Annotated in this window: 58 protein-coding genes and 1 pseudogene; 34 read left to right on the plus strand and 25 right to left on the minus strand. The window is 70.7% G+C overall.

Annotated elements, in window-relative coordinates; genetic code table 11:
- Positions 1 to 89 (plus strand): transposase (locus AB0D27_RS18025; RefSeq protein ID WP_362509387.1); only part of this gene is annotated, 89 nt, incomplete at its 5' end.
- Positions 90 to 192: 103 nt separating this feature from the next.
- Complete coding sequence (locus AB0D27_RS18030; protein WP_362509100.1) at positions 193 to 1,005, plus strand: aminoglycoside phosphotransferase family protein; 813 nt, start codon at positions 193 to 195, stop codon at positions 1,003 to 1,005.
- Positions 1,006 to 1,032: 27 nt separating this feature from the next.
- On the opposite strand, the gene AB0D27_RS18035 is transcribed toward AB0D27_RS18030, so the two are convergent.
- From AB0D27_RS18035 to AB0D27_RS18050, 4 genes are read right to left on the minus strand one after another with little or no spacing between them, the layout of a single operon-like run.
- On the minus strand, positions 1,033 to 2,391 hold the full coding sequence (locus tag AB0D27_RS18035) for a GH1 family beta-glucosidase (RefSeq protein WP_362509103.1): 1,359 nt from the start codon (positions 2,389 to 2,391) through the stop codon (positions 1,033 to 1,035).
- Positions 2,392 to 2,420: 29 nt separating this feature from the next.
- The gene (locus tag AB0D27_RS18040; RefSeq protein WP_362509390.1) at positions 2,421 to 3,260 is read right to left on the minus strand and encodes a carbohydrate ABC transporter permease; all 840 of its coding nucleotides are present in this window, start codon (positions 3,258 to 3,260) and stop codon (positions 2,421 to 2,423) included.
- A gap of 52 nt (positions 3,261 to 3,312) precedes the next feature.
- Complete coding sequence (locus tag AB0D27_RS18045; protein ID WP_362509106.1) at positions 3,313 to 4,311, minus strand: sugar ABC transporter permease; 999 nt, start codon at positions 4,309 to 4,311, stop codon at positions 3,313 to 3,315.
- A gap of 14 nt (positions 4,312 to 4,325) precedes the next feature.
- Positions 4,326 to 5,639, minus strand: a complete 1,314-nt coding sequence (locus tag AB0D27_RS18050; RefSeq protein WP_362509108.1) for a sugar ABC transporter substrate-binding protein — start codon at positions 5,637 to 5,639, stop codon at positions 4,326 to 4,328.
- A 164-nt stretch (positions 5,640 to 5,803) separates the two neighbouring features.
- Between AB0D27_RS18050 and AB0D27_RS18055 the strand changes: the two genes are divergently transcribed.
- From AB0D27_RS18055 to AB0D27_RS18080, 6 genes are all read left to right on the plus strand, one after another.
- Positions 5,804 to 7,093: an ROK family transcriptional regulator gene (locus AB0D27_RS18055; protein ID WP_362509111.1), complete on the plus strand. Its 1,290-nt coding sequence runs from the start codon at positions 5,804 to 5,806 to the stop codon at positions 7,091 to 7,093.
- Between the two features lie 62 nt (positions 7,094 to 7,155).
- Positions 7,156 to 7,404, plus strand: a complete 249-nt coding sequence (locus AB0D27_RS18060; RefSeq protein WP_362509114.1) for a hypothetical protein — start codon at positions 7,156 to 7,158, stop codon at positions 7,402 to 7,404.
- Positions 7,405 to 7,423: 19 nt separating this feature from the next.
- Entirely contained in the window at positions 7,424 to 10,669 is a 3,246-nt protein-coding gene (fdh, locus tag AB0D27_RS18065) for a formate dehydrogenase (protein WP_362509117.1), read from the plus strand.
- The gene (locus AB0D27_RS18070; protein ID WP_362509120.1) at positions 10,666 to 11,514 is read left to right on the plus strand and encodes a 4Fe-4S dicluster domain-containing protein; all 849 of its coding nucleotides are present in this window, start codon (positions 10,666 to 10,668) and stop codon (positions 11,512 to 11,514) included. The genes fdh and AB0D27_RS18070 overlap by 4 nt, the downstream gene beginning before the upstream one ends.
- Positions 11,511 to 12,464: an NrfD/PsrC family molybdoenzyme membrane anchor subunit gene (nrfD, locus tag AB0D27_RS18075; protein ID WP_362509123.1), complete on the plus strand. Its 954-nt coding sequence runs from the start codon at positions 11,511 to 11,513 to the stop codon at positions 12,462 to 12,464. The genes AB0D27_RS18070 and nrfD overlap by 4 nt, the downstream gene beginning before the upstream one ends.
- Before the next feature lie 132 nt (positions 12,465 to 12,596).
- On the plus strand, positions 12,597 to 13,430 hold the full coding sequence (locus AB0D27_RS18080; RefSeq protein WP_362509126.1) for an alpha/beta hydrolase: 834 nt from the start codon (positions 12,597 to 12,599) through the stop codon (positions 13,428 to 13,430).
- A gap of 21 nt (positions 13,431 to 13,451) precedes the next feature.
- On the opposite strand, the gene AB0D27_RS18085 is transcribed toward AB0D27_RS18080, so the two are convergent.
- From AB0D27_RS18085 to AB0D27_RS18100, 4 genes are all read right to left on the minus strand, one after another.
- The gene (locus tag AB0D27_RS18085; RefSeq protein WP_362509129.1) at positions 13,452 to 14,411 is read right to left on the minus strand and encodes an SDR family NAD(P)-dependent oxidoreductase; all 960 of its coding nucleotides are present in this window, start codon (positions 14,409 to 14,411) and stop codon (positions 13,452 to 13,454) included.
- 304 nt (positions 14,412 to 14,715) lie between these two features.
- The gene (locus AB0D27_RS18090) at positions 14,716 to 15,528 is read right to left on the minus strand and encodes an SAM-dependent methyltransferase (protein ID WP_362509132.1); all 813 of its coding nucleotides are present in this window, start codon (positions 15,526 to 15,528) and stop codon (positions 14,716 to 14,718) included.
- 114 nt (positions 15,529 to 15,642) lie between these two features.
- Positions 15,643 to 16,308: an HAD family hydrolase gene (locus AB0D27_RS18095; protein ID WP_362509135.1), complete on the minus strand. Its 666-nt coding sequence runs from the start codon at positions 16,306 to 16,308 to the stop codon at positions 15,643 to 15,645.
- Between the two features lie 86 nt (positions 16,309 to 16,394).
- Positions 16,395 to 17,432, minus strand: a complete 1,038-nt coding sequence (locus AB0D27_RS18100) for a PHP domain-containing protein (RefSeq protein WP_362509138.1) — start codon at positions 17,430 to 17,432, stop codon at positions 16,395 to 16,397.
- Positions 17,433 to 17,668: 236 nt separating this feature from the next.
- Here AB0D27_RS18100 and AB0D27_RS18105 point away from each other — a divergent pair, with 236 nt between their 5' ends.
- From AB0D27_RS18105 to AB0D27_RS18120, 4 genes are all read left to right on the plus strand, one after another.
- Complete coding sequence (locus AB0D27_RS18105) at positions 17,669 to 17,905, plus strand: hypothetical protein (RefSeq protein WP_362509141.1); 237 nt, start codon at positions 17,669 to 17,671, stop codon at positions 17,903 to 17,905.
- Positions 17,906 to 18,197: 292 nt separating this feature from the next.
- Positions 18,198 to 18,557, plus strand: a complete 360-nt coding sequence (locus tag AB0D27_RS18110; RefSeq protein ID WP_362509144.1) for a hypothetical protein — start codon at positions 18,198 to 18,200, stop codon at positions 18,555 to 18,557.
- Between the two features lie 3 nt (positions 18,558 to 18,560).
- Complete coding sequence (locus AB0D27_RS18115) at positions 18,561 to 19,331, plus strand: hypothetical protein (RefSeq protein ID WP_362509147.1); 771 nt, start codon at positions 18,561 to 18,563, stop codon at positions 19,329 to 19,331.
- A complete protein-coding gene (locus AB0D27_RS18120) occupies positions 19,328 to 19,705 on the plus strand; it encodes a peptidase inhibitor family I36 protein (protein ID WP_362509150.1) in 378 nt (125 codons plus the stop codon). Before AB0D27_RS18115 ends, AB0D27_RS18120 begins: the two co-directional genes overlap by 4 nt.
- 295 nt (positions 19,706 to 20,000) lie before the next feature.
- Here AB0D27_RS18120 and AB0D27_RS18125 read toward each other — a convergent pair whose 3' ends face one another.
- Both AB0D27_RS18125 and AB0D27_RS18130 read right to left on the minus strand, forming a co-directional pair.
- A complete protein-coding gene (locus tag AB0D27_RS18125) occupies positions 20,001 to 21,242 on the minus strand; it encodes a family 16 glycosylhydrolase (protein ID WP_362509153.1) in 1,242 nt (413 codons plus the stop codon).
- Positions 21,243 to 21,398: 156 nt separating this feature from the next.
- Entirely contained in the window at positions 21,399 to 21,992 is a 594-nt protein-coding gene (locus tag AB0D27_RS18130; protein ID WP_362509156.1) for a VanZ family protein, read from the minus strand.
- Between the two features lie 284 nt (positions 21,993 to 22,276).
- Between AB0D27_RS18130 and AB0D27_RS18135 the strand changes: the two genes are divergently transcribed.
- Genes AB0D27_RS18135 through AB0D27_RS18160 form a run of 6 tightly spaced genes read left to right on the plus strand, consistent with a single transcriptional unit; the run spans position 22,277 to position 26,016 of the window.
- Complete coding sequence (locus tag AB0D27_RS18135; RefSeq protein ID WP_362509159.1) at positions 22,277 to 22,462, plus strand: hypothetical protein; 186 nt, start codon at positions 22,277 to 22,279, stop codon at positions 22,460 to 22,462.
- The gene (locus tag AB0D27_RS18140) at positions 22,459 to 22,911 is read left to right on the plus strand and encodes a monovalent cation/H+ antiporter complex subunit F (protein WP_362509162.1); all 453 of its coding nucleotides are present in this window, start codon (positions 22,459 to 22,461) and stop codon (positions 22,909 to 22,911) included. Before AB0D27_RS18135 ends, AB0D27_RS18140 begins: the two co-directional genes overlap by 4 nt.
- A complete protein-coding gene (locus AB0D27_RS18145) occupies positions 22,904 to 23,164 on the plus strand; it encodes a hydrogenase subunit MbhD domain-containing protein (RefSeq protein ID WP_362509165.1) in 261 nt (86 codons plus the stop codon). Before AB0D27_RS18140 ends, AB0D27_RS18145 begins: the two co-directional genes overlap by 8 nt.
- Positions 23,161 to 23,901, plus strand: coding sequence for an MnhB domain-containing protein (locus AB0D27_RS18150; RefSeq protein WP_362509168.1), 741 nt, complete (start codon positions 23,161 to 23,163; stop codon positions 23,899 to 23,901). Before AB0D27_RS18145 ends, AB0D27_RS18150 begins: the two co-directional genes overlap by 4 nt.
- 10 nt (positions 23,902 to 23,911) lie before the next feature.
- Positions 23,912 to 24,259: a sodium:proton antiporter gene (locus AB0D27_RS18155; RefSeq protein WP_362509393.1), complete on the plus strand. Its 348-nt coding sequence runs from the start codon at positions 23,912 to 23,914 to the stop codon at positions 24,257 to 24,259.
- Positions 24,259 to 26,016: a complex I subunit 5 family protein gene (locus tag AB0D27_RS18160; protein WP_362509171.1), complete on the plus strand. Its 1,758-nt coding sequence runs from the start codon at positions 24,259 to 24,261 to the stop codon at positions 26,014 to 26,016. The genes AB0D27_RS18155 and AB0D27_RS18160 overlap by 1 nt, the downstream gene beginning before the upstream one ends.
- On the opposite strand, the gene AB0D27_RS18165 is transcribed toward AB0D27_RS18160, so the two are convergent.
- A complete protein-coding gene (locus tag AB0D27_RS18165; protein ID WP_362509174.1) occupies positions 26,013 to 26,378 on the minus strand; it encodes a cupin domain-containing protein in 366 nt (121 codons plus the stop codon). The genes AB0D27_RS18160 and AB0D27_RS18165 overlap by 4 nt on opposite strands.
- Positions 26,379 to 26,658: 280 nt before the next feature.
- A complete protein-coding gene (locus tag AB0D27_RS18170; RefSeq protein ID WP_362509177.1) occupies positions 26,659 to 27,309 on the minus strand; it encodes a DUF4230 domain-containing protein in 651 nt (216 codons plus the stop codon).
- A 334-nt stretch (positions 27,310 to 27,643) separates the two neighbouring features.
- Between AB0D27_RS18170 and AB0D27_RS18175 the strand changes: the two genes are divergently transcribed.
- On the plus strand, positions 27,644 to 28,597 hold the full coding sequence (locus tag AB0D27_RS18175) for a ribose-phosphate pyrophosphokinase (protein ID WP_362509180.1): 954 nt from the start codon (positions 27,644 to 27,646) through the stop codon (positions 28,595 to 28,597).
- Positions 28,598 to 28,712: 115 nt separating this feature from the next.
- Positions 28,713 to 29,906, plus strand: a complete 1,194-nt coding sequence (gene tuf, locus AB0D27_RS18180) for an elongation factor Tu (RefSeq protein WP_362509183.1) — start codon at positions 28,713 to 28,715, stop codon at positions 29,904 to 29,906.
- Here the strand turns inward: tuf and AB0D27_RS18185 are convergent.
- Complete coding sequence (locus AB0D27_RS18185) at positions 29,887 to 30,267, minus strand: anti-sigma factor antagonist (protein WP_362509186.1); 381 nt, start codon at positions 30,265 to 30,267, stop codon at positions 29,887 to 29,889. The two genes, tuf and AB0D27_RS18185, sit on opposite strands and share 20 nt — an antisense overlap.
- Before the next feature lie 155 nt (positions 30,268 to 30,422).
- On the minus strand, positions 30,423 to 30,860 hold the full coding sequence (locus AB0D27_RS18190; protein WP_362509189.1) for a MarR family transcriptional regulator: 438 nt from the start codon (positions 30,858 to 30,860) through the stop codon (positions 30,423 to 30,425).
- 113 nt (positions 30,861 to 30,973) lie between these two features.
- Here AB0D27_RS18190 and AB0D27_RS18195 point away from each other — a divergent pair, with 113 nt between their 5' ends.
- Together AB0D27_RS18195 and AB0D27_RS18200 are read left to right on the plus strand one after the other, a co-directional pair.
- Positions 30,974 to 32,431 (plus strand): aldehyde dehydrogenase family protein, encoded by a 1,458-nt coding sequence (locus AB0D27_RS18195; protein WP_362509192.1) that lies wholly within the window; start codon positions 30,974 to 30,976, stop codon positions 32,429 to 32,431.
- A 57-nt stretch (positions 32,432 to 32,488) separates the two neighbouring features.
- Positions 32,489 to 33,595 carry an NAD(P)-dependent alcohol dehydrogenase gene (locus AB0D27_RS18200; RefSeq protein ID WP_362509195.1) on the plus strand — a complete coding sequence of 369 codons (1,107 nt, stop codon included), beginning with the start codon at positions 32,489 to 32,491 and terminating at the stop codon, positions 33,593 to 33,595.
- Between the two features lie 36 nt (positions 33,596 to 33,631).
- Here the strand turns inward: AB0D27_RS18200 and AB0D27_RS18205 are convergent, their stop codons facing one another.
- Positions 33,632 to 34,582 carry an NADP-dependent oxidoreductase gene (locus AB0D27_RS18205; protein ID WP_362509198.1) on the minus strand — a complete coding sequence of 317 codons (951 nt, stop codon included), beginning with the start codon at positions 34,580 to 34,582 and terminating at the stop codon, positions 33,632 to 33,634.
- A 70-nt stretch (positions 34,583 to 34,652) separates the two neighbouring features.
- Here AB0D27_RS18205 and AB0D27_RS18210 point away from each other — a divergent pair, with 70 nt between their 5' ends.
- Together AB0D27_RS18210 and AB0D27_RS18215 are read left to right on the plus strand one after the other, a co-directional pair.
- Positions 34,653 to 35,600, plus strand: coding sequence for a helix-turn-helix domain-containing protein (locus tag AB0D27_RS18210; protein ID WP_362509201.1), 948 nt, complete (start codon positions 34,653 to 34,655; stop codon positions 35,598 to 35,600).
- A gap of 353 nt (positions 35,601 to 35,953) precedes the next feature.
- On the plus strand, positions 35,954 to 36,505 hold the full coding sequence (locus AB0D27_RS18215) for a hypothetical protein (RefSeq protein WP_362509204.1): 552 nt from the start codon (positions 35,954 to 35,956) through the stop codon (positions 36,503 to 36,505).
- Positions 36,506 to 36,509: 4 nt separating this feature from the next.
- On the opposite strand, the gene AB0D27_RS18220 is transcribed toward AB0D27_RS18215, so the two are convergent.
- The 3 genes from AB0D27_RS18220 to AB0D27_RS18230 all read right to left on the minus strand — a co-directional run bounded on the left by AB0D27_RS18220 (position 36,510) and on the right by AB0D27_RS18230 (position 39,183).
- Positions 36,510 to 37,064 carry a TetR/AcrR family transcriptional regulator gene (locus tag AB0D27_RS18220; protein WP_362509207.1) on the minus strand — a complete coding sequence of 185 codons (555 nt, stop codon included), beginning with the start codon at positions 37,062 to 37,064 and terminating at the stop codon, positions 36,510 to 36,512.
- Positions 37,061 to 37,423 carry a DUF1304 domain-containing protein gene (locus AB0D27_RS18225; RefSeq protein WP_362509210.1) on the minus strand — a complete coding sequence of 121 codons (363 nt, stop codon included), beginning with the start codon at positions 37,421 to 37,423 and terminating at the stop codon, positions 37,061 to 37,063. The genes AB0D27_RS18220 and AB0D27_RS18225 overlap by 4 nt, the downstream gene beginning before the upstream one ends.
- A gap of 341 nt (positions 37,424 to 37,764) precedes the next feature.
- Positions 37,765 to 39,183, minus strand: coding sequence for a cytochrome P450 (locus AB0D27_RS18230; protein WP_362509213.1), 1,419 nt, complete (start codon positions 39,181 to 39,183; stop codon positions 37,765 to 37,767).
- 304 nt (positions 39,184 to 39,487) lie between these two features.
- Between AB0D27_RS18230 and AB0D27_RS18235 the strand changes: the two genes are divergently transcribed.
- Genes AB0D27_RS18235 through AB0D27_RS18255 form a run of 5 tightly spaced genes read left to right on the plus strand, consistent with a single transcriptional unit; the run spans position 39,488 to position 43,859 of the window.
- The gene (locus AB0D27_RS18235) at positions 39,488 to 41,224 is read left to right on the plus strand and encodes an ATP-binding protein (protein ID WP_362509215.1); all 1,737 of its coding nucleotides are present in this window, start codon (positions 39,488 to 39,490) and stop codon (positions 41,222 to 41,224) included.
- A 5-nt stretch (positions 41,225 to 41,229) separates the two neighbouring features.
- Positions 41,230 to 41,640 (plus strand): roadblock/LC7 domain-containing protein, encoded by a 411-nt coding sequence (locus tag AB0D27_RS18240; RefSeq protein WP_028798637.1) that lies wholly within the window; start codon positions 41,230 to 41,232, stop codon positions 41,638 to 41,640.
- Positions 41,637 to 42,008, plus strand: a complete 372-nt coding sequence (locus tag AB0D27_RS18245) for a DUF742 domain-containing protein (RefSeq protein ID WP_362509218.1) — start codon at positions 41,637 to 41,639, stop codon at positions 42,006 to 42,008. The genes AB0D27_RS18240 and AB0D27_RS18245 overlap by 4 nt, the downstream gene beginning before the upstream one ends.
- Entirely contained in the window at positions 41,989 to 42,594 is a 606-nt protein-coding gene (locus AB0D27_RS18250; protein ID WP_362509221.1) for an ATP/GTP-binding protein, read from the plus strand. The genes AB0D27_RS18245 and AB0D27_RS18250 overlap by 20 nt, the downstream gene beginning before the upstream one ends.
- Positions 42,591 to 43,859: a cytochrome P450 gene (locus AB0D27_RS18255; protein WP_362509224.1), complete on the plus strand. Its 1,269-nt coding sequence runs from the start codon at positions 42,591 to 42,593 to the stop codon at positions 43,857 to 43,859. The genes AB0D27_RS18250 and AB0D27_RS18255 overlap by 4 nt, the downstream gene beginning before the upstream one ends.
- Positions 43,860 to 43,904: 45 nt before the next feature.
- Here AB0D27_RS18255 and AB0D27_RS18260 read toward each other — a convergent pair whose 3' ends face one another.
- The 3 genes from AB0D27_RS18260 to AB0D27_RS18270 all read right to left on the minus strand — a co-directional run bounded on the left by AB0D27_RS18260 (position 43,905) and on the right by AB0D27_RS18270 (position 48,321).
- Positions 43,905 to 44,936, minus strand: a complete 1,032-nt coding sequence (locus tag AB0D27_RS18260) for a 7-epi-alpha-eudesmol synthase (RefSeq protein ID WP_362509227.1) — start codon at positions 44,934 to 44,936, stop codon at positions 43,905 to 43,907.
- A gap of 219 nt (positions 44,937 to 45,155) precedes the next feature.
- The gene (locus AB0D27_RS18265; RefSeq protein ID WP_362509230.1) at positions 45,156 to 46,787 is read right to left on the minus strand and encodes an amidohydrolase; all 1,632 of its coding nucleotides are present in this window, start codon (positions 46,785 to 46,787) and stop codon (positions 45,156 to 45,158) included.
- 40 nt (positions 46,788 to 46,827) lie between these two features.
- Positions 46,828 to 48,321, minus strand: coding sequence for an APC family permease (locus AB0D27_RS18270; protein WP_362509233.1), 1,494 nt, complete (start codon positions 48,319 to 48,321; stop codon positions 46,828 to 46,830).
- Between the two features lie 129 nt (positions 48,322 to 48,450).
- Between AB0D27_RS18270 and AB0D27_RS18275 the strand changes: the two genes are divergently transcribed.
- The 3 genes from AB0D27_RS18275 (at position 48,451) to AB0D27_RS18285 (ending at position 50,185) form a co-directional block, all read left to right on the plus strand.
- Positions 48,451 to 49,170, plus strand: coding sequence for a TetR/AcrR family transcriptional regulator (locus AB0D27_RS18275; RefSeq protein WP_362509236.1), 720 nt, complete (start codon positions 48,451 to 48,453; stop codon positions 49,168 to 49,170).
- Positions 49,171 to 49,246: 76 nt separating this feature from the next.
- Positions 49,247 to 49,708: a pyridoxamine 5'-phosphate oxidase family protein gene (locus AB0D27_RS18280; protein WP_362509239.1), complete on the plus strand. Its 462-nt coding sequence runs from the start codon at positions 49,247 to 49,249 to the stop codon at positions 49,706 to 49,708.
- Between the two features lie 84 nt (positions 49,709 to 49,792).
- Positions 49,793 to 50,185, plus strand: coding sequence for a VOC family protein (locus AB0D27_RS18285; protein WP_362509242.1), 393 nt, complete (start codon positions 49,793 to 49,795; stop codon positions 50,183 to 50,185).
- 10 nt (positions 50,186 to 50,195) lie between these two features.
- Here AB0D27_RS18285 and AB0D27_RS18290 read toward each other — a convergent pair whose 3' ends face one another.
- Together AB0D27_RS18290 and AB0D27_RS18295 are read right to left on the minus strand one after the other, a co-directional pair.
- Positions 50,196 to 50,504, minus strand: coding sequence for a DUF4235 domain-containing protein (locus AB0D27_RS18290; protein ID WP_362509245.1), 309 nt, complete (start codon positions 50,502 to 50,504; stop codon positions 50,196 to 50,198).
- Positions 50,505 to 50,527: 23 nt separating this feature from the next.
- Positions 50,528 to 51,544 (minus strand): glutathione S-transferase C-terminal domain-containing protein, encoded by a 1,017-nt coding sequence (locus AB0D27_RS18295; protein ID WP_362509248.1) that lies wholly within the window; start codon positions 51,542 to 51,544, stop codon positions 50,528 to 50,530.
- 200 nt (positions 51,545 to 51,744) lie between these two features.
- On the opposite strand from AB0D27_RS18295, the gene AB0D27_RS18300 reads away from it, so the two are divergent.
- On the plus strand, positions 51,745 to 52,701 hold the full coding sequence (locus tag AB0D27_RS18300; protein ID WP_362509396.1) for a cation diffusion facilitator family transporter: 957 nt from the start codon (positions 51,745 to 51,747) through the stop codon (positions 52,699 to 52,701).
- Between the two features lie 142 nt (positions 52,702 to 52,843).
- On the opposite strand, the gene AB0D27_RS18305 is transcribed toward AB0D27_RS18300, so the two are convergent.
- Entirely contained in the window at positions 52,844 to 53,287 is a 444-nt protein-coding gene (locus tag AB0D27_RS18305) for a nitroreductase family deazaflavin-dependent oxidoreductase (RefSeq protein ID WP_362509251.1), read from the minus strand.
- Between the two features lie 164 nt (positions 53,288 to 53,451).
- On the opposite strand from AB0D27_RS18305, the pseudogene AB0D27_RS18310 reads away from it, so the two are divergent.
- A pseudogene (locus tag AB0D27_RS18310) lies at positions 53,452 to 53,886 on the plus strand (nuclear transport factor 2 family protein).
- 36 nt (positions 53,887 to 53,922) lie between these two features.
- Here the strand turns inward: AB0D27_RS18310 and AB0D27_RS18315 are convergent.
- Positions 53,923 to 54,384, minus strand: coding sequence for a carboxymuconolactone decarboxylase family protein (locus tag AB0D27_RS18315; RefSeq protein WP_362509254.1), 462 nt, complete (start codon positions 54,382 to 54,384; stop codon positions 53,923 to 53,925).
- Positions 54,385 to 54,458: the final 74 nt, after the last annotated feature.

The raw sequence follows: 54,458 nt of genomic DNA on the forward strand, positions 1-54,458 counted from the left end.
GGTCACCCTCGTACTTCGCGGCGAGTTGCGGCGGCGCCCCGCTCAGCATCATCAAGGAGTACATCGAAAACCAGCAGCGCCCGCAGTAGACGGCTGAGGCCAACAGTGCAGACCCATGCACGCGCGCGGCTCAGAGCAGTCCAGAGAAGCGCTTCCTCCCGGGCGTGAACGCCCGGGGTTCCGCGCTAGATCATGCTGAAGACCCCTCCGCCGACCGCGACCGCCGGCCTGACGCACGAGCGCGAACTCCTCTGTTCCGAGGCGGAGTTCTACCGGGCGGCGGCCGTGGCCGGCGTCCCCGCGCCCCGGGCCGTGGGAGCCCGCTTCGACAGCCACCTCCTGATGACGCACTGCCCGGGAGTTCCCTGGAGTGACGTGCCGTCCAGCGAACACGCCCCGCTGAGAAGGGAGTTGGGTCGCATGGTGGCCCGCCTCCACGCCGTGACCGGTCCCGGTTTCGGCTATCCCTCAGGCGCCCTCGGCCCCCTGGCCGCCGACTGGCGCACAGCCTTCACCACCATGTACGACGCCGTCCTGGACGACGCCCGCCGCTTCCGGGCCTGGCTGCCCCGCCCCGTGGACGAGGTGGCCCGCACGGCGAAGGCGGCGTTCGACGCCCTGGACGAGGTCACCGTCCCTCGCCTCGTCCACTTCGACCTGTGGCAGGGCAACATCCTGGTGGAGCACTCGACGACGGGACCGCGCATCGGCGGTCTGATCGACGGCGAGCGAATGTTCTGGGGCGACGCCCTGGCCGACTTCGTCTCCCTCGCCCTGCTCGGTGACATCAAGCGGGACGAGGACTTCCTGACCGGCTACCAAGCGGCCGGCGGCCGGGCCGAGTTCGACACCCCGGCCCGGCAGCGCCTCGCCCTCTACCGCAGTTACCTCTACCTGATCATGCTCGTCGAAACCGTGCCCCGGGCGCCAGGCGACGAACACGTCGACCGGGTACGCGAGTCGGTGGCCCCGGAGCTGGTCGCGGCGCTCGACGAGATCGCCTAGCGCCTGTCCTCGGACGGCCCAGGGACCTCAGGCCGCGCTGCGCCACCTGCCCCCGTGCGCCCGGATGATCTCCGCGTACCGCTGCCCGCTGCCCTTCACCGTGCGCCGCTGGGTCTCGTAGTCGACGTGCACGAGCCCGAAGCGCTTGTCGTAGCCGTACGCCCACTCGAAGTTGTCCAGCAGCGACCAGGCGAAGTAGCCCGCGAGCGGAACGCCCTTGCGGACCGCCGACGTGCAGGCCGCGAGGTGCTGTTCGAGGTAGGCGGTGCGCTCGGGGTCGTCGACGCTTCCGTCGGGACGCACGGCGTCGGGATAGGCGGAGCCGTTCTCGGTGACGTACAGCTTGCGGGCGCCGTAGTCGTCCGTCAGGCGGAGCAGGAGGCTCTCGATGCCGGCGGCGTCGACCTCCCAGTCCATCCCGGTGCGGGGCACGCCGAGACGGCGGACGGTGCGGACGCGGGGAGCCGGTCCGGTGGGGTCGTCGGCGACGGTGGACGGGAAGTAGTAGTTGAGGCCCAGCCAGTCCAGCGGCTCGGCGATCGTCTCCAAGTCGCCCGGCAGCTCCGGGAGGTCGACGCCGTACACCTCGCGCATGTCGGCGGGGAAGCCGCGGCCGTGGACCGGGTCGAGCCACCAACGGTTGGTGTGACCGTCCAGACGGTGGGCCGCCGCGACGTCCTCGGGTCGGTCGGTGGCGGCCTCGATGCTGGACAGGTTGTTGACGATGCCGACCTGGGCGCCCGGCACCGCCGCGCGGATCGCCTGAGTGGCCAGGCCATGGCCCAGGAGCAGGTGGTACGAGGTGCGCACCGCGGCCGTGAGGTCCGTCCAGCCCGGAGCCATCCGGCCTTCCAGATGGCCGATCCAGGCCGAGCACAGCGGCTCGTTGAGCGTGGTCCAGTGCTGGACGCGGTCCCCGAGACGCTCCGCGACGACCGCCGCGTACGAGGCGAAGTGCAGCGCGGTGTCGCGGACCGGCCAGCCGCCCCGGTCCTGGAGCACCTGCGGCAGGTCCCAGTGGTACAGGGTGACGGACGGCGTGATGCCCGCCTCCAGCAGGGCGTCGATCAGCGCGTCGTAGAAGTCGAGCCCCTTGGCGTTGACCGGGCCGTCGCCGCCGGGCACCACGCGCGGCCAGGCGATGGACAACCGGTAGGCGTTGGTGCCCAGTTGCCGCATGAGCCCGATGTCCTCGCGCCAGCGGTGGTAGTGGTCGCAGGCGCGGTCCCCGTAGTCGCCGTTGTCGATCTTGCCGGGGGTGTGCGAGAAGGTGTCCCAGATCGACGGCGAACGGCCGTCCTCCGCCACGGCTCCCTCGATCTGGTACGCCGATGTGGCCGTGCCCCACAGGAAGTCCTGCGGGAGGGCGGCGAGGTCGATGGTCACGGAAGTCCCTTCGGAATGGGGAGTGTGGGTCACTTGACGGCTCCGGCCGTCAGCCCGGCGACGAGATAGCGCTGCAGGAGCAGGAAGCCCGCGACCACCGGAACGCTCACGACGAGCGAGGCGGCCATGATCTGGTTCCAGTACACGTTGTTGAGCGTGGAGTAGCCCTGGAGTCCGACGGCGAGCGTGCGGGTGGCGTCGTTGGTCATGACCGACGCGAACAGCACCTCGCCCCAGGCGGTCATGAAGGCGTACACGGCGACCGCCACGATGCCCGGGATCGCGGCCGGCACAACGACCCGGAACAGCGCGCCGAGCGGCCCGCAGCCGTCCACCAGCGCCGCCTCGTCCAGGTCGCGCGGCACCGAGTCGAAGTACCCGATCAGCATCCAGATCGCGAACGGCAGCGAGAAGGTGAGATACGTCAGGATCAGCCCGCCGCGCGAGCCGAACAGGGCGATGCCGGTGGCGTTGCCGATGTTGACGTACAGGAGGAAGAGCGGCAGCAGGAAGAGGATGCCGGGGAACATCTGCGTCGACAGCACGGTGACCGTGAAGACACGCTTGCCGCGGAAGTTGTAGCGGCTGACGGCGTACGCGGAGAAGACCGCGATCACCACCGAGCAGACCGTCGCCGCGCCCGCCACGATCAGCGAGTTCACGAAGTACCGCGCGAGCGGGATCGTCGACCAGATGTCGATGTACGGGCGGAACGTCAGGCTGCTCGGCAGCCAGCGGAACTTCCCCGTGACGTCCGCGAGCGGCTTCAGGGAGCTGGAGACCATGACGTAGACGGGCAGCAGGACGAAGCCGGCGAGCAGCGTGAGGAAGATCCGCCGGGACCAGAGGAAGGACCGCGGCGGCGCCATCGGCGAGCGGGGCGTCGCGGAGGCTCGGGAGAAGCGGGACGCCGTGGAGGTGCTAGACATCGGCCGTCTTCCTTCCTCGGGAGGTCAGCAGCAGGTAGACGCCCGTCACCACGAGCAGGAAGAGCAGCAGCAGGACGGACATCGCGGAGCCGGTGCCGAAGTTCCAGGTGACGAACGACGCCTGGTAGATGTGGACCGAGATGAGGTCCGCGGCCTCCGGCGCCGTCTTGCCGAACAGCACGTACGGCGTGTTGAAGTCGTTGAACGTCCACAGGAACAGCACCAGGACCAGTACCTGGTTGACCGGGCGCAGCGACGGCAGGGTGATGCGGCGGATCCGCTGCCACACGCCGGCCCCGTCGAGTGCGGCCGCCTCGTACAGCTCGCCCGGGATGTTCTGCAGCCCCGCCATGACGATGAGGAAGGCGAACGGCCAGCCCTTCCAGACGGAGACCGTGAGCAGCGCGTAGAAGCTGTTGTCGCCGATCAGCCAGAAGGACTGCTTGTCGGTGACGTGCAGCTGGTCGTGCAGGACGTGGTTCACCAGGCCGTTGTCGTGCTGGAACATGAATACCCAGGTGATGACCGCCGCGTACACGGGCAGCGCGTACGGGATGAGGAACAGGGCGCGCAGCAGGCCCCGGCCGCGGAAGGTGTCCTGCATGTAGATCGCGGCCGCCGTGCCGATCAGCCAGCACAGGCCGACCGACAGCAGGGTGAAGCCGATGGTGACGAAGAAGGAGTGGAGTAGCGCCTTGCCGACGGGGGCGCTGAAGTCCACCGACACCTTGTAGTTGTCGAAACCGGACCAGGGCGCGGTGCCCCAGTCGCGGATGTAGAACTGCGTGAGCTCCTTGAAGCTCATCACGATGCCGATCACCATCGGCACCAGGTGGACCAGGAGTTCGAGGACCAGGGCGGGCAGGAGCAGGAGGTAGGGCAGTCCGATGCGCTTGATCCGCCCGGGGCGGCGCGAGCCGCGCGCCGCACCGGGGGAGTCCTTGCGTACCGTCCGCTCGCCGGATTCGGCGGAGGCGGTCGTGGTGGTCATGACGGTCTCTGCACTCACTTCTTCGGCATCTGCTGCTGGGCCTTCTCGAGCTCGGCCTTCACCGACGCCGTGGTCACCGCGCGTCCGTCGGCCGCGGCGGCGAACAGGTTCTTGACCGCCGTACCGACCGCCGTCTCGAACTGCGACTCGTCGGCGACCTGGGGAAGCGCGGCGGCGCTCTTGGCGAGGGTGTCCTTGAGGACGGCGGTCGCCGGGGAGGTGAAGGCGGCGTCCGACTGAGCGGTCTTGACCGGCGGGATCGAGCTGTACGCCGTGTTGAGGATCTTCTGCTCCGCGTCGCCGGTCATGAACTTGACGAACTTCGTGGCGCCGTCGAGGTTCTTGGTGTTCTTGAAGACGGCCAGGTTGATGCCCGCGACCATCGAGTTGACGTTGGTGCCCGTCCCCGGAGTGCCGGACTGCACGGGCACCGGGGCGATGCCGTAGGCGTCCTCGCTCATGCCCTGGGACTTGAGGTTGGCGGACGCGGACTGCCACAGCAGCATGGCGTTCTTGCCCTTGGCGAAGTCGCTCACCGACTGGTTCTGCGCGTACTCGGCGTTGCCCGGGGCGATGATCTTGTCCTTGGCCATCAGGTCGACGTACTGCTTGACCGCGGAGACGACACCGTCGTTGGTGAAGTCCGGCTTGCCGTCGGCGGTGAAGAAGTCGGCGCCGTGCTGCTTGGCGAAGACGAAGGTGTGGTGGATGTTCTCCGACGGGTTCGAACCCTCCGCGCCCAGGCCCCACTTGCCGTTCTTGGAGAGCTTCTTGCCGTCGGCGATCAGCTCGTCCCAGGTGGCCGGCGGCTTCGAGATGCCCGCGTCGGCGAACAGCTTCTTGTTGTAGTAGAGGGCGTAGGCCATCGAGTACAGCGGCACCGCGGCCGGGTCCTTGGCCTGTGCGCCCGTCGAGCCGAGCGCCGAGTCGACGAAGCGGTCCTTGCCGCCGATCTTGTCGAAGTTCTTCGCGTCCCACGGCAGCAGCGCTCCCGTGGCCTGGAGCGAGGCGCTCCAGGTGTTGCCTATGTTGAGGACGTCGGGGCCCTGGCCCGAGGTGGTCGCGGTGAGGATCCGGTTGAGCAGATCCGACCAGGGCACGACCTCCAGCTTCACCTTGATCCCGGTCTGCTTCTCGAACTTGTCGAGTTCGGGCTGGAGGACCTTCTTGTCGACCTCGATGCTGGCGCCCTGGTTCGAGGCCCAGTAGGTGAGCGTCTTCGGCGAGTCGTTGGACCCGCCGCTCGACGAGCCGCCGCCACAGGCGGTCGCGGCGGTCAGCAAGGAGATGGTGACCGCACCGGCGGCCGCGGCTCGGATTCTGCGCATGGCTCAGGTGTCCCTTTCCAGAGGAGAGCCGCATGGGAGTGTGTTCACTTCCCGAACGGCCATCATGGCTTAATTTAGGACGTGAGTTAAGACCCGGAAGAAAGTCGCGTCAAGGGATCGCGCAGCGGTATCTTGCAGGTCGGGCAGGCCGGAAGGGACTCAACATGGCGGGGCGCAACGGGCGGACAGTGCGTGACCTGCGGCGGGGCAATCGCACCGCCGTACTGCAACGGTTGTATTTCGACGGGCCGATGAGCCGCTACGAGCTGGGCCCGGCCACCGGACTGAGTTCCGGTTCCGTCAGCAACGTGGTCGCCGAACTCCTCGCCGACGGACTGGTCGAGGAGGCGGGCAGCGTCGACTCCGACGGCGGCCGGCCGCGTACCCTGCTGCGCGTCGCGCCGGGCAGCGGCCACATGATCGGCGTGGACGTCGGAGAAACCCGCGTCCGGGTCGAGCTCTTCGACCTGACCCTCACCGAACTCGCCCGCACCGAAAGGCCGTTGGAGCACCAGGGCTACGACGTCGAGGTCATCGTCGGTCACATCCGCGACGGCATCGCGGAGGTCCTCGCCGCCGCGGGCATCGCACCCGACCAGCCTCTCGGCGTCGGCATCGGCGTCCCCGGCATCGTGGAACGCACCCCGGACCGGGGCGCCGTCGTACACGGGCAGACCATCGGCTGGGACGCGGTCCCCCTCGAAGCGCTGCTCCGATCCTCCCCCCAACTGCCCGAGAGTGTGCCGTACTTCATCGACAACGGCGCCAGGACGCTCGGCCAGGCCGAGATGTGGTTCGGCGGCGGACGCGGTGCCCGCAACGCGATCGTCGTCCTCTTCGGTTCGGGCGTCGGCGCCTGTCTCGTCACCCCCGAGGTCGAACACGGCCGGGCCGTCGAATGGGGCCATCTGACCGTACGGGTCCGAGGGCGCCGCTGCCGCTGCGGCGCACTCGGCTGCCTGGAGGCATACGCGGGGGCCGAGTCGCTGCTCGACCGCTGGCGCGAGGCGGGCGGGCGGCCACCGGCGGACACCGACGAGGAGACCGCGCTGACCGCGATGCTGGCCGCCGCCTATCCGCCCCTGGGCGGAGCGGCCGACCCCCTCGCGCTGGCCGTGCTGGAGGAGACCGCCGAGTACCTGGGCGCGGGCCTGTCCGACCTGATCAACCTCTTCCAGCCCGAGCGCATCCTCATCGGCGGCTGGGCGGGCCTCCAGCTCGGCTCCCGCTTCCTGCCCGCCGTACGCCGGCACGCGACCGCCTACGCGTTGCGACATCCGGCCGGGCGGGTGACGATCGATCTGGGCAGGCTCGGCCCGGACGCGGTCACGGTCGGGGCCGCGATCCTGCCGCTCGCCGACTTCTTCGCACGCGGTGGCCGCCGAGCGGAGTCCGCGCCACAGGGCCCCCCGCCCGCCTGGCGCACGGCTCTTCAGGAGCGGGCACCGCGCTGAGGTTTCGTCGGTCACTGCGGAGGTACCCGCGTGTCGCTCCAACGGCGCGAAGGGAGTATGTCGTGGTCGATCACCGCCACGAAGGGCCTGGTGAGAACGGCACGCCCGTCCCGCGGGACCTGCCGGACCAGCAGGCCCACGCGGGCGATGACCCGTGGGACGCCGAGCCCTCCGAAGACACCGGCGAGGGCAAGGAAGAACCCGCCACCGACGTGCCCGACACGGACGAGGCCGGCACCGGCAGACGGGGTGACCCGCGCTCGGACACCGTCCATCCCGAGCACCCCGGCCCGGAAGAGTCCACTGACTGAACCGTCCAGGGAGACCTCCATGGGTGTGACCGACCGGCTCCGCGACTGGCCCGTCTACCGACAGCTCACCGGCACGGACCGCACGGGCCGGGGCAGTGCCGCCAAGTCCCCGCACACCGAGCGGCTGCGCCCGCGTACCGACACCGCCGACCGGGTGGTGCAGTCCGTCTGCCCGTACTGCGCGGTCGGCTGCGGCCAGCAGGTCTACGTCAAGGACGAGAAGGTCGTCCAGATCGAGGGCGACCCCGCCTCCCCGGTCAGCCGCGGCCGGCTGTGCCCCAAGGGCTCGGCGACCCTCCAGCTCACCACCGGCCCGGCGCGGGAGCACCAGGTGCTCTACCGGCCCCCGCACGGCACGGACTGGGAGCCGCTCGACCTGGACACCGCCATGGACATGATCGCCGAACGGGTGATCCGCACCCGGCGCGAGACCTGGGAATGGGAGTACGACGGCAAACGCACCGCCCGCACCATGGGCATCGCGAGCCTCGGCGGCGCCACCCTCGACAACGAGGAGAACTACCTCATCAAGAAGCTGCTGACCGGTCTCGGCGTGGTCCAGGTGGAGAACCAGGCCCGGGTCTGCCACAGCTCCACCGTCGCGGGCCTCGGCACCTCCTTCGGTCGCGGCGGCGCCACCACCTTCATGCAGGACCTCCAGCACTCCGACTGCATCGTCATCGAGGGCTCCAACTTCGCCGAGTGTCACCCGGTCGGCTTCCAGTGGGTCATGGAGGCCAAGCTGCGCGGCGCCCGCATCATCCATGTCGACCCGCGGTACAACCGCACCAGCGCGCTCGCCGACCTGTACGTCCCGATCCGCGCCGGCACCGACATCGCCTTCCTCGGCGCGATCATCAACCACGTCCTCACCGAGGAGAAGGACTTCCGCGAGTACGTCCTGAAGTACACCAACGCCTCCACCCTGGTCAGCGAGGACTTCCGCGACACCGAGGACCTCGACGGCGTCTTCTCCGGCCTCGACGAGGACAAGCCCCACTACGACGCGAGCAGCTGGCAGTACGAGGGCGTCGAGGTGCAGCAGCCCACCGGCGAGGTCGACGAACAGTACGAGGAACGCGTCCACGACGTCGCGAGCGCCGAGACCCACGGCTCCGGCGGCGCCCGCACCGGCCACCGCGCCCCCACCGACGAGACCCTCCAGCACCCGCGCTGCGTCTACCAGGTCCTCAAGCGCCACTACGCCCGCTACACCCCCGAGATGGTCGAGGAGATCTGCGGCATCCCGCGAGACACCTTCCTGCGCGTGTGCGAGGACCTGACCGCCAACTCGGGTCCCGACCGCACCAGCGCCTTCGCGTACGCGGTCGGCTGGACCCAGCACACGACCGGCTCCCAGTTCATCCGCGCGGCCAGCGTCCTCCAGCTGCTGCTCGGCAACATCGGCCGCCCCGGCGGCGGTATCCAGGCGCTGCGCGGCCACGCCTCCATCCAGGGCTCCAGCGACATCCCGACCCTCTTCAACCTCCTCCCCGGCTATCTGCCGATGCCGCACGCCCACGCCCACATGACCCTCGACGACTTCGTGGGCGCCAGCCGCACGCAGAAGGGCTTCTGGGCCAACATGCGGGCATACTTCGTCAGCCTGCTCAAGTCCTACTACGGCGACGCGGCGACCCCCGACAACGACTTCTGCTTCGATCACCTGCCACGCCTCACCGGCTCCCACTCCACGTACGAAACGGTCATGGCCCAGCTCGACGGCGTCTGCAAGGGCTATTTCCTGATGGGCGAGAACCCGGCCGTCGGCTCCGCCAACACCCGCCTGCAACGCCTCGGCATGGCCAACCTTGACTGGCTGGTCGTGCGGGACTTCTCCCTCATCGAGTCGGCGACCTGGTGGAAGGACGGTCCCGAGATCGAGAGCGGCGAGCTGCGCACCGAGGACATCGACACCGAGGTGTTCTTCTTCCCGGCCGCCTCCCACACCGAGAAGTCCGGCTCCTTCACCAACACCAACCGCTGGGTGCAGTGGCACTACGCGGCCGTCGAACCCGAGGGCGACGCGCGCAGCGACCTGTGGTTCATGTACCACCTGGGGCGGCGCGTCAAGGAGAAGCTGGCCGGTTCGACCGACCCCATGGACCGCCCGATCCTCGACCTCGCCTGGGACTACCCGGTCACCGGCCCGCTCCAGGAGCCCGTCGCCGACGCCGTGCTCGCCGAGATCAGCGGCCACGGCCCGGACGGCGCCCCGCTGAGCGCGTACACCGAACTCAAGGACGACGGCTCGACGCGCTGCGGCTGTTGGATCTACTGCGGTGTGTACGCCGACGGCGTCAACCAGGCCGCCCGCAAGAAGCCCGAGTGGGAGCAGAACTGGGTGGCCGCCCAGTGGGCCTGGGCGTGGCCCGCCAACCGCCGCATCCTCTACAACCGTGCCTCCGCCGCCCCCGACGGCACCCCGTGGAGCGAACGCAAGAAGTACGTCTGGTGGGACGGCGACGCCGGCCAGTGGACCGGCCACGACATCCCCGACTTCGTTCCCGACCGCGCCCCCGACTTCGTACCGGACGAGGACGCCGTCGGAGCGGACGCGCTGCGCGGCGACGACCCGTTCATCATGCAGGCCGACGGCAAGGGCTGGCTGTACACGCCCGCGGGCCTCGAGGACGGTCCGATGCCCACCCACTACGAGCCCCAGGACTCGCCGTTCGGCAACGCCCTCTATCCGTCGACGCCACGCAATCCGGTGCGCCAGCTGCTGCCCCGCGAGGGCAACCGCTACCACCCGAGCGGCGACGAGAAGGGCGCCGACGTCTTCCCGTACGTCGTCACCACGCACCGGCTGACCGAGCACTTCACCGCGGGCGGCATGAGCCGCTGGTCGGAGTACCTGTCCGAACTGCAACCGGAGTTCTTCTGCGAGGTCTCACCGGCGCTCGCCGCCGAGCGCGGCCTGGAGCACGGCGGCTGGGCCACCATCGTCACCGCCCGCAACGCCGTCGAGGCGCGCGTGCTCGTCACCGAGCGGATCCGTCCCCTGAAGGTGCAGGGCCGCACGGTCCACCAGATCGGGCTGCCCTTCCACTGGGGGCCCAACGGGGTCTCCACCGGCGACGCGGCCAACGAGCTGATGGCCATCGCCCTCGACCCCAACGCCCACATCCAGGAGGACAAGGCGCTCACCGCCGACATCCGCCCGGGCCGCCGGCCGCGCGGACCGGACCTGCCCAGGCTGGTCGCCGCGTACCGCGAGCGTGCGGGAATCACCGAGAGGACCGGGACGGAGGTGAGGAAATGAGCGAGGAGACTCAGGAGCGCGTCGGCTTCTTCACCGACACCTCCATCTGCATCGGCTGCAAGGCCTGCGAGGTGGCCTGCAAGGAGTGGAACGCCATTCCCGAGGATGGGCTCTCCCTGACGGGCATGTCGTACGACAACACGCAGGCGCTCGGCGCGTCCACGTGGCGGCACGTCGCCTTCATCGAGCAGCCGAGGCCTGACGGCCGCACCCAACTCCCGCTGGTGGAGGGAGGGGCGACGGCGCAGGAGGCGGTCGTGGACGGCGGCGAGATGCGCTGGCTGATGTCCTCCGACGTGTGCAAGCACTGCACCCACGCCGCCTGCCTCGACGTCTGCCCCACCGGGTCGTTGTTCCGCACCGAGTTCGGCACCGTCGTCGTCCAGGAGGACATCTGCAACGGCTGCGGCTACTGCGTGCCCGCCTGCCCCTACGGTGTGATCGAGCAACGCCCGGCCGACGGGCGGGCGTTCAAGTGCACCATGTGCTACGACCGGCTCGGCGCGGGCCAGGAACCCGCCTGCGCGAAGGCCTGCCCGACCGAGTCCATCCAGTTCGGCCCGCTGGACGAACTCCGCGAACGGGCCGCGCTGCGCGTCGACCAGCTCCACGACGCCGGCGTCACCGACGCCCGCCTCTACGGGCACGACCCCGACGACGGCGTGGGCGGCGACGGCGCGTTCTTCCTGCTGCTCGACAAGCCCGAGGTGTACGGGCTGCCGCCGGACCCCGTTGTCACGACCCGCGATCTGCCCGCGATGTGGAAGCACGCGGGCGCGGCGGCCCTCTCGCTCCTCGGCGGCGTGGCGCTGGCCTTCGCCGCCGCCGGAAGGGGGCGGCGATGACCAGCTCCGACAGCTCAAGGCCCAAGGGGCGCAGGCGCCGTGGCGAGCAGCCGATGGTCCCGCGGGCCGAGTTCGAGTCGTACTACGGACGGCCCGTCATCAAGGCGCCGGCCTGGTCGGCCCAGGACATCGCCGGGTACTTCTTCCTCGGCGGGCTCGCCGGAGCGGGATCGGTGCTGGCCGCGGGCGCGCACCTCACGGGCCGTCCCCGTACGGCGACCGCGCTGAAGATCTCCTCGCTCACCGCGGTCTCGCTCTCCGCCGCCGCACTCATCCACGACCTGGGACGCCCGAGCCGTTTCCCGAACATGCTCAGGGTCTTCAAGCCCACCTCGCCGATGAGCGTCGGATCGTGGCTGCTGAGCGCGTACGCGCCCGCCGCGGGCGCCGCCGCGGCGAGTGCGGTGACCGGCAGGCTGCCGCGAGTGGGAGCCACCGCGACCGGCGCCGCCGCGCTGCTCGGCCCGGCCGTCGCCACGTACACCGCGGTCCTCGCGGCGGACACGGCCGTGCCGGCGTGGCACGGCGTCCACCGTGAACTGCCCTATCTCTTCGCCGCGTCGGCGACCGCGGCGGCGGCGGGCATGGCACTGGTCACCGGCCCGACGTCCGAGAACGCCGCCGCCCGCTGGGCCGCCGGGTCGGCTGCGCTCGCCGACCTCGCGATCACCGAGGCCGTCGAGCGCCGCCTCGGGCCGGTCGCCGAGACGTACCGGGAAGGCCGCGCGGGCACCCTTCTGCGCACCGCCCGGGCTCTCACCGCGGTCGGCGCCCTCGGCGGGGCCCTGCTGGGCGGCCGTCACCGCACCGCCTCGGCCCTGTCCGGCCTGGCCCTGCTCGCGGGCTCCGCCTGCACTCGCTTCGGCGTCTTCGCGGCGGGGATCGCCTCGGCCGAGGACCCCAAGTACACCGTGGTCCCGCAACGGGAGCGGGTGGAGCAGCGGCAGTAGACGACGGGGCGGGCCCTCGCATGACCCCCTGAGGTACATGACTCGTGAGGTAATCGACCCGGCCACGGCTTCCCGGAACCATGAAGGGCGTACCGACCCGCCCCTCACGTCACAGGATTCCGGGAGGACCCCATGCCGTACTTCGAGAGCCCCGTCGATGGCACCCGGCTGCACTTCGTCGACTACGGGCCCGCCGCAGGACAGGTGATCGTGTTCGTCAACAGCTCGTACTTCGGCACGGAGATGTGGGAGTACCAGATGCTGCCGCTGGCCGAGGCCGGGTACAGGTGCGCCGGGTTCGACCGGCGGGGGCACGGCCGCTCGGACGACGTGTGGGGCGGCTTCGACCTCGACAGCCTCGCCGACGACGTCAACGGGCTGCTCAGCCACCTCGAGCTGCGGGAGGTGACGCTGGCCGGGCACTCGCTGGGCACCGCCGAGGTCGTCCGCTGCCTGACCCGCCACGGGGTCGAGCGGGTGGCCCGGGTGGCGCTGGTCGCGGGCATGGTGCCGGGGGCCGCCCGGTCCGCGGATCACCCCGGGGGCGTCGACCCGGCGCTCGTCGAGGCCGGCAACGAGACCTTCCGGCGCGACCGGTCCGCGTTCTTCGCGGACGGCGCCCGCGCCTTCTTCGCCCTCGACCTCGCCGGCAACGAACTCTCCGAGGCCTATGTGCAGTACATGGTCGACCGCTGCCACGGATCGACCGCGCGCGCCGGGGCCGCCCTGGGCGACCTCGTGGTCACCCTGAACGTGGCCCCCGAGCTGGCCAAGCTCGACCTGCCCGTCCTCGTCGTGCACGGCACGCACGACACCTCCGCACCGCTGGACCTGACCGGCCGGCGGACAGCGCAGCTGCTGCCCGACAGCACGCTCAAGATCTACGAGAACGCCGGCCACGGCCTCTTCGCCACGCACCGGGAGCAACTCACCATGGATCTGAGGGAGTTCATGACCAGCCGATGACCGCGCCCGGTCCCGGCCATCTCACGCGAACGCGTTCACCCCGGTCAGCTCCGCCGACATTTCCCACAGCCGAGCGGCCTGAACGGGGTCGATCGCGTAGTCGCGTACGCCGACCCGGGTGCCGTCCGCCGGAGCGGGCTCGGCGATGTCGCAGTCCTCGCAGTACACGCCGCCCATGCCCGCCAACTGCGGCGACGTCGCGGCCCACACCTGGGTGGCCGCGCCCTGCTCGGGCGTCTTGAAGCCCTCGGGGTTGAGCGGGGTGCCGTTCTCGTCGATCCAGCCCCGGTCCACCATCTCCTGCTGGGGGAGATGGCGCTGCAGGGGGGTGAGGATGCCGCCGGGGTGCAGGGAGAAGGCCCGGACGCCGGACTCCTGGCCGAGCCGGTCGAGGTGGACGGCGAACAGCACGTTCGCCGTCTTCGCCTGCCCGTACGCCTCCCACTTGTCGTAGCCGCTCTTCCAGTGGACGTCGTCCCAGCGGATCCCCGAGTAGTGGTGACCGGCTGAGGACACGGACACGATGCGTGCCCCGCCCGGCTCGATCGCCGGCCAGAGCCGGTTGACGAGGGCGTAGTGGCCCAGATGGTTGGTGGCGAACTGGGTCTCCCAGCCGGGCCCGACCCGGGTCTCCGGGCAGGCCATGATCCCGGCGTTGTTGATGACGATGTCGACGAGGCGGTCCGAGGCGAGGAAGCGCTCGGCGAAGGCGCGCACGCTCCGCAGGTCACCGAGGTCGAGTTCGTCCACCTCGGCCCCCTCGATGCCGTCCAGTGCCTCCCGAGCGGTGGCCGGGCGCCGTGCGGGGACGACGACGTGGGCGCCCGCCTTGGTGAGCGCGCGCGTCGTCTCCAGGCCGAGGCCCGAGTAGCCGCCCGTGACGATCGCGAGCTTTCCGGAGAGGTCGATTCCCTGAAGGACGTCGTCGGCGGTGCTCCGGGCACCGAAACCCGAGCCGATCTTGTGCTGTGCAGTGCTCATACGTCGCACGCTACGAATTGGAGTGGACTCGAAGTCAAGCGAACACCCAGGAGGTGGGTGTCCGGTGCAAGGAAAAGACCCCGACCGGACGGGGGAATCGCGGTCGGGGCCGTCTGTGGTGGGCACGGATGGCGGTCGCCTCTCGGCGAAACGCTCCACAGGGCTTCAGCCGAACGATCGTCCCTGTGGGCAAAAGGTGAGGCCCGGGGACACTGTCCCATCCGCACCCACGGTTTGTTCAACGGGTAACTACCGATGGGTGTTCCCCGGGACGAGGGCGTAGGAGGTGAGGTATGTCACCCCGTCAGGTTTTCACCGCGACCGCGCCGAACTGGGGAACCACGGCGGCGGAGCCGGGCTCGGCGCGCCATCGCGAGCACGAGACGAGTCCCGGTGTGACGAGGTCCAGGCCGTCGAAGAACGCCGTGATCTCCGCGCGGGTGCGTGCGGTGATCGGCGGGGTGGCGTTCTCGTTCCAGAACTTCATGGCCTCGACGTTGCCCTCGCCGCCGAGGTCGGCGTCGGTGGTGGGGTGGGTCAGGGCGAGAAGGCTGCCCGAAGGGACCGTGGCCATGATCCGGCGCACGATGTCCTGCGCCTCCCCGGTGTCGAGGACGAAGTTGAGGATGCCGAGCATCATGACCGCGACGGGACGGTCCAGGTCAAGGGTGGCCGTGGCGCCCTCGACGATGGCGTCCGGGTGGTGGACGTCGGCGTCGATGTAGTCGGTGGTTCCCTCGGGAGTGCTGGTCAGCAGGGAGCGCGCGTGGACGAGGACGATGGGGTCGTTGTCGACGTAGACGATCCGCGACTCGGGTGCGATCCGCTGGGCGATCTCGTGCGTGTTGTCCAAGGTCGGCAGTCCGGTGCCGATGTCCAGGAACTGACGCACTCCACGGTCGTCGGCCAGGTACTGGACAGCGCGGCCCAGGAAATCGCGGTCCGCGCGGGCCACGTCGCGAATGACCGGGAACATGGACGCGACCTGATCGCCGACCGCCTGGTCGATCTCGTAGTTGTCCTTCCCGCCGATCCAGTAGTTCCAGACCCGGGCGTTGTGCGCCACGCTCGTGTCCAGCCTCGGAGATCCGCCCGAGGGGCGCCGGCTCTCACTCACGTCTTTTTCCTCCCTGGGCACCCGTGCCGTCTCATGGGCGCATACGGCCGCCGCGGCGGCACCGGAACGTCGCCGCCATTGTGCCGCCCCTTGATCACGGCGTCCCGGGATTCGTCACACGTCCGCAGCCAGCGGGCTGTCGCCCAGCAGAGCGAGCAGGTGAGCCGGATCCCGATAGATCGCGCTCGCCCCGGCGTCCTCCAGGTCGGCGCGAGGAATACCGCCGGAGAGCATGCCCACGCAGGTCACGCCGGCGCGGGTGCCCGCCCGCATGTCCCAGACGGTGTCGCCGACGAAGACGGCGCGCTCGGCCGGGACGCCGACCAGTTCGAGGGCGTGCTCGATCGGCTCGGGCGCGGGCTTGCCCTCCTCCACGTCGTCGGCGCTCGCCGTGGCCGCGATGGCGTCGTCGGCGGCGATCGCACGGCGCAGCGCGCTCAGCTCGGGTCCGCTCGCCGAGGTGGCGAGCACGACGCTCCAGCCGTTGCCGTCCAGGCGGCGCAGCAGCCGCCCGGCGTCCTGGAAGGCAGGCAAGCGCTCGAAGTACGTGCCGTACAGGGCCGTGTGAGCGTGGCTGAGCGTGTCGACCTCTTCGGGGTCCCGCTCCTTGCCGAGGAGATGGGCGATGAGGTCGGCGGAGCTCAGCCCCACCGCCCGGTGGATGGCCTGCATGGGCACGTGGTGGCCGGCCTGTCGCAAGGCCTCCCACCACGTCGTCACATGAAGGTGATTGGTGTCGACGAGAGTGCCGTCGACATCGAACACGGCCGCCCGCTGCATAAGCCGTCCACTCCTCCCGTCGTCTCGTACTGCAGATCACCCACCCCGCGCCCCGAGCGCACCCATCGCACCGCCCGAGTACCACCTCAGCCGCCGCTCACGCGTGCCGGCGTCTGCCGGTTCGCGGCCCAGGCCAGCAGCTCCGGCGCGGTCCACGTGGTGATCACGCGCTCGGCGGGGACCCCGCACTCCTCGGCCCGCACGCAGCCGTGGATCTGCCAGTCGAGCTGGCCGGGGGCGTGCGCGTCGGTGTCCAGGGAGAACAGCACGCCCGCGTCGACCGCGCGGCGCAGCAGCCGGCGCGGCGGGTCGAGCCGCTCGGGACGGCTGTTGATCTCCAGGGCCGTGCCGGACTCCGCGCAGGCCGCGAAGACGGCGTCCGCGTCGAACTCCGACTCGGGCCGGCCGCGCCCGGTCACCAGACGGCCCGTGCAGTGTCCGAGCACGTCCGCGAGCGGATTGCGCACGGCGGTGACCATACGACGGGTCATCGACCTCGCGTCCATGCGCAGCTTGGAGTGCACGGAGACCACGACCACGTCGAGTTGGTCCAACAACTCGGGCTCCTGGTCGAGCGATCCGTCGTCGAGGATGTCGCACTCGATACCGGTGAGCAGCCGGAAGGGGGCCCATTGTTCGTTGAGTTCCGCCACCACGGCCAGTTGCCGGCGCAGCCGCTCCGGGGACAGTCCGCGTGCCACGGTCAGCCGTGGGGAGTGGTCCGTGAGCACCGTCCACTCGTGGCCGAGCCGGGCCGCCGTCCGGCCCATGTCCTCGATCGGGCTGCCGCCGTCGGACCAGTCGGAGTGCACATGGCAGTCGCCGCGCAGCAGCGCCCGCAACCGCTCACCTCCCCGCGCGAGCGGTGCCCCGGCCTCCCGCTCCAGCTTCTCCAGATATCCCGGCACCCCGCCGGCCAGCGCCTCGCGCACGACCTGCGCCGTCTTCGGTCCGATCCCCTTCAGGGACTCCAGGGATCCGTCGGACGCACGCTCCTGAACCTCGTCGGCGGACAGCCCGGCCAGCACGGCCTGCGCGGTGCGGAAGGCACGTACGCGATAGGTGGGGGCCTGGGCCCGCTCCAGCAGGAACGCGATCCGGTCCAGGGCCTCTACGGGGTCCATCGGCACCTCCTCGCGGCGGCTCCCTGCGGCGTCCGCCGGTTCCTCTCCAGGGTTGCCCAGCCCTCGTCGGCCCGCACTGCGGATGAACAACCCCTCCGGCATGACTGCCGCCCGCCCGCTCACCTGGCTGGACGAACAGGCGGACTTCCGCCCTCCCATCACGTCAAGGGCCGTCGGGGCGGCGGCGCTCGACCCGCTCAGCCGCTGACCCACGCAAACAGTTTTACGCTCTAGACATGACCGAAATCGCGAGCCCCCACATCTCTCGTCCGCGGATCATGGTGCTCGGGGTACAGCCGGGCAGGCCGCCGTTCCGCATCATGGAGATCGACGGCGAGGTGGTCGGTGAGGCGAAGGCGCTCACGGACGTCCTGGAGACCGCCGCGGCCTACGGCATCACCGTCCACGATCTCGACGATCCCGAGGTGGTCCGCTGGGTGGGCGGCGACAAGCTCACCTGGTACCCGCGCTAGAACCGGGCGGGGACCAGGACGCCGGGTCACGCCCCGGCAGCGCCCGCCCGCCCGCCCGTGCCGTGGCGGCAGCGGCCGGCGATGCCGTGCGAGCGCCCGACAGCGGCTCGGGGAGCGCGCGGACCTGCAGGTCTCGCGCCGGTGTGAGCCCTGAGGGGATGAATGTCCTCGCACCCCAGCAAAGATCATCATTCGGTGGGAACCGCGCATGGGCCCGCTCCCACCAGGGCACGTTGATCTTGCCGGGTGATCACGACCACCCCGGCGTTCCCTCTTCCCACCGGGAGTCGTCATGTTCCGTGGCTTCGCCATGCCCGCAGCCGCTCTCGCCGCCACCGCGCTCCTCGGCGCTGCCCCCGCCCCCGCCATCGGTGTGCCGTCGGCCGGGGACGTGTGCTTCTGGACGGCCGCCGGACAGCACGGCTCCTCCTGGTGCTACACACCACCGGGTTATACGGACGTCCCGGAGTTCCTGCACGACAAGGCCGCCTCCTTCCGTTCCAACGCCGACACCGCCGTGTACGCCATCGACTGGGGCCGCGACACCTGTTACTACCGGCTGATTCGCGCACACGACCTGGCCGACAACTGGCCCTGGGGCGCCCGCCTCGACGGCGTCTCCGATACGACGATGGGCTGCGAGGTCGGCTGACGCGTGCACCCGCTTCGCACCCTCAAGTCGCCTGTCAGGACGGTGTCGGCGCTCCTCGCGGTATTGGGAGCGCTGACGGTCATGGGATGCGCCGCCACCGGGCCGGAGGCGACGAGCACGACGGCCGGGCGGGGCGCCCTGGTCCTGCCCACCACCGAGCGCGGCATGGACGACCTCATCGACACCGCCCAGCGGGTGCTCGTCGAGCGTTGCCTGGCCCGCCGGGGCCTGACCGTGCGCCGCGCCCCGGACCAACCGCCCCCCTCACCCGAGGAAGACCGCCGGCTGCAGGTCGCCCTCTTCGGCCGGGGCCGTCGCGAGCTGTCCGTCACCCTCGCCACCGGCTACACGGTCACCGCCCACACCGACGGCTGCCTGGCCGCCGCACAGGACGAGCTGTACGGCGATCAGCGGCTCTGGTTCCGGACCCGGGTCGTGGTGAACAACCTGCGGGCCGAGGCCCAGCAGCGCATGAGCCGCGATCCCGACTACCGCGCGGCCAGGGCCCGCTGGACCCGCTGTGTCGCCCCGGCGCATGGGCCCCGGCGTGAACGCCCCGACCCGGCCCGCTCCGCCCGCTGCTCACACCGCAGCGGCCTCGCCGGGCTCCGCGCCCGCCTGGAACCGGCCCTGCTGGAGCGGGTCCGCGCCGACCGGCGCGACCAGCTGACCACCTACCGGCAGCTGCGCACCCGCGCACTGCGCCGCGCGGCGGCCCTGTACGCCGAGCGGGCCGCCCCCGTAACACCAGAGAAAGGCAGTACCTCCTCGTGATCACCGAGCGCCTCGCCACCTCCGCCGCCGCGGCCCTGCTCGCCCTCGGGAGCGGCCTGGCACTCGCCACGCCCTCCGGCGCGGCGGACTGTCCCAGCGGCAACTTCTGCGTCTGGGAGAACGCCAACTTCGACGGTCAACGCGCCAACTGGTCGGGAGACGACGGCTGGTGGGAGAGCTGGATCGCCGACTCCGACTCCTCCTGGGCCAATCACGGCATCTCGGGACCGGGCGTGAAGGACCACGTCAAGGTCTACGAGGACGCCTGGCAGGGCGGCGACATGACGATCTGCCTCACCCCCGGCGAGGAGGTCGGCTACAACGGCGTCGCCAACGACCGGGGCGACTCGCACACCTGGGCCATGACCTGCTGACCGGCTGACAACCGGCCGCCCGGTTCCGTCCGTCCGCGGTGGGGGCCGCGGGCGGACGGTCAAGAATGCCGGGCCGATGAGCGTGGCCCCGCATGCGGGAAGGCAGGGCGGATGAGCGTGGCCCCACCTGCGGGAAACGCAGGGCCGAGGAACACTGCCGTGCGTGCTGGGCCGAGGAACGCGGTCGGCACTTCCCGGCCCAGGAACACGACCCGGATGCCGGGCCGATGAACGCGGAGGGTCCGGCCGGGGCACCGCCCAGCCGGACCCTCCGTCCGCTCGCCCGAGCGGTCTCTCAGCCCACCGTCCACTTTTGGTTCGCCGCGCCTGAGCACGACCAGATCTGCAGCCGCGTGCCGTTGGCCGAGTTGTTGCCGGTGGCGTCCAGGCACTTGTTCGCCTGCGGATTCACGATGTCGTGGGCGGCGGAGACCGTCCACTTCTGGTTGGGGCCGCCCGTGCAGTCCCACAGCTGGACGGTCGAGCCGTCCGCCGTGCCGTTGCCTGTGACGTCCAGGCACTTGCCCAGGGCGCGGATCGTGCCGTCCGAGGAGACCGTCCACTGCTGGGCGGCGCTGCCGTTGCAGTCGTAGAGCTGTACGGGGGTGCCGTTGGCCGTGTTCGCTCCGGCCACGTCCGCGCACTTGCCCCCGAGGCCCGTGATCGGAGCGCCGGTGCCGCCCGCGGTGTCGCCGGTCGTCACCTTCACCTCGTCCACGACGAGCTGCTGCGGGAAGACGGTGGAGCCGTCGGGGTCGCCCGGCCAGTACCCGCCGACCGCGAGGTTGAGGATCAGGTAGAACGGCTTGTTGAACACCCAGGTGTTGCCGCCGAGGTCGGCGGGTGTGCGCCGCTGGTAGACCGTGCCGTCGACCGACCAGGTGATCGAGTCGGGGGCCCAGTCGACGGCGAAGGTGTGGAAGGCGTCCGCGAAGGCCTGGCCGCCGGGCAGGGAGTACGCGGCGCCGATGCCGCCCGAGCCGGAGTATCCGGGACCGTGGATCGTGCCGTGCACGGTCGAGGGCTCGTAGCCGACGTTCTCCATGACGTCGATCTCACCGGAGTTCGGCCAGCCGACCTGCCCGAGGTCGTTGCCGAGCATCCAGAAGGCGGGCCACATGCCCTGCCCGCGCGGGATCTTCATCCGGGCCTCGACATGGCCGTACGTGGTGGTGAACTTCCCGGCCGTGTTGAGGCGGGCGGAGGTGTACTGACAAGTTCCGTACCAACACTGGTAGTTGGACGGATTCTCCTTGCGGGCGGTGATCACCAGGTGGCCCTGCCCGTCCAGGGCCGCGTTCTTGTTGCCGGCCGTGTAGTACTGCCGCTCGTGGTTGTTGACGTTGTCGCCGGTCTCGATCTGCCACTTGGAGGAGTCGACGGCCGAACCGGCGGCCCCGTCGAAGGTGTCCTGGAACGTCACCGCCGCGGCGGCCGCCGCGGGGCCCGCGTGAGCGGGAGCGATGGCGGCCGACGCGACGAGCGCGGCGGACAGCGCGGCAAAGAGACATCTTCGGAGCAGGCGCGGGGAGTCCATGACTCTCCCTTCTGTACGGCGACCCGTGGGACCAGTGGGCCGGCTGAGGTGGGGGGACATGCTTCGCCTCTTGATTTAAGAAGTGAAGTAAGGGGGTGTCAAGAGTCTGGTCCGTACCATTGTTTGACGATGGCTCGGGCTCCCCGCCTCGTGGGCTCAGACCTCCGCGTTCCCCGTCTTCGAGCGGCGCCGCCAGATGCGACGACGGCTTCGCGGATGCACCGCCCGGCCGAGCCGTCGACCCAGCAGCAGATAACCCACCAGCGCCCCGGCCGTGTTGAGGATGACGTCGTCGATGTCGAAGGCGCGCCCGGTGATGAGCGCCCCCTGCACCAGCTCGACCAGCAGCATGACCACCGCCGTGAGCGCGGGAACGCGCAGGATTCCCCGGGCCCTTGGGGCCAGCATGGGCAGCAGCACCCCGAAGGGCACGCCCAGCAGCAGGTTCCCGCCGATCTGCTTGACCGCGTCGCGCAGCTCCGGCTGGGAGAGGTAGGCGCGCAGGGAGCGGCCGGGGTGGAGGTTGCTGTGGACCAGCGCCCGCGACGCCGGGGACGGCTCCAGTGTCAGCCGGGCCAGCGCCGCCGCGAACGCCACCATGGCCGCGAAGGCGAGCAGCATGGCCAACAGCCGCACGGCAAGCGGAAGCACCCGCTTCCGCGAGGGCGCCGGTGACCGGCGACCGGATGCCGACCCCGGTGTCCGGCGACCGGATTTCGAGGCACGTGTGCGTGACGCCGTACGGACCATGCGATCCTCCCGGTTTCAACTGCCCTTTGAGTAAAGGCGGTTACCCGCGATAGCGGTGTCGATGCCGAGCGGCAGGGTGGCTGGGACCGCTGTGCCGCCAGGTCGTCGGAGTCCGTGCCGCCGCGATGTGCGGCCTGCCCGGCCGGTTTCCCTTCGCTCCACCAGGGCACTCCGGGGACCAGGCCGTCGCGCGTCGCCGCCGAGCGAAGGCGCGACGGTGCTTGGATGGCGCGACGCGAACATTTCTGGTCAAAGTGGCGATCGAGGGACCGCGGAGGTGGCCGATGACGAACCGAAATACGGCGCCGCGTACCGCGCTCGAAGTCCTCGCGTGGTGGGCCGCGCTCGCTCTGCTGTGGCTGGTCCTCATCTCCGCCGTGGACACACTGGAACTGATCGTCGGAGCGGCCGTGGCGCTCGTCGGCGCGGTCGCGGCGTGGGGCGCGCGGCGGGCGGTGAGCGGGCGGTGAACGGCTGGACCATCGCGGCGACGGCCGCGCTCGCCGGGGGACTGGGGACCGCGGTGTGGGGCGTGGCCACCGGACCGCTGAAGAGCCGAGTCGTCGCCCAGAACCTGTCCACGTCGCTGGCCTGTCCCTGCCTGCTGCTCCTCTCCCAGGGCTATACCCGACCGTCGTACGTCGATCTCGCCCTGGTCCTCGCCCTGCTGGGTCCCGTCGGCACCCTGGTCTTCGCCCGGCTGCTCGTCGACGACCTCAACGAGGATCCGCCGAAGGCCTGGGGGATCACCTTCGCGGTGGCCGGATTCGGCGCCGTGGTCGTTCTCGTGCTGTGCGCGGTCACCGGCCCCGGTCGGGCGATGGTGAAGCTCCTGGTGATCGGCGCCCTGCTGATCAGCGGCAACCTCGTCGCGTCCCGGGCCCTGTCCGGCGGATTCGCGGAGAGCCGTCATGGATGACCCCCTCATCGTCGTCGCTCTCCTGCTGGTCGCCGCCGCCGCGACCGCGGCCGTCGCGACACGTGATCCGGCACGCCAGGCGCTCGTGCTGGCCGTCCTGGGCACGGCACTGGCCGTTCTGTTCACCGTCCTGCAGGCGCCCGACGTCGGCCTGTCCCAACTGTCGGTGGGCTCCGCCCTCACCCCCCTGCTGCTGCTCCTGTCGGTGCGCAAGGTGAGACGGCGACAGCGGACGAAGGAGAAGGGGAAGTGACGCGGCGTGTACGGCTGTGGATCCTCGCCGCGGGCGGCGCGGGCCTCGCGGCGCTCCTGGTCGCCGCCTGCCTGAAGCTGCCCGACTTCGGCGGAACCTGGCATCCCTACGGCGCCAGGGCGGTGCGCGAGTCCCTCGCCCGGCACACCGCCAACACCATCGCGTCCGTCAACTTCGACCAGCGCGCCTTCGACACCCTCGGCGAGATGACCATCCTCTTCGCCTCGGTCCTCGGCACGGTCGTCCTGCTGCGGCAGACCCGGGACGAACGGCGTGCCCCGCCCGAATCCGAGGACGTGGCACTGCCCGTCCGCCGGTACGCGCTGATCGTGCTGCCCGTGGCCGTCGTGTCGGGCCTGTACATCATCGCCCACGGGCAGCTCAGCCCGGGCGGCGGCTTCCAGGGCGGCGTGGTCACCGCGACCGCCCTGCACCTGCTCTACCTGGGCGCCGACTACCGCGCCCTGGAACGGATCCGGCCGGTCGGCCTGTACGAGGTCGGCGACGCGCTCGCGGCCTCCGCCTACCTGGTCCTCGGCCTCGCGGGAGTACTGGCGGGAACCGCCTTCCTCGCCAACACACTGCTTCCGTACGGCACCTTCAACACCCTGTCGTCCGGCGGGACCGTGCCTCTCCTGAACGCGGCCATCGGCATGGAGGTCGCCTGTGCGGTCGTCGTGCTGCTCGCCCGCTTCCTGGACCAGGCCGTCGAGATCGAGGAGGAGAGTGGGAAGTGAGCCGGCCGTGATGTCCGTACTGCCCTATCTCGTCGCCACGTGGATCTTTCTGGTCGGCTGCTACGGCATCGCCACCAGCCGGAACCTGATCCACGCCGTGGGCTGCCTGGCGGTCTGCCAGTCCGCCACGTACGTCCTGCTGCTGGCCGTCGGCTATCGCGACGGCGGCACCGCGCCCGTCTTCTCCGACGTGAAGCCCGGTTCCCGCCCGGTGGTGGACCCGGTGGTGCAGGCCCTCGCCCTCACCGACGTGGTCGTGGGCGCCACCGTCACCGCGCTGCTGCTCGCCCTCGTCATGCAGATCTCCAAACGGCACGGCACGGTCGACCCCGACGAACTAGTGGAGCTGCGCGGTTGATGAACCACCTGCTGCCGTTGCTCGTCGCCGTACCGCTGCTCGGGGCAGGACTGCTCGTGGCGAGCGGCCGACGGCTGCCGCGCGCCGTGGCCGAGACGGTGGGCTGCGCCGTCTCCGCCGGTACGGCCGCGCTCGCGATCGTGCTGCTGCTGAACTCCTCGCCGCCCCTGGTCGAGTGGGTGGGGGACTGGGTGCCCAAGGGGGGCGAGAGCGTCGGGATCGTTCTCGTCGGGGACGGCGCGGGGCTCGGCATGGCCGCGCTCGCCTCGCTGCTGACGCTGGCGGCACTGGCGTACTCCTGGCACTACTTCGACGAACCGCCACGCCACCACGCGGGCTCCTTCCCCGCACTGATGCTGCTCTTCCAGGGCGGCATGTGCGGCTTCGCCATCGCGGGCGACCTCTTCAACGCCTTCGTGTTCTTCGAGCTGATGAGCGTCGTCGCCTACGCGCTGACCGGTCATCGCGTCGAGGAGGCGAAGGCCGTGCAGGGCGCGCTGACCTTCGGGGTCGTCAACTCACTCGGCGCGTATGCCATGTTGATGGGGATCGGGCTGCTCTACGCGCGCACCGGCGAGCTCGCCATGGTGAAGATCGGCCGCGGTCTCGACGCGCACGGCGGGCCCGACGCCCTCACCCTCGCGGCCTTCGTGCTCGTGCTGATGGGACTGCTGGTCAAGGCCGCGGCCGTGCCCTTCCACTTCTGGCTGCCGGACGCGCACGCGGTCGCGCCGACACCGGTGTGCATGCTGATGTCCGGGGTGATGGTCGAACTGGGCGCGTACGGCGTCTGGCGGGTGTACGGAGTTGTCTTCTCCGGGCCTGGCGGGATCCCGGTGGCCGACGTGGAGCGGGCGCTGCTCGTCCTCGGCGTGCTGACGAGCGTGGTCGGCGCGGTCATGTGCTGGTATCAGCGGCATGTGAAACGGCTGCTCGCGTACTCGACGGTCGCCCACATGGGGCTCTTCGTGATCGGCATCGGCTCGCTCACCCCCGAGGCGGACGACGGTGTCGCGCTGTACATCCTGGGGCACGCGGGCGTGAAGGCCGCCCTGTTCGCCTGCACGGGCATCCTGCTGGACCGGTTCGGCTGCGTCGACGAACATGTGCTGCACGGACGCGGTAAGCCGCTGCGCGGGGTGGCCGTGCTGTTCGTCGTCGGTGGGCTGGCCCTCTCCGGGCTGCCGCCCTTCGGCACCGGGCTCGGCAAGGCGGTCACCGAGGAGGCCGTCGGTGGGCCGCTCATCGTGCTGTTCGTCGCCGTGTCGGCGGTGACCGCGGGCGCGGTGCTGCGGGTCGCCGCCCGGGTGTTCTTCGGTCTGGGCCCCCGGCCCAGTGACGAGTCGTCGTACGAGACCACCGGCACCGGCGAGGAACCGGAGTCCCGGCACCGGCTGAACCGTGTGCCGGACACGATGACCGCCGTCCCCGCGCTGCTGCTGGCCGCTGCCCTCGCCATCGGTGTGGCGCCCGGCTTCGCCGGTGTGGTCGGGCACGCCGTGAGCGAGGCGGGGTCCGGCGGGGCGCTCACCTCACCCCACTGGACCCTTGCCGGGGTGCTCCTCGGCCTGACCTCGACGGTGCTGGCTCTGGGCCTGGCCGCGCTCGCGGTGACCCGTCCCGAGCTGCTCGGCGAGCAACGCTGGACCGAGCCGCTCAGGCGCCTGCAGTCGGGCCACATCGGTGACTACGTGGCCTGGATGCTGGCGGGCGCGGCCCTGCTCGGAGCGCTTGCGCTGCCGGGGATCCTGTCCTAGGTGTTCGGTGCCTTCGCGTAGTCCTGTGCCATGCCTCCCGCGAAGTCGTACACGACTACCTGTTCGTCGCCCACGACCCACGCGTCGTGCCCGGGCGGGCACACGAACACATCGCCGGGGCCGACTTCGCTTTCGGCGCCGTCGTCCATGTGGAGGCGCATCCGTCCCTGGACGACATATCCGTTGTGGTGGATTTCGCAGCTCTTGGTCCCCGCGATGGGGGCCACGGACTCGGACCAGCGCCAACCCGGCTCGAAGGTCCCCACGGCGAAGTCGAGCCCGGTCAGATGGACCGCCTCGAGGTGACCGCGGGGGAAATCACGCCGCTCATCCGGCTTCTCGACCGTCTTGACCTCAAGCATGACGGCTCCCTTCACTCGCCCCCTCCATCGTCTGCCCGCGGCCGGGGCTCTGCCATCCGGGGAGCCGCTCTCCGACGGACTGTTGCCCCACGAGTGTGGGAGCGCCTCCATGGATGCCATGTCAACGTCACTCCACACAGGCGACCCGCTCCGGTCCGCACTCGGCGTGCTCCTCGCCGGGGGCCCTGACCCGTGGCGGCGGCAGCGACCCCGTCGGCATCAAGTCCAAACCGCGTTCACTCTGGGCGGCACGGTGTGCGGCGTGACGTGACGTACGCGGTCAGGCGCCGTAGGTGACCGTCACCTCCTTGAATCCCAGAGAACGCAGCAGGCCTTGGAGCATGCCGGTGGTGTTCTGCTCGGCACGTGAGGTGAGGCGGCTGTCCTTCGCGGCCTCGCCGATGTGCTTGGCCGCGAGCCGCTGCACAGCCCGCTCGTCGTTCGGGTTGTCCGAGAAGATGTCGCCGATCCGGTCGAGGAGACCGCGCTGTTTGGAGACGGCGTAGGAGTGGTCGGGGTCGAGCGCGGGCTTGCCCAGCGCCGCGTGCGGCAGCCGGAGCGTGGCCGACGTACGGTCGCCATTGACCGTCACGTCCTTGTCACCGAGCGTGCCGAGGTCGACATAGGCGTCCACGGTGCCCGCGCCCACATACAGCGTGCGGGTGCCGCGGAGCGCGTCGGGCAGGTACTTGGCGTCCTTCTCCAGGTCCACGACAACCTGGAAGTTGCCCGACGCGGCGTCGTAGCGGCTGATGTCCTGGATCGACTTCAGGAGCGCGGGGCCCGACCGGTCGTGGGTCTGCGTGCCGAACACATCGCGCAGCCCCGGCAGCAGGGCCAGCCGCAGCCCGGCGAAGAGCACCACGAGCACCAGCACGAAGGCACTGACCACCTTCGCCCAACCGGGCATGCGCTTGATGGACGTCGTCATGTCGACGGTCCTCCCTTCAACAGTTCGGGTACCCCTCAAGTCCCTTGCCAGACCGTTACGTTGGGACGACCCCGGCAGAGCGTGGTGCCTCAGGTACTGATGACCTCCCGCCCCCGCCTCAGTTCGCGGTACGCCGAGGACGCGCCGCGTCTGCTCGCCGTACCGCATCTGCTGGACGACCTGCCCGCGCGGGCGCACGCGCTGCCGCCTGCGGGAACCGGTTTTCCCTCCGGTCGAGTGCCGGGAAGGTGCGCAGTAGCATGAGGCACGCACCCCGGGTCGATCATCATGCCAACCGGCGACGCCACCCGGTTCGATCATGCGAGGAGCGGTCGTGCGTGACATCGCCGTGTTCAGCGGTAGTGCCCATCCCGAGCTGGCGGCCGAGGTCTGCGCGCATCTAGGGGTCCCCCTCAGCCCGACCCGCGTCAGCCGGTTCGCCAACGACTGCCTGGAGGTGCAGCTCCAGGCCAATTGCCGCGAGCGCGATGTCTTCCTGGTGCAGCCGCTGGTCGCGCCGGTGCAGGAGCACCTCGTCGAGCTGCTGATGATGTGCGACGCGGCGCGTGGCGCGTCCGCCGGGCGGATCACCGTGGTCATGCCGCACTACTCCTACGCCCGCTCGGACAAGAAGGACATGCCGCGGATCTCCATGGGCGGCCGGCTCGTGGCGGACCTGCTGGTGGCCGCCGGCGCGAGCCGCGTCCTCGCGATGACCCTGCACTCGCCGCAGGTGCACGGCTTCTTCTCGGTGCCGGTCGATCATCTGCATGCGCTGCGGGAGCTGGCCGCGCACTTCCGTGGCTATGACCTCTCGCATGCGACGGTGGTCTCGCCCGACCTGGGCAACGCCAAGGAGGCGGCGGCGTTCGCGCGGCTGATCGGGGCCCAGGTGGCCGCCGGTGCCAAACAGCGCTTCGCGGACGACCGGGTGAGCATCAGCTCCGTCATCGGGGAGATCGCCGGACGCGATGTCATCGTGCTGGACGACGAGATCGCCAAGGGCAGCACCGTTCTCGAACTTCTCGAGCGGCTGCGGGAGTTGGGGCCGCGGTCGATCCGGGTCGCCTGCACCCACGGCCTGTTCGCGGCGGGCGCGCTCAAGCGGCTCAGCGAGCAGAGCGACATCCTGGAGATCGTGTGCACCAACACCGTGCCGGTGCCGGTCGAGGATCACACGGAGAAGCTGCGGATCCTGTCCATCGCCCCCGCGCTCGCCGAGGCGGTGCGGCGCATTCACAACGGTGAGTCCGTCAGCGCCCTGTTCGACGCGCCCCCGAGCGAATAGACAGGTAGCAGCGGAACTTCCTGCCCGTCCGCTCGGTCACGAGAGCGGCGCAGCGCCCGGCCGGGAAGCCGCGGAGCAACGCTCGGCGTCACCCAGGTGATCAGGAGGGCTCGCAGTGGCGAAGGCGAAATTCGAGCGGACCAAGCCGCACGTCAACATCGGCACCATCGGGCACATCGACCACGGCAAGACGACGCTCACGGCGGCCGTGACCAAGGTGTTGCACGACCGCTTCCCCGACCTGAACCCCTACACACCGTTCGACCAGATCGACAAGGCCCCCGAGGAACGCCAGCGCGGCATCACGATATCGATCGCCCATGTCGAGTACCAGACCGAGCACCGGCACTACGCGCACGTCGACTGCCCGGGGCACGCGGACTACATCAAGAACATGATCACGGGTGCCGCCCAGATGGACGGCGCGATCCTGGTCGTCGCGGCGACCGACGGGCCGATGCCGCAGACCAAGGAGCACGTCCTGCTGGCCCGGCAGGTCGGCGTCCCGTACATCGTCGTCGCGCTCAACAAGACGGACCTGGTGGACGACGAGGAGATCCTCGAACTCGTCGAGCTCGAAGTGCGCGAGCTGCTCACCGCGTACGAGTTTCCGGGCGACGACGTCCCGGTCGTGCGGGTCTCGGCGCTCAAGGCCCTCGAGGGCGACCCGGAGTGGAGTGCGTCCCTCCTCGAACTCCTAGCCGCTGTCGACGAGTTCGTGCCCGAGCCGGTGCGCGATGTGGACCGGCCGTTCCTGATGCCCATCGAGGACGTCTTCACCATCACGGGCCGCGGCACGGTCGTCACCGGCCGCATCGAGCGCGGGGTGCTGAGGGTCAACAGCGAGGTCGAGATCATCGGCATCCACGAGCAGAAGACGAAGACCACCGTCACCGGCGTCGAGATGTTCCGCAAACTCCTCGACGAGGGCCGGGCGGGGGAGAACGTCGGACTGCTGCTGCGCGGGGTCAGGCGCGAGGACGTGGAGCGCGGACAGGTCGTCATCAAGCCCGGTTCGGTGACCCCGCACACGGAGTTCGAGGCGCGCGCGTACATCCTGTCCAAGGACGAGGGCGGCCGGCACACCCCGTTCTTCGACAACTACCGGCCGCAGTTCTACTTCCGGACCACGGATGTGACCGGAGTCGTCACCCTTCCCAAGGGCACGGAGATGGTCATGCCGGGCGACAACACCACCATGCAGGTGCAGTTGATCCAGCCCATCGCCATGGAGGAGGGGCTGAAGTTCGCCATCCGGGAGGGCGGCAGGACGGTCGGCGCGGGGCAGGTCACCAAGATCCGGAAGTAGCCTCGGGCCGGCTCAGCGCCTCGTCCAGCGATGGCGAAGGAGGCAGGAGCGGCGCGAGGCCGGTCACCTTGAGGATGCGCAGGGTCAGTGGCTGGGTGCAGACGAGGTGCAGCCGTCCGCCCCGGTCGAGGACCCGGCGCCTCGCCCGATACAGCAGGCGCAGGCCCGAGCAGTCGAAGAACTCGACCGGCCGCAGGTCGATCACGACCTGCGGCTGCGGGCGCCCGGTCGCGGAATCCAGTAACGGGGTGATCTCCACCGCCGCGAGGATGTCGATCTCTCCGTGGAACTCCAGCACGGTGTGCCCGCGCTCCTCGCGGACGCGCAGATGCCGGCTGAGCGGTGCGGGGTCGTGCGCCACGACGACATCGCCTCCAACCGGCTGCTGATCCACTCCTGGTGGCAGGGCCGTTCCTTGCTCGACAAGTGGCCCTCGACAGAACGAATTTCAGCATGTTCGATTGACATATGTCTTCGGTTTGCCCGGTGAGTCGTCCTGTGAACCGCGCGCCGGAGTCACGACAGCGCGTGCCACGCCTTGGACAGTGCCTGGCGAAGCTGATCGGTCTGGTGGGACGTGAGATCCCGGACCATGCGCTCCTCCAGCTCCCGCACGGCCCCCGCGACCCGCGCGAGCAGCTCGCGCCCCTCGTCGGTCAGCAGGATCAGCAGCTCGCGCCGGTTGCGGGGATTGCGCTCGCGGCGCACCAGTCCGCGGCTCTCCAGTGAGCGCACCAGATCGGCCGTGGACTGCGCGGTCACGAACGAGTCGCGCGCGAGCTGCGCCGCCGACAGGCCGTCGTGCCGCTCCAGCACCGTCAGCGAGGTGTACTGCAGCGCTGTGATCCCCGCCGGTTTCACCAGTTCGTCGAGGTGGGAGCGCACGACGAGCTCGACCTGCTTGACCATGTAGAGCAGTGACGGGGGTGCCTTGGTTGCCTGGGTGCCGACCATGAGTTCAGCCTAGGCCATTGACAGGAAACCTGTCTGTATTGAGACTGCGGTCCACCAGGATTCCTGTTGGTTGAAATCTTGGCGATCACGGCACCAAGGCTGAGGAGTGGGCAATGACGACCACCTTCGAGAGTGGGCCCGGGCGGCTCTTCATCGGTGGACAGTGGCGTGAGGCGGCCGACGGAGCGCGTACGGACGTGATCGATCCGTCCACGGGCCGGGTGGTCACGACCGTCGCGGAGGCCGGTGCGGCCGATGTCGACGCCGCCGTGCGCGCCGCACGGGAAGCCTTCGACCACGGCCCCTGGGCAGGGCTGAGCGGCCGCCAGCGCGGCCGGGTGCTGCACCGCGTCTCCGAGCTGATCCGTGAGAACGCCGACGAGCTCGCGGCCCTGGAGAGCCTCGACGTGGGCAAGCCGATCTCGCTGTGCCACGCCGTGGACGTGACGAACGCGGCCAACGACTACGAGTACTACGCCTCCCTCGCATGGACTCTGGAAGGCGCGTCCCGCGACACCGCTCTCAACGCCCACGCGTACACCCGGCGCGGTCCGCTCGGCGTGGTCGCCGCGATCACGCCCTTCAACTTCCCGCTGATCCTTGCCGGTTCGAAGATCGCCCCGGCGCTCGCGGCCGGCAACGCCGTGGTGCACAAGCCCGCCGACGAGACCCCGCTCAGCGCCCTCTACATGGCCGGTCTCCTGAAGAAGGCAGGCGTCCCCGACGGTGTGGTGAACGTCGTCACCGGCAGCGGACCCGTCGCGGGCGAGGCGCTGCTGCGCAACCCCGGCATCGACAAGGTCGCCTTCACCGGATCGACGGCCGTCGGCCGGCACGCCGCGAGCGTGGCCGGTGCGGCGCTCAAGCCCGTCACCATGGAACTGGGCGGCAACGCGGCGCACCTCGTCTTCGAGGACGCGGACCTGGACAAGGCGATCGGCGCGGTCATCAAGGGCTTCGTCTTCAACACCGGCCAGTTCTGCATGGGCGGCCCCCGGCTGCTCGTCGCCCGCCCGCTGTACGACACCGTCCTCGGCATCCTCGCCGACGCGGTGCCCGGCGTGCCGGTGGGCGACCCTCGTCACCCGGAGACCGTCGTCGGTCCGATGGCGGCGCAGAAGCATCTCCAGAAGGTCGAGGAGTACGTCGCCCTGGCCCGCAAGGAGGGCGCCCGCATCGTCTGCGGCGGTGAGCGCCTCGACCTGAACGGCGGCTACTACTACCGGCCGACAGTCGTCGCGGGACTCCCGAACGACTCCCGCGTGATCCAGGAGGAGATCTTCGGCCCTGTCCTCACGGTCCAGCCCTTCGACTCCGAGGACGAGGCCGTCGAACTGGCCAACTCCACCTCGTACGGCCTGGCTTCGGGCATCCAGACCACCGACCTCGCCCGCGCGCACCGCGTCGCCGACCGGCTTCAGGCGGGCATCGTCTGGATCAACGACTGGGCGATGCTCGACCCCGCGGTCCCCTTCGGCGGGGTCAAGGACTCCGGCTTCGGCCGGGAGTACGGGCCCGAGGCGCTCGCCGCCTACACCAAGGTCAAGTCCGTCGTCGTCTCGCTCGACTGAGCCCACCACACCGGCCGGAGCGCTCCTGCGGCGCCCTTGAAAGAAGGAGTTCATGCGATGTCCACCACCACTCGCGCCGCCGTGGTCGAGTCCGGGGGAGCGCCGTTCACGCTCACCGACGTCGAACTGGACGAGCCCGGCCCGGGCGAAACCCTCGTCCGGATGGTCGCGGCCGGACTGTGTCACACGGACCTCGGCGCGGCGAGCGGCGGTCTGCCCTTCCCACTGCCCGGAGTCCTCGGCCACGAGGGGGCGGGCGTCGTCGAGGCCGTCGGTCCGAGCGTCACCGGCATCGCCCCCGGCGACCATGTCGTGCTGTCCTTCACCTCCTGCGGCGGCTGCCACAACTGCCGTGACGGGCACCCCGCGTACTGCGCCGCCTGGCTGCCGCTGAACCTCATCGGTGGCCGGCGCGCCGACGGCACCAGCACGATCAGCCGCGACGGGGCGCCGCTCGGCGGCCACTTCTTCGGGCAGTCCTCCTTCGCGGAACGGGCGCTGGTCGACGAGCGCAGCCTCGTCAAGGTCGACCCGGACGTCCAGTTGGAGTCCATCGCCCCGCTGGGCTGCGGTGTGCAGACCGGGGTCGGCGCCGTCTGGAACGTGCTGAAGCCGAAGGCGGGAAGCAGCCTAGTCGTCCTCGGCGCCGGAGCCGTCGGCCTGTCCGCGGTGATGGCCGCGGCCCTGACACCCGCGACCACGGTCATCGCCGTGGACAAGGTCGCCGAACGCCTCGCACTGGCCCGGAGCCTGGGGGCCACCCACACGGTGAACGCCGACGAGGGCGACATCGCCGAGGCCATCCTCGCGCTCACCGGCGGCCAGGGCGCCGACGGTGTCGTGGAGAGCACCGCAAGCGTCGCCGTGCTGCGCAAGGGAGCCGACGTACTCGCCCCGCGCGGCACCCTGGTCGTCGTCGGCGCCCCGCCCTTCGGCACCGAGGTCGCCCTGGACGTCAACGCGCTGCTGCCCGGCAAGAAGGTCGTCGGCCTCACCCTCGGCGACAGCGAGACCCGCACGTCGATCCCGGCCCTGGTCCAGCTCGTACGGGACGGACGACTCCCGCTGCACCGCCTGATCACCCACTACCCCTTCGCGGACATCGAGCAGGCGGTGCGGGACATGAGTGCGGGCAAGACGATCAAGCCCGTCCTCACGTTCTAGCGTTCCGGTCGGCTGGTCGACGACCGTTCCCGTCGACTATTCGACGACGAGGACCAGCTTTCCCGTGGTCCGTCCGGTGTCGCCCAGCGCGTGCGCCTCGGCGGCCTCGGACAGCGGGAACGTACCCGCGATGGTCGCGCGCAGCTTGCCCGCGCCGACCAGCTCCGCGATCGCGTTCATCCCGGCGTGATCGGCCTCGACGAGCAGCTCGATCGCCCGCACGCCCAGCCTCTCGGCCTCCTCGATGAAGTCCTTGTCCCCACGGGGCAGGATCGAGACGACGAGGCCGCCCTCGCGCAGGACCCGCAGCGAGCGGGACCGGTAGTCGCCGCCGATCGTGTCCAGGACGACATCGACGTCCTTGACGGCCTCGGCGAAGTCGGTCTCCCGGTAGTCGATCGGCTCGTCGACGCCCAGCTCGCGCAGGAAGTCGTGCTTGCCCGCGCTGGCCGTACCGATCACATACGCGCCGCGCGCCTTGGCGATCTGCACGGCCAGATGTCCGACGCCGCCCGCCGCGGCGTGGATCAGCACCCGTTGCCCCGGCCGCACGTCCGCCGTGTCGACCAGGGCCTGCCAGGCGGTCAGCGCCGCCAGCGGAATGGCCCCCGCCTGGACGTGGTCGACCTCGGACGGCTTACGGGCGAAGGCGCGTGCGGGGCCGGTGACGTACTCGGCGTGCGCGCCGACGCCGTACGGGTAGGGCAGCATGCCGAAGACCTCGTCACCCGGCTTGAACAGGGTGACTCCGATGCCGATGGCCTCCACCACGCCCGAGACGTCCCAGCCCAGGACGAACGGCGGCTCCTTGAGGAAACCCTGGCCCGCGCGGTGCTTCCAGTCGGTCGGGTTCAGCCCCGCCGCGCGCACCCGCACCAGCAGCTCACTCGGCCCGGGCACGGGCCGCTCCTTCTCCACTTCCTTGAGTACCTCGGGACCGCCGAGGACGTCCTGACTGATCGCGCGCATCGTCTTCGCATTGCTCATGGGCCCAAGGCTGCCGCGCTTTCGCGGCCACGGAAATGGCAAGATTGCCAATGTTCGATAGGATCGTGCCATGCGACATAGGGAACGAGTGGTCGTCCTGGCGCTCGACGGCGTCTATCCCTTCGAGCTGGGCATCCCCAGCCGGATCTTCGGTGCGGCGGACGGCCGCTACGAGGTGGTGACCTGCACCGTCGACGGACAGCCCGTCCGTACCAACGCCGATTTCTCGGTCACCGTCGACCACGGCCCCGAGGCGCTGCGCATCGCGGACACGGTGGTGATCCCGCCCATCACCCCGGCGAGCGTCACCGCGGAACTGCCCGACGACGTCACCGCCGCCCTGGCGCTCATCCCGTCCGGCGCCCGCATCGTCTCCATCTGCACCGGCGCGTTCGTCCTGGCGGCGGCCGGACTGCTGGACGGACGCCCGGCGACCACGCACTGGCAGCTGGCCGACCAGTTCCGCCGCATGTTCCCGCACGTCGTGCTGGACCCGGACGTGCTGTTCGTCGACGACGACACGATCCTCACCTCGGCCGGTGCCGCGTCCGGTATCGACGCCTGTCTGCACATCCTGCGCAAGGACCACGGCAGTGAACTGGCCAACAAGGTGGCCCGGCGCTGCGTGGTCCCGCCCCTGCGGGAGGGCGGCCAGGCCCAGTACATCGAGCAGCCCGTGCCGGACCCCTCGGCGACGAGCACGGCCGCCACCCGCAGCTGGGCCCTGACCCGCCTCGGCGACCCCCTGACGCTGGCCGATCTCGCGGGCCACGCGCGGATGAGCTCGCGCACCTTCGCCCGCCGCTTCAACGACGAGGTGGGCGTGAGTCCCGGCCGCTGGCTCATCCAGCAGCGGGTCTCCCGGGCCCGCCATCTGCTGGAGTCCAGCGATCTGTCGGTGGACCAGGTCGCCGGGAAGGTCGGCTTCGCGACCGGGGCCTCGCTGCGCCAGCATCTGCACGCGGCCATCGGCGTCTCACCGCAGGCATACCGGCGTACGTTCCAGGCGGCCCGCTGACCGCGACGAACGATCCATGCCGCCCAGGCGTCGAAGGAGGGACACGGCGCTCGGGGGACAGGGGTGGGCATGCGCAAGGCACTCGCGGCGACGGTCGTGTTGCTCGGGGTGCTGGCGGCGGGGTGCCGCGCCGGGGGCCCGGGCGACCTCGTGGTCACCGGAACGCCCCCGGCCACGCCGTACGCGGGGCCGCTGAGTGTGCCGTCCGAGAAGACCGAGGGGGACAGCCTCCGGGCGCGGCCGGACGGGCGCTGGAGTGCACGGGGGAGTTCTACTCCGGCGGGGCGAGCGATCCGTGGAGCAAGGGCGACGGCGGCGCGACCCCGGAGGAGGGCCTGCGGGCCTACTTCGGCATGGAACAGCCCGAGCTGCCGGAGTCGGGCTACCGGGTGGAGCGCGAGGAGACCGGCCGCGTCCTGTTCTCGTACGACGTCGGCGGGAGGACCAAGGTCGCCGTCGTGGTCGCCAAGGACCGGCCGCACCGGCCCGGTTGGGGCCCGGAGACCAGTGCGTCCTGCGACCCTGCCGAACTCCCGGCACGCTTCACCGAAGAGAAGGGGTACGAGATCTGGGCCGACCGGCAGGGCCACCGCCTGCCCGTCACGTGGATCAACAGCTACGCGGGCCCCCGGCACTGCGGCTGGCAGAGCGCGCACTTCCTGGCGACGGGCCGGGGCAAGGACAGCAGGCTGTACGCCCGCGATCCGGACGGGGTGCTCGGCCCCGAGATGCTCACCGCCGACTACAGGCCGGACGCCCTCGTGCCCGTCGGCGCGCGCGACACCGGCTACCGCTACCAGGACTGGGAACTGTGGCTGACCGCAGGCAAGTCCAAGGCGTATGTCCGCACACCCCACGGGGTGGAGGTGTGGCCCGAGGTGAAGCCCGGACTGGGCTGCCGGTGACGGGTCAGCGGCTGCGGTGCAGGGCCACCAGCAGTTGCCAGACCTGGTGGGCGATGTCGTCCGAGGTGCCCTCCAGCAGGCCGTGCAGCCAGTCGGCGAGGACGCCCGCGAAGGTGGCGGCGACCGCGGAGGCGACGAGCGGGGCGTCCGGGGCGCCCGCCAGGGTGCGCTCGGCGAGGCTGCGGGCACGCAGATCCCGGTGCAGTACACGGCCGAGCGGGCCGCCGCCGCCCGGGCTCAGCAGCGTGCGGTAGAGGGCGGCCTGCGGGGTCAGTTCGGCGAAGAACGCGAGGAGAGCGGGTGGCGCGGACATCGGGTCGGGCCGCCCGCGCCAGGCGTGCAGCGCCTCCACGGCGTCCCGTACGACATCGGCGCAGGCGTCGACTGCCAGCGCCTCCAGGTCGGCGTAGTGCACGTAGAAGGTGGCCCGGCCGACGCCGGCCCGGCGCACCAGCGCGGCGACACCGAGGTCCTCCAGCGGGCGCTCGGCGCACTCCTCCAGCAGCGCCCGCCGTAGTTTCGCGCGGGTCCGGGCGGCGCGCGGGTCCTCGGGCGTCATCGCGCGAGCAGAACGGCGGCCAGGGCGACGGCGCCGGGCAGGGCCTGCGCGAAGAGGATGCGGCGGTTCGCGGTGAGCGCTCCGTACACCCCCGCGACCACGACGCACGCCAGGAAGAAGACCTGCGCGCGGAAGCCGGTGGGATCCGCCGCGATGAGGCCCCACACGAGGCCCGCCGCCAGAAACCCGTTGTAGAGCCCCTGGTTCGCGGCCAGCGGCGCGGTCGCCCGGGCCATCTCCGCGTCGAACCCGTGCAGCCCCCGGCCCGGCTTCTTCTCCCACAGGAACATCTCCAGCACCAGGATGTACACATGCAGCGCGGCCACCAGGCCTACCAGCACGTTCGCGACCGTCTCCATCGTCAGCAAGCTCCGTCGTGTGTCGGAAATTTCCCGGACAGGTGTCCACTATAACTGGACAGCCGTCCAAGAAGTCGCCCCGGGAGGTTCGGGCTTCTGTCGTACGCAGGCCGCTCTTGGCACGTCGCCTGCCGAGGCGGAGCATCCGCCACGGATCCGGCTCAGGGTGGTGATCATCGGGCGGCTCGATCTGGCCGAGGCCGGGCCCCAGCGACGCGCCGCACGGCCCGACCGAAGGTCAACCGGCTCCGTATCGGCGGGGACCAGCCCTCGCGGCGGACCGCGGTGACCCTGGGCTCGGTGTCAGGGGGCACCGAGCCCAGGGCGAGGTTCCTGGTCCGTCAGGCCGTCCGCGGATGCGGTGTCATCGACAACTTGTCCGGCTTGACCGTCACGATGGCCTGCGGGCGCGGAGGAGTCGAGGCGAGTGTCAGCCGCCACCGCTGGAGAACCGTGGCGAGGATGATGAGGAGTTCCGTCCAGGCGAACTCCTCGCCAATGCACTTGCGCCGGCCGTCCCCGAAGGCGAGGAACGAGGAACGGCCCACAGCCTTCGCCCGCTCCGGCTCCCAGCGGTCCGGGTCGAAGGTGCCGGGGTCGGTGTAGACCTCGGGGTCGTGCTGATGGACGTACGGGCTGTAGATGACGTCCGCGCCCTCCGGTATCGGGTGCCCGTCCAGGGTGACCGGGCGCGTGGTGGTGCGGGTGACCAGCCAGGCGGGGCCGTACATGCGCATGGTCTCCTTCAGGACCGCGCGCATGTACGGGAGTTCGGCCAGGTCCTCCTGGGTGAGCGGGCGGTCGCCGCAGGCCGCGTCCAGCTCCTCGTGCAACCGCTGCTCGGTCTTCTGGCTCCTGCTGATCTCGTACAGCGCCCAGGCGAGGGTCGTCCCCGTCGTCTCGATGGCGCCCGTCAGGAGGGTGATCGCCTCGTCCTGGAGCTGCTGGCGGGAGAGCGGGCCCGTCTCGGGGTCGTCGGCGGTGAGGAGGGTGGAGAACAGACCGCCGCCCGGGGCCTGTTCGGCGGGCTGGTGTGCCGGGCAGCCGACCGGTGCCTCGGAGGCGGCCGGCGCGGCTGCCGACAACTGCGCGCGGTGGTGGTCGATCGCCTGGTCGATGAGGGCCCGCAGGCGCGCCACCCGCCGCTCGTGCGCACGGTTCGCCGGCAGCGGCAGTTTCGTCACCCAGCCAGGCAGGATGGTCTGCCGGATCGTGCCGCGCATGATCGCCGGCATGAGGCCGGTGAACTCCTCCTCGACATGCGCGGGCAGGCCAGTGCCGAAGAGGGCCACGAGGAAGGTCGACAGAGTGAGGTCGTTCATGTCCTCGTACGTCTCGCGCGCGACCCCCGGCGCCCAGGCGGCGGTCGCCTCCCGCACATGGTCGATCATGACGTCGCCCCGCGTGGCGATGTGCGCCTTGTTGAACATCGGCTGCATCAGTCGCCGGTGCTTCATGTGCAGGTCGCCGTCGGCGATCGTGGCGAGGCCGTCACCGAAGAACACCCGCAGCGCGTCGATGATCTTCCCGCCCTTGGCGAAGGCGTCGACCTCCGTCACCAGCACCCTGCGGGTGACGGCCGGATCGGTGACGACATAGGCGGGGGTGGGGCCGAGCAGAATCCGTACGACGCTGCCCTGGCCGCGCAGCGAGTCCATGAAGTCCAGCGGTCGGCGGGCGAGTTGGTGAGCGTGTCCGATCAGGGGCAGGCGGCCGGGCGCGGTGGGTGCCGCAGTGGGGGAACCCGACGGGGAACTCATCCGTACGTCTCCTCAAGATCATTTCGAATGGGACGGAGCATGCCATGCATGCCCTGGATGATCGCGAAGTACGCGAAGTACCCCGGCGATGAACGTATTTGTCGACTTGAGCACTCTTGTCGGAGCGTGACCGAACACTCACGGGTACCGGGAGGGGAGTTGATCCTTTCGATCTCAAACCCGATAAGCTCCCGTGCGGCGCTGCGAGTTGACGCGAACACACTCGGACGCCACGCGCCGCGTTCCCGACGCGTACGGCGCCTGCACACCCCCTGTTCGATCGTGTTGCTTTCGAAGGATGCAGATGGAACTTGCCACTCCGCCCCCGGCGGCGCGGGCACCGGTCGCCTGGTACAGCTGGTGGCTGATGCCGCTCGCCTTAGGTGCCGGAACCGTCGCCACCGCCGTCGCGGGACCCGACCAGGTCCAGATACCCGCGACGTTCGCCGGCGCCGCGGCCACCGCGGCCAGTGCCGTCTGTGTACGGCTCCTCGTCCGCACCCAGTCCCAACTGCGCCGGGCCACCGGTGACTTCCGCGCCTCGCAGGCCGAGCACTCGCAGCAGTGGCAGCAGCATGTGGCGGGCCTGGAACGGAAGTTCACGGCCGAGCGCTCCGTTCTGGAGAACCAACTCGCCGAACAGACCCAGCTCTTCGAGTCCCAACTCGCCGAGCAGTCACAGCTCTTCGAGTCCCGGCTCGCGGAGGAGGCCAAGGCCTACGAGGCGCGGCTGGTCTCCGAGTCCCGCGGCTACGAGGCGCGGATCACCTCGGAGGGTGAGGTCTGGCAGGAGCAACTCGCCCTGCAGCAGGGCGCCGTCGCGCGACTCGGTGACACCTGTCTGCCCGAGGCGCTGAAGCGGCTGCGGGCCGGTGACGCCATCGACGACATCCTGCCGGAGATCGTGGAGGAACTTGACGCGGGCCCCGAGCTGCGGGCCGCACTGCGCAAGATCCTCAGGACCGCGCTGATCGGCGTGGAGGAGGAGTTCGACCGCTCGACCTCGGCCGCGCAGGCCGTGATCAGCATCGGCAGCCGTATCCACGTACTGACCAGCAAGCTGCGCGGGCGCCTGCACGAGATGCAGGGCGAACACGGGCGGCTGCCCGCCGTGGCCCAGGGCCTCATGGAACTGGACCAGGAGATCGGCCCCGCCGACTGTCTCGCCGCCAGCATCGGCGTACTCGGCGGCTCGGACCGCCCCGGACGTCAGTGGCAGGAACCGCAACGACTGCTGAGCGTGGTCCGCGGCGGTATCGGCCGCATCAAGGACTTCGACCGCATTCAGGTCCGCCACCTCCCCGAACTCGGCGTCGACGGCGGCCTGGTGGACCACCTCACGCTGATCTTCGCCCACCTCCTCGACAACGCGGCCCGCTACTCGCCGCCCACCGAACCGGTGGTCGTCTCCGGCAAGGAGGTCCCCAACGGCGTCGGCATCGAGATCCAGGACGCCGGCAAGGGCCTGAGCGAGGAGAAGAAGCGCGAGGCCGAGCAGTCCCTCGCGGGCACCGTCGCCGGCCCCGGCCTCGGCGGTATCTCGGAGGACGCCAACCTCGGTCTGCGCGTCGTGGGCGCCCTGGCGCGCCGCTACGGCATCCGGGTCACCTTCGCGGACTCGCCCTGGCTCGGCACCTCGGTGGTCGTCGTGGTCCCGCACAAGTACTTCAGTCCGCTGCCCGCCGCCGTCACCGAGCCCGCCCCCGCCGCGGCGATCACCGCGAGTCCCGAGCCGGTCCAGATCGCGCCCGAACAGACCGCCGACGACGTGGACACCACGCCCGGTGGCCTGCCCCGGCGCCGGAGCAGGCGCAGCGACCCGGCGACGGCATCGCCGCGGCCCAGGTCCGTCGAGCGGACGGAGGAGCCCGTGGCCGCCGTACCGCCGGACGCGTCCTTCGCCGGCCTCGCCGCCTTCGCCACCGCCGGACGCGAGAGCGCACCGCCGCGCGAGACGACCGCGGACCGCGACCCGGCAGCCGGCGCCGAAGCGACCGCCGGACGCGAGTTCAACGAGCACCGCACTGAAGAGAGCGACTAGTCCACATGACGCAACAGGGAACCGACGTGAGCTGGGCGCTCCGCGACCTGACGGAGAGCATCCAGGAGATCCGCTTCGCCCTCGTGGCATCGAGCGACGGCAAGGCCATCACCTCCTACGGCGCCGACGACCCCGACGACGTGGACCGTTTCGCCGCCGTCGTCGCGGGCCTGCAGGCGCTCGCCCAGCCGGTGGCCGAGCAGTTCCCCCAGTACGCCGGGCAACTGCGGCTCGCGATGATCGAGGTCGACGGCGGCCACCTGTTCGTGGTGCGGGCCGGCGTGGAGACGTACCTCGGAGTGCTCGCCAAGGAAGGCCTCGACCAGGGTCTTCTCGGCCACCAGATGAGGGACCTGGCCCGCAGGATGGGTGAGCTCCTCGGCACCACTCCGCGCCTGGAGGAGCACTCTGGATGAGTGCTCCCCGCCCGCCCACGGACCCGTCCGGTCTCGAGCGCTACTACGTCCTCACCGGTGGCCGCAGCGGACCGGGCGGTTCGGCGTCGGGCCTTGATGTGGCGACCCTCATCGTCTCCCGCGCCGCGGCCGTACCCGGCATGCAGCACGAGCACGAGGAGATCATCCGGCGCTGCCGCGATCCGCTGTCGGTGGCCGAACTCGGCGCCCACCTCGGATTGCCCTTCAACATTCTCGCGGTGCTCCTGGCCGATCTGCTGGACGCAGGCCGCGTCGAAGCCCGTCATCCCATCCCGGCGTCCGGCGCCGGCAGCGGGCCCGACCTCGCGCTCCTTGAGGAGGTACTCAGTGGACTTCAAAGGCTTTGACCACCCCGACCGGCAGACGGCCGGGGGCCCCCGCTCGGTGAAGGTGATGATCGCCGGCGGCTTCGGCACCGGGAAGACCACCATGGTGCGCTCCGTCAGCGACATCAAGCCGCTGACCACCGAGGAGACCCTGACCCAGGCCAGCGCGGACGTCGACAACCTGATCGGGGTGGCGGACAAGCAGGAGACCACCGTCAGCCTCGACTTCGGCAAGATCGGCATCAACGACCAACTGGTGCTGTACCTGTTCGGGACGCCCGGCCAGGAGCGGTTCTGGTTCCTGTGGAACGGCCTGTTCAAGGGCGCTCTCGGAGCGGTGGTCCTGGTGGACACCCGGCGGCTGGCCTCCAGCTTCCGGGCCATCGAGGAGATGGAACGGCAGAACGTGCCCTTCGTCATCGCCCTGAACGTCTTTCCCGATTCCACGGACCACCCGATCGACGAGATCCGCGACGCCCTGGACATCTCCCCGCACATCCCGATCGTGGCCTGCGACGCCCGTGACCGGGCCTCCAGCCGTGACGTGCTGATCGCGCTGATACGTCACCTCAAGGAACGCTCTGCCGTCGCTCTGGAGCCCCGATGAACGACCAGCCCTCGAACGGCCCCGACGCTCCCCGCGGCTGCCCCGTCGCCCACGGCGATCCGGGTGACCTCACCCGGCTGTACGGGCCGGAGGCGGCGCTCGACCCGCACGGCATCTACACGCGGCTGCGCAAGGAGTACGGGACCGTGGCGCCGATACTCCTCGAGGGAGACATCCCCGCCTGGCTGGTCCTCGGCTATCGGGAGAACCGGCGGGTGCTCGACAACCCCCGCCAGTTCAGCCGGGACGCGCGCATCTGGCGGGACTGGAAGGAGGGCCGCGTCGAGGCGGCCTCACCGCTGGTCCCCATGCTGGGCTGGCGCCCCGACTGCGTGTCCCAGGACGGTGAGCCGCACCGCAGACTGCGCGGCGCGGTCACCGACAATCTGCAGACGGTCGCCGGCCGCGGGATCAGACGCCATGTCACGCACTTCGCGAACAAGCAGATCGACGCGTTCGCGGGGGAGGGCAGCGCCGACCTGGTGGGGGACTACGCCGAATACCTGCCCATGCTCGTACTGACCAGGCTCTTCGGGCTCCCGGCGGGCGAGGGGCGCAATCTCGCCGTCTCCTGCGCCCAGGTCATCAAGGGCGGTGAGGACGCCGTCGCGCACAACGACCGGATCATGCGGATCCTCGGGGAACTCGCGACACGCAAACGCGACGAGCCCGGCGCCGACTTCACCACCGGGCTGCTCGGGCACCACGCCCACCTGGACGAGGACGAGATCCTCAGCCATCTGCGGCTGGTGCTGATCACCGCGCACACCACCACCAGCAATCTGCTGGCCCGGGTGCTCCAGCTGATCCTCACGGACACCTCCCGGCTCGCGGGTCTGGTCAGCGGACAGCTGAACGTCTCCGCGGTCGTCGAAGAGGTCATGTGGAACACCCCACCGCTGGCCGTCCTCCCGGGGCGCTTCGCCGCCATCGACCTGGAACTCGGCGGCCATCACATCAAGGAGGGCGACCTCCTGGTCCTCGGGCTCACCGCCGGCAACCTCGACCCGGAGATCCGGCCCGAGGCGGGTGTGTCCCTGTACGGCAACCAGTCGCACCTCGCGTTCAGCGGCGGCCCGCACGAGTGCCCCGGCCAGAACATCGGTCAGGCCATCATCGAGACGGCTGTCGATGTGCTGCTGCACAGGCTGCCGGGGCTCCGTCTCGCCGTGGCGCCCGACGAACTCACCTCGACCGCCTCCACCTGGGAGGCACGACTCGACTCGCTGCCGGTGGAGTTCGCGGCGCAGAGCGTGGGCTTCTGACCGTCTCCGCCCGGCCGAGCGCACCGGCCGGGCGGAAACGGTCGGTCACACGGCGAGCAGATCGTCCAGCGACCCCTTGCCCGCGAGCTCCGCGGTGGCCGCCGGTCCTTCCTTCGAGGCGGCGTAGCGGCCCGAGGTCAGCGCCCACTCGTAGTTGCCGTTGATCCAGTGCTGGATCGCCTCCACGCCCATGCGGACCTGGACACGCTGCTCGGCGCTCAGGCCGAGTTCCTCGCACATCTCGGGTACGCGGGCTTCGAGTGCGAGGTACTCGTCGAGGCATTCCGTGGTCATGCGGTACGCCACGGCGGCGGCCTCCTCCCAGGAGCAGCCGCGTTCTCGGTGGAGCACGGCGATCAGGTTGTGCCCGTCCCCTCGGCGCTTCTCGCGCTCGAATGAGTGGATGTCGTTCATGAACCCGATGGTGTCGGCCGCCAGGTCCCGCATGCGGACCATCAGCGGATGCGCCTGCACCTGCGCCGGCACCTCGAAGCCCCGGCTGCGCTCACCGGCGTCGATGCTGTGGTGGATGCCGACCGTGCGGCGCCGGAACTCGGCGTACTCCTCGAGGCCGAGCGTGCCCGCCAGGCCGCGGGCGGCGAGATCGACCTCCTCGGTGTGCGCCACGAGGAAGCGTCCCCAGGAGGCGGCGAACCGCGTCTTCCAGGTCAGGGACATGCCATCCGAGAGATGGTCCCAGACGTCCGCCCAGGCGACGGTGATGGGGCACACCACTCGGGGGGCGGTCCCGGCGGGGCGCAGCGGTGTGGCGATCAACTCCCGTGCGACCTCCGCTATACGGTCCGCGCGGTCGGGTCTCCCGGTGTCGAACTGGTCGTCGAACAGGAAGGCCAGGGAGAACCAGTTCATCAGGATGACCATGTCGTCGGCCGAGGCGTGGGGATAGGTCCGTGCCGCCGCCTGAGGAAGGTCCCAGGACTGGTACTCCTCGAACCCGGCCTGGCTGCGAACCAGTCCCATGTCCCACACCCAGCGCAGATGGCGCTCTCGGGCGTAGTCAAGGTGCTCGCTGACCGGGGTCGTGAAGGGGAGGTCGAACCTGACGTCCTGCGGCATGCGCGTCCTTTCTTGAGACGAATCACAGGCCCCCGCCCTGTGCGCGGACGATCACTGTTGACGCCCGCTGACTCGAACTGCTCTGTCTGAGTCGTTAGTTGACGACTCAAGTGCGCTTCGAGACTGCCCAGAGCCTAAACGATCTATGGTGTGAGATCCGTAACGCGTGATGCAGGTGTGCTTTCGCTCAACTCGCCCCGCCGCAGGTGGAGTCGGGTGTCAGGCGTCGGGCGCGGCGTGCACCCGCTCACCGCCCACATAGGTCAGCGCGACCCTCGTCTCGGCGATCGCCTCCGACGGCCCGGCAAACGGGTCGCGGTCCAGGATGGCCAGATCCGCCAGGGCGCCCACACGGACGCTGCCGGTGTCGTCGAGGTGGTTCGCGTACGCCGATCCCGCGGTGTACGCCGTGAGCGCGGCCGTGAGGTCGATGCGCTCGGTGGCCAGGAACACCGGCCCCACCTCGTCGGGGTTCACGCGGTTGACGGCGACATGGATGCCCTGGATCGGGTCGGGGCTGCTGACCGGCCAGTCGCTGCCCGCCGCCAGCCGCGCCCCCGAGCGCAGCAAGGCCCCGAACGGGTACTGCCAGGCGGCGCGTTCGGGCCCGAGGAAGGGGATGGTCAGTTCGTCCATCTGCGGTTCGTGGGCCGCCCACAGCGGCTGGATGTTGGCCGTGGCGCCGAGTGCGGCGAAACGGGGCACGTCGTCGGGGTGCACGACCTGGAGGTGGGCCAGGTGCGGGCGGGTGTCGCTCGGTCCGTTCGTCTTCCGCGCCGCCTCGACGGCGTCCAGGGCGTCGCGTACGGCCCGGTCGCCCAGCGCGTGGAAGTGGCACTGGAATCCGAGCGCGTCCAACTCCGTGACATACCCGGGCAGTCGGGCGGGATCGATGAAGGTGGTGCCCCGATTCGCGGTCGCGCAGCCGCACTTGTCCAGATAGGGGTCGAGCAGCGAGGCCGTGCCGTTCTCGGCGACCCCGTCCAGCATGAGCTTGACGCTGGTGGCCCGGAACCGGCCGTGGCTCAACGCGGCGCGGCGTTCCACGAGTTCGGGGATCTGCTCGGCCCCCCGCGCACGGTCCCACCACAGTGCGCCGACGACCCGCGCGGTCAGCGAGCCGTCGCGGGCCGCCGCCAGATACGCCCCGGACGGATCGTCCATGCCCAGAAAGGTGCCCACGAGCGCGTCCTGCCAGCCGGTGATGCCGAGCGCGTGCAGATGCCGCTGGGCGTGCAGCAGCGCGGCCAGCCGGTCCGCCTCGGTGGCCGGCGGCGTGATCCCGCCGACGTACTGCATGGCTCCTTCCTGGAGCATGCCGGTGGGCTCGCCGGACGCGTCCCGCTCGAACCGCCCGTCGGCCGGGTCGGGCGTGTCCCGGGTGACGCCGGCGAGTTCCAGGGCCCGGCTGTTGACCCAGGCGCCGTGATGGTCCCGGTTGGGCAGGTACACCGGCCGGTCCCCTACGACCGCGTCCAGCAGCTCCTTGGTCGGCGTACCTCCCTCGAAGGCCTCCATGGACCAGCCGCCGCCCGTGATCCACTCCCGTCCGGGGTGCGCGTCGGCGTACGCGCGGACGGCAGCCAGCGTGTCCTTGGCCGTCCGCGCGCCGGTGAGGTCGCACTGGGCGAGTTCCAGGCCTGCCGGGACCGGGTGGACGTGCGCGTCCTGGAACCCGGGCAGCAGCAGCCGTCCGGCCAGGTCGACCACCTCGGTCTTCGGGCCGACGAGGTCGTGGACCTCGGAGTGTCCGACGGCGGTGATCCGGCCGCCGGTGATGGCGACGGCGGTCGCGGTAGGGCCCTCGGGGGTGAGGACCGGGCCGCCGGTGAAGAGGAGGTCAGCGCGCATGTTCTGTTCCTTGGTCGGGTGCGGTCGGCAGTGGAGCACGTCAGTTGGGGGTGGCCAGCAGGCGGGGGGCGTCGGCGTCCGTGCCGTGGCCCGTGCGGAAGTAGGCGGACTTGCGGACCCACTTGGCCCACGCGGCGGCCAGGAAACCGGAGACGATCATCAAAGCGGGCGTGAGCAGCAGGAACCACCCGTTGTCCGCGCTCACTTCGAAGTGGTCGGCCGATGTGTAGAAGGACCAGCCGAGGTAGCCGGCGAGCCCGAGCAGCGCCGCGGCGCTCAGCGAGGGGAGGACCACGGCCCGTATCCCCTGCCGCCAGTCCTCCCGCAGCAGCCCCCGGAAGCGTGCGGCGGCCGCGAGTGCGGTGAGCGCGTAGGAGAGGGCGACGACGATCCCCACCGCGTTGACCGTCGCCATGATCATGTCGGCGAGCCGGGGGATCACCAGGGCGAGCGAGGCCACCGCCGCCGCCAGCGCGCCGATCAGCAGCGTCCCGGCCGCCGGAGTGCCGTACCGGGCACTGACCTTGGACCACACCGGCCCGAGCGTACGATCCCGGCTCATCGCGAACATCCCGCGCGCCGTCGGTATCACTCCGGCCTGCAGCGAGGCGACGGCCGAGAACATCAGGGCCACCAGCGGCAGCGCGGCCAGCGGCTGCGCGGCGAGCCGGTCCCCGAAGAAGGCCAGCCCCTCGGCGCCGTGCCCGGCCAACTCCGGTCCGGACAGCACACGTTGGAAGGCCACGGAGCCGAGCAGGAACAGCCCCAGCATCGTCACCAGCGTGATGATCCCGGCCCGCGAGGCGTCCCGCGGGTCGCGCACCTCCTCGTTCACGGTGAAGGCCGCCTCGAAGCCCCAGTAGCAGAACACCGACAGCAGCAGCCCCTGCGCGAGCGCCGACGCCGACGGGATCTCGAACGGGTCGAACCAGCTCAGGCTGAAGGGGTGCGGGCCCGTGACGATGCCGTATGCGCAAAAGCCCAGCAGCACGACGTACTCGAAGACCAGCAGTCCGCTCTGCAGCCGGGCGGCGGTCCTGACCCCGGTGACCGCGGTGAGCGTGACGGCGACGAGGACCACGATCCCCACCGCCGTCGTCTGGGCGGTCGAGCCCGAGTCGAGGGCGTGACCCGCCACCTCGTGCAATCCCGCCTCGCCGGCGAGCTGAAGCGTCGCCGAGCCGGTCACCGCCGTGGTGTACGCGAGGAACGCCACCGTCGCCACGATGTTCACCCAGCCGACCAGGAAACCGAGCCAGGGAGTGAGCGAACGGCCCACCCACACATAGCCGTTGCCGGCGTTCGGCTCCACCCGGTTGAGCCGGGAGTAGGCACCCGCGATCCCGAGAACGGGAAGGAAGGCCAGCAGCATGATCGCGGGCAGATGCAGCCCGACCGCCCCGGCCGTCACCCCGAGACCGATGCCGATGCTGGTGGTCGCCGCCGTACTGGAGGCGGCGATGGCCACACCGTCCATGACACCGAGGGTCCTGCGCAGGGACGGGGGATCCACACCGTACGGCTTCTGCGTCATGGCCTGCTCCGATCGCGCCCGGGGCCTGAAACCGGCCCGATGACCGGAAATGAAACTGCCCGGGGCCTTAACAGGTCAACGCTGTTGACATAAGGTGCCCGCACCGGAGGACCGGCGGAAGGAGAGCCCATGAACGACCGAGTCGTCCCGCCCGCCGCCCGTCGGCGCAGGCGCCCCACCAAGACGGGCGTCGTCCTCTGCGAGGAGCTGATCGTCGAGACCGCGCTGCGGCTGCTCAAGGAGCACGGCGCCGACGCCCTCACGGTCCGCCGTCTCGGCCTCGCCCTCGGCGCCGACCCCAGCGCCCTGTACCGGTACTTCCGCGACACCGACGACCTGCTGCTCGCCATCGCCGACGAACTCATCGGCCGTACGCTGCGCACCTGGCGCCCCACCGGGGCCTGGCGCGCCGACCTGCGGGACCTGGGCCTGCGCATGCACTCCGGGGCGCTGGCGCATCCCCAGGCCGCGGTCCTCAGCTCCTACCGCGTCACGGGGCGGGTCCACGAGATCGAGGCCGTCGAGACGATCCTCGGCGTGCTGCGCGGTGCCGGCTTCCCCGACCCCGAGGCGGTACGGATCTACCACGCGTTCGTCGACCAGGCGCTGGCCTTCGCGGCCCTCGACGCGGCGAGCGTCGCGCTCCCGAAGCCGGCGCGCGCGGCGGAGGCGGACGTGTGGCGGGCGACGTACGCGCGGCTGCCCGCCGACACCCACCCGCACATCGCGGCGACGGCGCCCCACCTGGTGGCGGACATGCGGCGCAGCGCGTATCCGACGGCACTGGACATGCTGCTGACCGCGGCGGCGGCCCGCCTGGAGGAGATCAGGGCGGCCGGGCACGCATAAGTGCCCGGCGCGTCACACTGGGGAGGGCTCGCACGTCAACTCCCGTACCGGCTACTTACAAGGAGAGCGCCTGACGATGAAAGCACCCGCCCGCACCCCGAAGCAGCGCAAGCAGGACACGCTCGACCGGCTGGAGAACGACGTCGACGCCTGGGTGGCCACGGCCGACGGCGTCGGGGGAACGCCGTATCTGATCCCGCTGTCCTTCCTCTGGGACGGCACGACCGTGCTCATGGCCACGCCGGCCGACAGTCCCACGGGCCGGAATCTGCGGGCGACCGGCACGGCGCGCCTGGGGATCGGGCCGACCCGTGACGTGGTGCTCGTCGAGGGCACCGTGCGGGCTCTGGAGGCCGCCGAGCTGCCGGACGGAGTCGGTGACACCTTCGCCGAGAAGACGGGCTTCGACCCCCGTGAACTCACCGCCGCCTACCTCTACTTCAGCGTCACCCCGCAGCGCGTGCAGGCCTGGCGCGAGGCCAACGAGATCTCCGGACGTGACCTCATGCGCGACGGCGCGTGGCTGGTCGCCGACTGAACTCGCCGCACGGGGTACCCGGGAGGGCGGGGCAGCGGCGGCCGGATGCCGACCGCGTCGTCCCGGGACCCCTACGGAGGAGACATGGCACTGGTCACGGCAGGCGTCGTGGTGCTGGACTGCGCCGAGCCCGAGAAGCTCGCCGCCTTCTACAAGGAACTGATCGAGGCCGAGGAGACGGACGCGACCGCGAACCGCGTGGAGATCAGGGGCGCCGACGGCATCCGGATGGCGTTCCGCCGTGACGTCATGGCGACGCCGCCGAGCTGGCCGCGCCCCGAGAACTCCCTCCAGGCCCACCTCGACTTCCATGTGACGGACCTGGACGAGGCGGAGCGCAGGGTGGTCGGCCTCGGCGGGCGGCCGCTCGACACCAAGGACGCCTCCGGCCCCTTCGAGGAGCGCGGCTACGCCGACCCGGCCGGACACTCCTTCACCCTGCGCCGCGTGCGGCCCACAGCGCCCAAGCTGGGCTGACGCCCGGTCCTCAGTCCCGGCCGCCGCCCTTGTCCGAGGACGGCCACACGCCAGTGGAGCGCTCAATGGCCGTCGCGCCCGTGCGGTCCACCGCGCTGCGCACGGCGGCGAAGATCGCGCCCTGCAGGGCGGCGGCAAGGAGCACCTCGCCCCAGCCGCGGTCCTTGTCCAGGGCGTCGGGCGCGTCCTCCTCGTGACGTATCGCCATCCAGGCCTTCTGGAAGGCGAGTCCGGCGAGGGCGCCGCCCGCCCAGCTCAGTACGAAGCCGATCGGCTTGTAGGCGAGGGGGAGTTTGAGTTTCTTCCGCTTCTTGGCCACCTTGGTCTCCTTTGCCTCTCCGGTCAGGGACGTCCGCGGGCGGGCACCCGTTCGGCCTCGGGCACCGGGCCCGGCGCGGTCCCGTCGCCGAACGGCCGGCCGCCGAGCTGCTCGCGGTGATGGGGCGTCAGCCAGCCGGACAGGTCGGGTCCGAGGGGGACGATTCCGCTCGGGTTGATGCCCGTGTGGACTTGGTAGTAGTGCCGCTTGATGTGGTCGAAGTCGACGGTGTCACCGAATCCCGGCGTCTGGTAGAGGTCACGCGCGTACGCCCACAGCACCGGGTTCTCCATCAGCTTCCAGCGGTTGCACTTGAAGTGGCCGTGGTAGACGGCGTCGAAACGGACCAGCGTGGTGAACAGCCGGATGTCCGCCTCGGTGATCGTGTCGCCGACCAGATACCGGCGGTCCGCGAGACGCCCGGCCAGCAGCTCCAGACGACGGAAGACCCCCGCGCACGCCTGCCCGTACTCCTCCTGGTGGGTGGCGAAGCCCGCCCGGTACACGCCGTTGTTCACGTCCTCGTAGACGTCCGCCATGACCTCGTCGATCTCGTCGCGCAGCCGCTCCGGGTACAGGTCGGGGGCGCCGTCCCGGTGCAGGGCCGTCCACTCGGTGGCGAAGTCGAGCGTGATCCACTGGTAGTCGTTGGTGACCAGCTTTCCGCTCGGCACGTCCACCACGGCGGGCACGCTGACGCCGCCGGGGTAGTCGCTCTCGCGCGCGTCGTACGCCTCACTGAGGTACCGGATGCCCAGAACCGGGTCGCGGCCTTCCGGGTCCAGCGCGAACCGCCAGCTCCGGTCGTCCTGGATCGGATCGGTGATCGCCAGCGACAGAGCGTCCTCAAGGCCCAGGAGCCGCCGCGAGACCACCGCGCGGCTCGCCCACGGGCAGGCGCGGCTGGCGACCAGCCGGTAGCGGCCCGCCTCCACCGGCCAGCCGTCGCGGCCGTCCGCCGTAACGCGGTCCGCGAAGTGGCTCTTGGACCGTTTGAACACCTTCTTGCCGTACTCGGCGTTTCCCTCACCCTCGCTCATGACGCCCTCGCTTCCTGTGTTCCACTACGGGTGCCCCCGTGAGCGTTCCCCGATTCCCGCCGTCTCCACGGTGTGAGGCGGGCGGCCCCGGGAAACCGGGCGGTGTGGGCAGTGACTCGGACAGTGACTCGACGGACCGGCAGAACCGGTCGGACCGGCCGAACCGGCAGAACGGGTCGGACCGCAGGACCCGCGTCACGGTGCTGGTGGCGCTGGGCGCCAACCTGCTGATCGCCGTGGCCAAGGCCGTCGGCGGCCTGATCGCGGGCTCGCCCGCGCTGCTCTCGGAGGCGGCGCACTCCGTGGCGGACAGCATGAACGAGGTGTTCCTCCTCGCCGCGCTGAGCCGCAGCCGTCGCCCCGCGGACCGTCGGCATCCGTTCGGCTACGGCAAGGAGCGGTTCTTCTGGTCGCTGCTGGCGGCCGTCGGCATCTTCGTGATGGGCGGCTGCTTCTCCTTCTTCCAGGGCGTCGAGGCGCTCAGGAACGGCGCCCATGAGTCGTTCCGCGGCTATGTGGCGGGGCTCGTCGTCCTCGCAGTGGCCCTGCTCGCGGAGGGTGCCTCGCTGTTGCGGGCGCTCCACCAGGTGCACCAGCAGGGCGGCGCGGGCGGGATGCGGGATCCCGCGCTGCGTACGGTGGTCGCCGAGGACGGCACGGCGGTCGTCGGTGTGACCCTCGCGATGGTCGGTATGGTGCTGCACATGGTCACGGGCCAGGTCGTGTGGGAGGCCTCCGCCTCCCTCGCCATCGGGGTGCTGCTGGTGTACGTCGCCTACTTGCTGGGCCGTGACGCGCGCGACCAGCTGATCGGGCGGGCCGCGGACGAGGAGCTGAGCCGCAGGATCCGCGGCCTGCTGGAGGCGCAGCCCGAGATCGACAGCGTGGAGGCGCTGCTGACCATGCAGCTGGGCCTCGACTCCACCCTGGTCGCGGCTCGGATCGACCTCGTCCCCGGTCTCGACAGCGAGGAGGTCGAGGACGTCGCCGTTCGTATCAAGCGCTCCGTCGCCCACATCGTCCCCCAGGCCGATCAGATCTTCCTCGACGTGACCGACGCTCCGACCGCCAGGGCGGCCGTACGGGGGGACGCGGCCAGGAACGGCGACGTGACAGCGGGAAGCCCCGCCGCGACGGGGGAGCGCGGCGGGGCCTGAGGCTCAGGTGCCCGACGGCCGGCGGATCATGCGCGCGGATCCCAGAAAAGTTCGGGAACCCCGAAGCCGCCGCTGCTGAGCGCAGCCGGCGGCGACGCCGGGCCCCTCGGTGCTTCGTCGCCGCTGACTGCGGGCGTGCCCGTCAGCCGGTCGGCTCCAGCAGGAAGACGGGAATCTCCCGGTCGGTCTTCTTCTGGTAGTCGGCGTACGGCGGATACGCGGCGACCGCGCGCTCCCACCACAGGGCCTTTTCGTCACCCGTGATCTCCCGGGCCGTCAGTTCGTGGCGCGTGGGGCCGTCCTGGAGCTCCACGTGGGGATCGGACGTGACGTTGAAGTACCAGACCGGGTGCTTGGGAGAACCGCCCAGCGAGGCCACCGCCGCGTAGCGCCCCTCGTGCTCGACCCGCATCAGCGGGGTCTTGCGGATCTTGCCGCTCTTCGCGCCGCGTGTGGTGAGAATGATGACGGGCAGGCCCGTGTCCTGCAGCGTCGTCCCCTTGGTGCCGCCGGAACTCTCGTACAGCTCCACCTGCTCCCGCACCCACTGCGTCGGACTGGGTTCGTACTCGCCCTCAAGTGGCATGACTTCCGTCCCATCGTCGCGTCGTACTGGTCCTGTCTCGGCACGATTCAACACCAGTGCGGGCGCGAATCTTCCGCACCATCACCTCGCGTGTAACCGCCAATGGAGGGACGTGTGCGGCACGGTGGAGCCGTTCCCGCACGAGACGACGGAGGAGCGGCCCCATGTCCACGGCCACCGATCACGCCCCGACGACACGCGCCGCGGTCGAGGAACTGCCTGACTCGGATCGGTGCGGGCGACCCCGAGCGGATCGCCGAGCTCTATGCCGAGCGGTGCGACTGGAAGCTCAGCCGGCCGCAGGACGAGCACGAGCGCGCCGCCCCCGGGGATTCGCCACCGCTCCACCCGAGCCGACGCCGCCGCCCACTACCGCGCACCATGTACCCGGCGGCGCGGCCACCGAGATCGAGCGGATCCTCGTCGACGGCGACGAGGCGGTCGTCCTGGGCGAGATCCGCAGGACGGCCGGCGCGACCGGGCGCGCCTGCCGTGCCCGGTTCGCCCTGCACCTCACCGTCGAGGACGGACTGGTCGTACGGCACCACGTGTACGAGGACAGCCTGGCCGTGGCCCGCGCGTTCGAGCCCGCGTCCTAGCGGGAGCGGGACCGCGGCTTCCCGCCGCGCCCCCGTTCAGCCCCACGTGGCCCCGGCGGGCTCCTTGATCGTCGCGTTGAGCCGGTTGAAGAAGTTCGTCGTCGCGATCCAAAGGATGAGTGCGGCGAGCTGCTGCTCGTCGTAGTGGTCGGCGACCTCGTCCCACAGTTCGTCGCTGACCGCGTCGCCGGAACGGTCGCCGAGTCGCGTCATCTCCTCGGCCAGCGCCAGCGCGGCCCGCTCGGCGTCCGAGTAGTACGGCGCCTCGCGCCAGGCCGCCACGGACCAGAGCCGTTCGTCCGTCAGGCCTGCCTTGCGGCCGCCGCGCGCACCGGCGTCGACGCAGGCGCTGCACCCGTTGATCTGGCTGGCCCGCAGATGCACGAGCTCGAGGGTCTGCTGGGGAACGCCGCCCTTGCCGGTGGCTTGGTACAGCCCCTGGATCGCCTCCATCGCGCCGGGAAGGATCATCGCCGGGTTCTTCATGCGTGCCTGCATCACGTTCTCCTCAGGTGTTCGCCGTGCTCATCGCTTGTCACCGCACTGACGAAGCCCGGCCGGGAAATGTGACA

The sequence above is a fragment of the Streptomyces sp. NPDC048415 genome (genome assembly GCF_040651675.1).
GTDB lineage: Bacteria > Actinomycetota > Actinomycetes > Streptomycetales > Streptomycetaceae > Streptomyces.

Coding starts and splice junctions, on each gene's coding strand:
- AB0D27_RS18230 (WP_362509213.1), bottom strand. CDS start 39,183: ATGAGTTCCCCGTCGGGTTCCCCCACTGCGGCACCCACCGCGCCCGGC.
- AB0D27_RS18190 (WP_362509189.1), bottom strand. CDS start 30,860: ATGGTCGGCACCCAGGCAACCAAGGCACCCCCGTCACTGCTCTACATG.
- fdh (WP_362509117.1), top strand. CDS start 7,424: ATGGGTGTGACCGACCGGCTCCGCGACTGGCCCGTCTACCGACAGCTC.
- AB0D27_RS18195 (WP_362509192.1), top strand. CDS start 30,974: ATGACGACCACCTTCGAGAGTGGGCCCGGGCGGCTCTTCATCGGTGGA.
- AB0D27_RS18270 (WP_362509233.1), bottom strand. CDS start 48,321: ATGACGCAGAAGCCGTACGGTGTGGATCCCCCGTCCCTGCGCAGGACC.
- AB0D27_RS18130 (WP_362509156.1), bottom strand. CDS start 21,992: ATGGTCCGTACGGCGTCACGCACACGTGCCTCGAAATCCGGTCGCCGG.
- AB0D27_RS18245 (WP_362509218.1), top strand. CDS start 41,637: ATGAGTGCTCCCCGCCCGCCCACGGACCCGTCCGGTCTCGAGCGCTAC.
- AB0D27_RS18210 (WP_362509201.1), top strand. CDS start 34,653: ATGCGACATAGGGAACGAGTGGTCGTCCTGGCGCTCGACGGCGTCTAT.
- AB0D27_RS18160 (WP_362509171.1), top strand. CDS start 24,259: ATGAACCACCTGCTGCCGTTGCTCGTCGCCGTACCGCTGCTCGGGGCA.
- AB0D27_RS18095 (WP_362509135.1), bottom strand. CDS start 16,308: ATGCAGCGGGCGGCCGTGTTCGATGTCGACGGCACTCTCGTCGACACC.
- AB0D27_RS18085 (WP_362509129.1), bottom strand. CDS start 14,411: ATGAGCACTGCACAGCACAAGATCGGCTCGGGTTTCGGTGCCCGGAGC.
- AB0D27_RS18045 (WP_362509106.1), bottom strand. CDS start 4,311: ATGACCACCACGACCGCCTCCGCCGAATCCGGCGAGCGGACGGTACGC.
- AB0D27_RS18125 (WP_362509153.1), bottom strand. CDS start 21,242: ATGGACTCCCCGCGCCTGCTCCGAAGATGTCTCTTTGCCGCGCTGTCC.
- AB0D27_RS18030 (WP_362509100.1), top strand. CDS start 193: ATGCTGAAGACCCCTCCGCCGACCGCGACCGCCGGCCTGACGCACGAG.
- AB0D27_RS18040 (WP_362509390.1), bottom strand. CDS start 3,260: ATGGCGCCGCCGCGGTCCTTCCTCTGGTCCCGGCGGATCTTCCTCACG.
- AB0D27_RS18135 (WP_362509159.1), top strand. CDS start 22,277: ATGACGAACCGAAATACGGCGCCGCGTACCGCGCTCGAAGTCCTCGCG.
- AB0D27_RS18215 (WP_362509204.1), top strand. CDS start 35,954: ATGGAACAGCCCGAGCTGCCGGAGTCGGGCTACCGGGTGGAGCGCGAG.
- AB0D27_RS18265 (WP_362509230.1), bottom strand. CDS start 46,787: ATGCGCGCTGACCTCCTCTTCACCGGCGGCCCGGTCCTCACCCCCGAG.
- AB0D27_RS18055 (WP_362509111.1), top strand. CDS start 5,804: ATGGCGGGGCGCAACGGGCGGACAGTGCGTGACCTGCGGCGGGGCAAT.
- AB0D27_RS18050 (WP_362509108.1), bottom strand. CDS start 5,639: ATGCGCAGAATCCGAGCCGCGGCCGCCGGTGCGGTCACCATCTCCTTG.
- nrfD (WP_362509123.1), top strand. CDS start 11,511: ATGACCAGCTCCGACAGCTCAAGGCCCAAGGGGCGCAGGCGCCGTGGC.
- AB0D27_RS18275 (WP_362509236.1), top strand. CDS start 48,451: ATGAACGACCGAGTCGTCCCGCCCGCCGCCCGTCGGCGCAGGCGCCCC.
- AB0D27_RS18080 (WP_362509126.1), top strand. CDS start 12,597: ATGCCGTACTTCGAGAGCCCCGTCGATGGCACCCGGCTGCACTTCGTC.
- AB0D27_RS18295 (WP_362509248.1), bottom strand. CDS start 51,544: ATGAGCGAGGGTGAGGGAAACGCCGAGTACGGCAAGAAGGTGTTCAAA.
- AB0D27_RS18110 (WP_362509144.1), top strand. CDS start 18,198: ATGTTCCGTGGCTTCGCCATGCCCGCAGCCGCTCTCGCCGCCACCGCG.
- AB0D27_RS18200 (WP_362509195.1), top strand. CDS start 32,489: ATGTCCACCACCACTCGCGCCGCCGTGGTCGAGTCCGGGGGAGCGCCG.
- AB0D27_RS18305 (WP_362509251.1), bottom strand. CDS start 53,287: ATGCCACTTGAGGGCGAGTACGAACCCAGTCCGACGCAGTGGGTGCGG.
- AB0D27_RS18225 (WP_362509210.1), bottom strand. CDS start 37,423: ATGGAGACGGTCGCGAACGTGCTGGTAGGCCTGGTGGCCGCGCTGCAT.
- AB0D27_RS18255 (WP_362509224.1), top strand. CDS start 42,591: ATGAACGACCAGCCCTCGAACGGCCCCGACGCTCCCCGCGGCTGCCCC.
- AB0D27_RS18165 (WP_362509174.1), bottom strand. CDS start 26,378: ATGCTTGAGGTCAAGACGGTCGAGAAGCCGGATGAGCGGCGTGATTTC.
- AB0D27_RS18280 (WP_362509239.1), top strand. CDS start 49,247: ATGAAAGCACCCGCCCGCACCCCGAAGCAGCGCAAGCAGGACACGCTC.
- AB0D27_RS18235 (WP_362509215.1), top strand. CDS start 39,488: ATGGAACTTGCCACTCCGCCCCCGGCGGCGCGGGCACCGGTCGCCTGG.
- AB0D27_RS18220 (WP_362509207.1), bottom strand. CDS start 37,064: ATGACGCCCGAGGACCCGCGCGCCGCCCGGACCCGCGCGAAACTACGG.
- AB0D27_RS18205 (WP_362509198.1), bottom strand. CDS start 34,582: ATGAGCAATGCGAAGACGATGCGCGCGATCAGTCAGGACGTCCTCGGC.
- AB0D27_RS18105 (WP_362509141.1), top strand. CDS start 17,669: ATGACCGAAATCGCGAGCCCCCACATCTCTCGTCCGCGGATCATGGTG.
- AB0D27_RS18155 (WP_362509393.1), top strand. CDS start 23,912: ATGTCCGTACTGCCCTATCTCGTCGCCACGTGGATCTTTCTGGTCGGC.
- AB0D27_RS18170 (WP_362509177.1), bottom strand. CDS start 27,309: ATGACGACGTCCATCAAGCGCATGCCCGGTTGGGCGAAGGTGGTCAGT.
- AB0D27_RS18100 (WP_362509138.1), bottom strand. CDS start 17,432: ATGGACCCCGTAGAGGCCCTGGACCGGATCGCGTTCCTGCTGGAGCGG.
- AB0D27_RS18285 (WP_362509242.1), top strand. CDS start 49,793: ATGGCACTGGTCACGGCAGGCGTCGTGGTGCTGGACTGCGCCGAGCCC.
- AB0D27_RS18315 (WP_362509254.1), bottom strand. CDS start 54,384: ATGCAGGCACGCATGAAGAACCCGGCGATGATCCTTCCCGGCGCGATG.
- AB0D27_RS18260 (WP_362509227.1), bottom strand. CDS start 44,936: ATGCCGCAGGACGTCAGGTTCGACCTCCCCTTCACGACCCCGGTCAGC.
- AB0D27_RS18240 (WP_028798637.1), top strand. CDS start 41,230: ATGACGCAACAGGGAACCGACGTGAGCTGGGCGCTCCGCGACCTGACG.
- AB0D27_RS18145 (WP_362509165.1), top strand. CDS start 22,904: ATGGATGACCCCCTCATCGTCGTCGCTCTCCTGCTGGTCGCCGCCGCC.
- AB0D27_RS18070 (WP_362509120.1), top strand. CDS start 10,666: ATGAGCGAGGAGACTCAGGAGCGCGTCGGCTTCTTCACCGACACCTCC.